Origin of the sequence: Sinomonas sp. ASV322 (assembly GCF_030908245.1) — a bacterium.
GTDB lineage: Bacteria > Actinomycetota > Actinomycetes > Actinomycetales > Micrococcaceae > Sinomonas.
This window is the reverse complement of sequence record NZ_JAVFJJ010000004.1, coordinates 1-57,671: the sequence shown is the minus strand read 5'-3', so window position 1 is coordinate 57,671 and position 57,671 is coordinate 1. Positions and strand designations below refer to the sequence as shown.

The 57,671-nt window shown below is 69.9% G+C and carries 44 protein-coding genes, 1 tRNA gene and 1 riboswitch (1 of these 46 running past the window's edge); of the genes, 23 read left to right on the top strand and 22 right to left on the bottom strand.

Annotation, left to right across the window (positions count from 1 at the left end; all coding sequences use genetic code 11):
* From rho to RBS12_RS06870, 9 genes are all read right to left on the bottom strand, one after another.
* Positions 1-1,651, bottom strand: the 5' portion of a protein-coding gene (rho, locus tag RBS12_RS06910; RefSeq protein ID WP_307965340.1) for a transcription termination factor Rho. The gene continues 437 nt to the left of window position 1, outside the view; the window shows 1,651 of its 2,088 coding nt (coding positions 1-1,651); it begins with the start codon at positions 1,649-1,651; its stop codon lies off the left edge, out of view.
* 296 nt (positions 1,652-1,947) lie between these two features.
* On the bottom strand, positions 1,948-2,958 hold the full coding sequence (thrB, locus tag RBS12_RS06905; RefSeq protein ID WP_307965339.1) for a homoserine kinase: 1,011 nt from the start codon (positions 2,956-2,958) through the stop codon (positions 1,948-1,950).
* Positions 2,955-4,082 carry a threonine synthase gene (thrC, locus tag RBS12_RS06900; RefSeq protein WP_307965338.1) on the bottom strand — a complete coding sequence of 376 codons (1,128 nt, stop codon included), beginning with the start codon at positions 4,080-4,082 and terminating at the stop codon, positions 2,955-2,957. Before thrC ends, thrB begins: the two co-directional genes overlap by 4 nt.
* The gene (locus RBS12_RS06895; protein WP_307965337.1) at positions 4,082-5,473 is read right to left on the bottom strand and encodes a homoserine dehydrogenase; all 1,392 of its coding nucleotides are present in this window, start codon (positions 5,471-5,473) and stop codon (positions 4,082-4,084) included. The genes thrC and RBS12_RS06895 overlap by 1 nt, the downstream gene beginning before the upstream one ends.
* A gap of 20 nt (positions 5,474-5,493) precedes the next feature.
* Positions 5,494-7,056, bottom strand: coding sequence for a diaminopimelate decarboxylase (locus RBS12_RS06890; protein ID WP_307965336.1), 1,563 nt, complete (start codon positions 7,054-7,056; stop codon positions 5,494-5,496).
* A 2-nt stretch (positions 7,057-7,058) separates the two neighbouring features.
* Entirely contained in the window at positions 7,059-8,717 is a 1,659-nt protein-coding gene (argS, locus tag RBS12_RS06885) for an arginine--tRNA ligase (RefSeq protein ID WP_307965335.1), read from the bottom strand.
* Positions 8,718-8,721: 4 nt separating this feature from the next.
* Positions 8,722-10,035, bottom strand: coding sequence for an MFS transporter (locus RBS12_RS06880; protein WP_307965334.1), 1,314 nt, complete (start codon positions 10,033-10,035; stop codon positions 8,722-8,724).
* Positions 10,036-10,070: 35 nt separating this feature from the next.
* Positions 10,071-10,343 carry a hypothetical protein gene (locus RBS12_RS06875; protein ID WP_307965333.1) on the bottom strand — a complete coding sequence of 91 codons (273 nt, stop codon included), beginning with the start codon at positions 10,341-10,343 and terminating at the stop codon, positions 10,071-10,073.
* Positions 10,344-10,363: 20 nt separating this feature from the next.
* Positions 10,364-10,705: a DUF2599 domain-containing protein gene (locus RBS12_RS06870; protein WP_307965332.1), complete on the bottom strand. Its 342-nt coding sequence runs from the start codon at positions 10,703-10,705 to the stop codon at positions 10,364-10,366.
* A 730-nt stretch (positions 10,706-11,435) separates the two neighbouring features.
* Here RBS12_RS06870 and RBS12_RS06865 point away from each other — a divergent pair.
* The 5 genes from RBS12_RS06865 (at position 11,436) to RBS12_RS06845 (ending at position 14,879) form a co-directional block, all read left to right on the top strand.
* Entirely contained in the window at positions 11,436-11,948 is a 513-nt protein-coding gene (locus RBS12_RS06865) for an FMN-binding protein (RefSeq protein WP_307965331.1), read from the top strand.
* Between the two features lie 7 nt (positions 11,949-11,955).
* Complete coding sequence (locus RBS12_RS06860; RefSeq protein ID WP_307965330.1) at positions 11,956-12,828, top strand: FAD:protein FMN transferase; 873 nt, start codon at positions 11,956-11,958, stop codon at positions 12,826-12,828.
* Positions 12,825-14,357, top strand: a complete 1,533-nt coding sequence (locus RBS12_RS06855; protein ID WP_307965329.1) for an oxidoreductase — start codon at positions 12,825-12,827, stop codon at positions 14,355-14,357. Before RBS12_RS06860 ends, RBS12_RS06855 begins: the two co-directional genes overlap by 4 nt.
* Positions 14,358-14,432: 75 nt before the next feature.
* On the top strand, positions 14,433-14,675 hold the full coding sequence (locus tag RBS12_RS06850) for a DUF2630 family protein (protein WP_307965328.1): 243 nt from the start codon (positions 14,433-14,435) through the stop codon (positions 14,673-14,675).
* 128 nt (positions 14,676-14,803) lie between these two features.
* Positions 14,804-14,879 (top strand) — tRNA-Arg (locus tag RBS12_RS06845).
* A 53-nt stretch (positions 14,880-14,932) separates the two neighbouring features.
* Here the strand turns inward: RBS12_RS06845 and RBS12_RS06840 are convergent.
* Positions 14,933-15,619: a DJ-1/PfpI family protein gene (locus RBS12_RS06840; protein ID WP_307965327.1), complete on the bottom strand. Its 687-nt coding sequence runs from the start codon at positions 15,617-15,619 to the stop codon at positions 14,933-14,935.
* A 152-nt stretch (positions 15,620-15,771) separates the two neighbouring features.
* Here RBS12_RS06840 and hrpA point away from each other — a divergent pair, with 152 nt between their 5' ends.
* Positions 15,772-19,875, top strand: coding sequence for an ATP-dependent RNA helicase HrpA (gene hrpA, locus RBS12_RS06835; protein ID WP_307965326.1), 4,104 nt, complete (start codon positions 15,772-15,774; stop codon positions 19,873-19,875).
* Between the two features lie 59 nt (positions 19,876-19,934).
* Here the strand turns inward: hrpA and RBS12_RS06830 are convergent, their stop codons facing one another.
* The 4 genes from RBS12_RS06830 to RBS12_RS06815 all read right to left on the bottom strand — a co-directional run bounded on the left by RBS12_RS06830 (position 19,935) and on the right by RBS12_RS06815 (position 23,707).
* Entirely contained in the window at positions 19,935-20,429 is a 495-nt protein-coding gene (locus RBS12_RS06830; protein WP_307965325.1) for a hypothetical protein, read from the bottom strand.
* A gap of 729 nt (positions 20,430-21,158) precedes the next feature.
* On the bottom strand, positions 21,159-21,587 hold the full coding sequence (locus RBS12_RS06825) for an HIT family protein (protein ID WP_307965324.1): 429 nt from the start codon (positions 21,585-21,587) through the stop codon (positions 21,159-21,161).
* A complete protein-coding gene (locus tag RBS12_RS06820; protein WP_307965323.1) occupies positions 21,584-22,795 on the bottom strand; it encodes an NAD(P)-dependent alcohol dehydrogenase in 1,212 nt (403 codons plus the stop codon). The genes RBS12_RS06825 and RBS12_RS06820 overlap by 4 nt, the downstream gene beginning before the upstream one ends.
* 48 nt (positions 22,796-22,843) lie before the next feature.
* Positions 22,844-23,707, bottom strand: a complete 864-nt coding sequence (locus RBS12_RS06815) for a sulfurtransferase (protein WP_307965322.1) — start codon at positions 23,705-23,707, stop codon at positions 22,844-22,846.
* Between the two features lie 136 nt (positions 23,708-23,843).
* Between RBS12_RS06815 and RBS12_RS06810 the strand changes: the two genes are divergently transcribed.
* Entirely contained in the window at positions 23,844-24,875 is a 1,032-nt protein-coding gene (locus tag RBS12_RS06810; protein ID WP_307965651.1) for a pyridoxal-phosphate dependent enzyme, read from the top strand.
* Positions 24,876-24,878: 3 nt separating this feature from the next.
* On the opposite strand, the gene RBS12_RS06805 is transcribed toward RBS12_RS06810, so the two are convergent.
* A complete protein-coding gene (locus RBS12_RS06805; RefSeq protein WP_307965321.1) occupies positions 24,879-25,577 on the bottom strand; it encodes an MBL fold metallo-hydrolase in 699 nt (232 codons plus the stop codon).
* A 130-nt stretch (positions 25,578-25,707) separates the two neighbouring features.
* Here RBS12_RS06805 and RBS12_RS06800 point away from each other — a divergent pair, with 130 nt between their 5' ends.
* From RBS12_RS06800 to RBS12_RS06785, 4 genes are all read left to right on the top strand, one after another.
* On the top strand, positions 25,708-26,166 hold the full coding sequence (locus RBS12_RS06800) for a Fur family transcriptional regulator (protein ID WP_307965320.1): 459 nt from the start codon (positions 25,708-25,710) through the stop codon (positions 26,164-26,166).
* A 459-nt stretch (positions 26,167-26,625) separates the two neighbouring features.
* On the top strand, positions 26,626-29,373 hold the full coding sequence (locus RBS12_RS06795; protein WP_307965319.1) for a LamG-like jellyroll fold domain-containing protein: 2,748 nt from the start codon (positions 26,626-26,628) through the stop codon (positions 29,371-29,373).
* Positions 29,374-29,418: 45 nt separating this feature from the next.
* The gene (locus RBS12_RS06790; protein WP_307965318.1) at positions 29,419-35,493 is read left to right on the top strand and encodes an RHS repeat-associated core domain-containing protein; all 6,075 of its coding nucleotides are present in this window, start codon (positions 29,419-29,421) and stop codon (positions 35,491-35,493) included.
* A 77-nt stretch (positions 35,494-35,570) separates the two neighbouring features.
* A complete protein-coding gene (locus RBS12_RS06785) occupies positions 35,571-35,900 on the top strand; it encodes a hypothetical protein (RefSeq protein WP_307965317.1) in 330 nt (109 codons plus the stop codon).
* Between the two features lie 132 nt (positions 35,901-36,032).
* On the opposite strand, the gene RBS12_RS06780 is transcribed toward RBS12_RS06785, so the two are convergent.
* From RBS12_RS06780 to RBS12_RS06760, 5 genes are all read right to left on the bottom strand, one after another.
* Positions 36,033-36,950 carry a metal ABC transporter permease gene (locus RBS12_RS06780; RefSeq protein WP_307965316.1) on the bottom strand — a complete coding sequence of 306 codons (918 nt, stop codon included), beginning with the start codon at positions 36,948-36,950 and terminating at the stop codon, positions 36,033-36,035.
* Complete coding sequence (locus RBS12_RS06775; RefSeq protein WP_307965315.1) at positions 36,947-37,843, bottom strand: ATP-binding cassette domain-containing protein; 897 nt, start codon at positions 37,841-37,843, stop codon at positions 36,947-36,949. Before RBS12_RS06775 ends, RBS12_RS06780 begins: the two co-directional genes overlap by 4 nt.
* Positions 37,844-37,872: 29 nt before the next feature.
* Positions 37,873-38,898, bottom strand: coding sequence for a metal ABC transporter solute-binding protein, Zn/Mn family (locus RBS12_RS06770; protein WP_307965314.1), 1,026 nt, complete (start codon positions 38,896-38,898; stop codon positions 37,873-37,875).
* Positions 38,899-39,019: 121 nt separating this feature from the next.
* On the bottom strand, positions 39,020-40,087 hold the full coding sequence (locus RBS12_RS06765) for a hemolysin family protein (RefSeq protein ID WP_307965650.1): 1,068 nt from the start codon (positions 40,085-40,087) through the stop codon (positions 39,020-39,022).
* Positions 40,087-41,442: a hemolysin family protein gene (locus RBS12_RS06760; protein WP_307965313.1), complete on the bottom strand. Its 1,356-nt coding sequence runs from the start codon at positions 41,440-41,442 to the stop codon at positions 40,087-40,089. Before RBS12_RS06760 ends, RBS12_RS06765 begins: the two co-directional genes overlap by 1 nt.
* 373 nt (positions 41,443-41,815) lie before the next feature.
* Between RBS12_RS06760 and RBS12_RS06755 the strand changes: the two genes are divergently transcribed.
* From RBS12_RS06755 to RBS12_RS20220, 5 genes are all read left to right on the top strand, one after another.
* Positions 41,816-45,676, top strand: coding sequence for a multifunctional oxoglutarate decarboxylase/oxoglutarate dehydrogenase thiamine pyrophosphate-binding subunit/dihydrolipoyllysine-residue succinyltransferase subunit (locus RBS12_RS06755; protein ID WP_307965312.1), 3,861 nt, complete (start codon positions 41,816-41,818; stop codon positions 45,674-45,676).
* A 190-nt stretch (positions 45,677-45,866) separates the two neighbouring features.
* Positions 45,867-46,472, top strand: a complete 606-nt coding sequence (locus RBS12_RS06750; RefSeq protein WP_307965311.1) for a GDSL-type esterase/lipase family protein — start codon at positions 45,867-45,869, stop codon at positions 46,470-46,472.
* A 190-nt stretch (positions 46,473-46,662) separates the two neighbouring features.
* Positions 46,663-47,526, top strand: a complete 864-nt coding sequence (locus tag RBS12_RS06745) for a DUF4097 family beta strand repeat-containing protein (protein WP_307965310.1) — start codon at positions 46,663-46,665, stop codon at positions 47,524-47,526.
* The gene (locus RBS12_RS06740; RefSeq protein WP_307965309.1) at positions 47,523-48,227 is read left to right on the top strand and encodes a PadR family transcriptional regulator; all 705 of its coding nucleotides are present in this window, start codon (positions 47,523-47,525) and stop codon (positions 48,225-48,227) included. The genes RBS12_RS06745 and RBS12_RS06740 overlap by 4 nt, the downstream gene beginning before the upstream one ends.
* Positions 48,228-48,350: 123 nt before the next feature.
* A complete protein-coding gene (locus RBS12_RS20220; RefSeq protein WP_136609796.1) occupies positions 48,351-48,425 on the top strand; it encodes a 50S ribosomal protein bL37 in 75 nt (24 codons plus the stop codon).
* Between the two features lie 96 nt (positions 48,426-48,521).
* Here the strand turns inward: RBS12_RS20220 and rsrA are convergent, their stop codons facing one another.
* Complete coding sequence (gene rsrA, locus RBS12_RS06735; RefSeq protein WP_307965308.1) at positions 48,522-48,794, bottom strand: mycothiol system anti-sigma-R factor; 273 nt, start codon at positions 48,792-48,794, stop codon at positions 48,522-48,524.
* Positions 48,791-49,510, bottom strand: coding sequence for a sigma-70 family RNA polymerase sigma factor (locus RBS12_RS06730; protein ID WP_307965307.1), 720 nt, complete (start codon positions 49,508-49,510; stop codon positions 48,791-48,793). The genes rsrA and RBS12_RS06730 overlap by 4 nt, the downstream gene beginning before the upstream one ends.
* A 207-nt stretch (positions 49,511-49,717) precedes the next feature.
* Between RBS12_RS06730 and RBS12_RS06725 the strand changes: the two genes are divergently transcribed.
* The 7 genes from RBS12_RS06725 (at position 49,718) to RBS12_RS06695 (ending at position 57,378) form a co-directional block, all read left to right on the top strand.
* Entirely contained in the window at positions 49,718-50,188 is a 471-nt protein-coding gene (locus tag RBS12_RS06725) for a DoxX family protein (RefSeq protein WP_307965306.1), read from the top strand.
* Positions 50,185-51,546, top strand: coding sequence for a 3-phosphoshikimate 1-carboxyvinyltransferase (gene aroA, locus RBS12_RS06720; RefSeq protein ID WP_307965305.1), 1,362 nt, complete (start codon positions 50,185-50,187; stop codon positions 51,544-51,546). Before RBS12_RS06725 ends, aroA begins: the two co-directional genes overlap by 4 nt.
* Positions 51,547-51,550: 4 nt before the next feature.
* A complete protein-coding gene (locus RBS12_RS06715) occupies positions 51,551-52,681 on the top strand; it encodes a ribosome small subunit-dependent GTPase A (RefSeq protein WP_307965304.1) in 1,131 nt (376 codons plus the stop codon).
* Between the two features lie 69 nt (positions 52,682-52,750).
* Positions 52,751-53,569 (top strand): histidinol-phosphatase, encoded by an 819-nt coding sequence (gene hisN, locus RBS12_RS06710; RefSeq protein ID WP_307965303.1) that lies wholly within the window; start codon positions 52,751-52,753, stop codon positions 53,567-53,569.
* Between the two features lie 110 nt (positions 53,570-53,679).
* Positions 53,680-53,793, top strand: a riboswitch (SAM riboswitch).
* A gap of 34 nt (positions 53,794-53,827) precedes the next feature.
* A complete protein-coding gene (locus tag RBS12_RS06705) occupies positions 53,828-55,264 on the top strand; it encodes an aminotransferase class V-fold PLP-dependent enzyme (RefSeq protein ID WP_307965302.1) in 1,437 nt (478 codons plus the stop codon).
* Positions 55,265-55,398: 134 nt separating this feature from the next.
* Positions 55,399-56,175 carry a class I SAM-dependent methyltransferase gene (locus RBS12_RS06700; RefSeq protein WP_307965649.1) on the top strand — a complete coding sequence of 259 codons (777 nt, stop codon included), beginning with the start codon at positions 55,399-55,401 and terminating at the stop codon, positions 56,173-56,175.
* A gap of 108 nt (positions 56,176-56,283) precedes the next feature.
* Positions 56,284-57,378: an IS110 family transposase gene (locus RBS12_RS06695; RefSeq protein WP_307964926.1), complete on the top strand. Its 1,095-nt coding sequence runs from the start codon at positions 56,284-56,286 to the stop codon at positions 57,376-57,378.
* Positions 57,379-57,671 lie beyond the last annotated feature (293 nt).

Below are 57,671 nucleotides of genomic sequence, written 5' to 3'. Positions count from 1 at the left end.
AGAGGATGCGGCCCGAGGCCGGCGCGGCGAGGTTGTACGCGCGACCGAGGCGCGTCATCGAGTCGAGGAGCACGACGACGTCCATGCCCATCTCCACGAGGCGCTTCGCGCGCTCGATCGCGAGCTCGGCAACGGTCGTGTGATCGTCGGCCGGACGGTCGAACGTCGAGGCGATGACCTCGCCGCGGACCGAACGCTGCATGTCCGTGACCTCTTCGGGCCGCTCGTCCACGAGGACCATCATGAGGTGGACCTCGGGGTTGTTGACCGTGATCGCGTTCGCGATGGCCTGCAGGATGAGCGTCTTGCCGGCCTTCGGCGGGGAGACGATGAGGCCGCGCTGGCCCTTGCCGATCGGCGCGACGAGATCGATGACGCGCGGGCCGATCTTCTTCGGGTCCGTCTCGAGCCGAAGGCGCTCGGACGGGTAGAGCGGGACGAGCTTGGTGAACTCGACGCGACCCTTCATCTCCTCGGGCGTCTTGCCGTTGACGGTGGTGACGCGAACGAGGGCGTTGAACTTCTGGCGGCCACCCTGGCTCTGGCGGTTATCCTCGCCGTCGCGGGGCGCGCGGATCGCGCCGACGACGGCGTCGCCCTTGCGCAGCCCGTGCTTCTTGACCTGCGCGAGCGGCACGTAGACATCGTTCGGGCCCGGAAGGTAGCCGGACGTCCGGATGAACGCGTAGTTCTCGAGCACGTCGAGGATGCCGGCGACGGGCACGAGCACGTCGTCCTCGGTCACCTCGGTCTCGTCGACGTCGGGGCCCTGGTTGCGGCGTCCGCTGCGGTCCCGCATGCGCTCGTTGCGGTCGCGGAAGCGCTCGTTGCGGCCGCCCTGCTCCTGGAAGCCGTCTCGCTCGCGGCCACGGCGGTTGCGGCGGTTGCGGCGGCCTCCGCCGTCCTCGCCCTCGCCCTCGTCGCGGCGGAAGTCCTGGCCGCGCTCCTGCTGCTGCGCGCGGTCCTGCTGGCCGCGGTCCTGCTGGGCGCGGTCCTGCTGACCGCGGTCCTGCTGGCCGCGATCACGGCCGCGACGACGGCCTTCGCCGGCCTCGGCCTGGGACTCGGGCTGTCCGGCCTCGGCGGAGGCCTGCGCGGGCGCCTCGGCGGGAGCGGCCTCTGCCGCTGCCTCGGCGGGCGCGGCCTCGGCGGCGACCATGCCATCGCTCGTGGCGCGGCGATTGCGGTTGCGCGTGCGCGGCTGGCGCTGGCCCTCGGCGGGCGCGGCCTCGGGGGCCGGGGCCTCGGCCGCGGGAGCAGCGGTCGCCTGGGGTTCGAGCGCGGCAGCGGCTTCCGGCGCCTCAGCCTCGGCGGGCGCCACTACGCCGTCGCTCCCAGCGCGACGACGCGTGCGGCCACGGCGGGCCTGTGCCGTGGCCTCTTCCGAGGGCGCGGCTGACTCCTTGGGCTCTACCGCAGCGGCCTCGGCCGGCACGGTGGAGGCGGCCGGTGCGCTGCGGCGCACGGGCTCGCCCTTCTGGTGCGCTGAGATGGCGGCCACGAGGTCGCCCTTGCGCATGCGGGAACCGCCGGTGATACCCAGCTGGGAGGCGAGCGCCTGAAGCTGCGCGAGCTTGAGGCCCGCGATTCCCTTGGACTCGGCCGAAGTCGAGGCGTCCACTGCTGGGTTCAGCTCAGTGGTCTGTGTCACGAAGGATCCTTCCCCGTCGACTGCGGCTCGTGTGAAGCGCCGCATCGTGTTCGTGACCGCGGACAGAATGCGGTCAGGGTGGCTGCCCCACCATGCTGCGGAGACCAGGCGGGGCACACTGCAGATTCGCCCCAAGCATTCGGAGGGGACAGCGCCTCTGCGACGGCGGCAAGCGGGCTGACCGGCTGCGGAGCTGGATGGGACGGCATTAACAGCGGATCGGCAGGCGCCGTGAGCACTCCTGCACAGATGCGACCCTTCCGAGGGCTGCTGTCAGGAGGCTTGCTGGGCGGAAGCTACCGCGAATGCACTACTACTTTAGCACCTTCGGCGTCGACATCGAGCCGCATGACACGCCACGTCGTCGCCCTCTCGCCGGCGATCCCCGTGTCGAGCCCGCGCGCGTCCGCGCCGTGGGCAAAGCGCTCGACGGCGGCCTGCACCTCATCGGCCTCGGCTGCGCCCGCGGCGAGGGCCAGGACAGTCGGTCCCGCGCCCGAGACGACGGCGGCGTGGCCCTCCGCGCGCAGGCGCTTGATGAGCTCCGCGCTCGGCTGCATCGCGGATTCGCGATAGCTCTGGTGGAGGTAGTCCTCGGTGCCCGGGACGAGCAGTGACGGGTCGTTCGTGAGCGCGTGGACGAGCAGCGCGGCGCGTCCCGAATTCGCGGCGGCCGCATGATGCGGGACTGACGAGGGCAGGAGCGACCGCGCGAGCTCGGTCGAGAGCTCGTAGTCCGGGATCGCAACGATGGGAACGACGTCGGGGTGGACGCGGGCGACGGCGGTGCGGAACGCCTCGCCGTCCTGCCACGAGAGCGCGAGCGAACCGAAGATCGCCGGCGCAACGTTGTCCGGATGGCCCTCGATCTCGCTGCACAGCTGCAGGACCCACGCGCGGTCCGGGCGATCGGCTGGGTCAACGAGCTCCACAGCCACGAGCACGGCCGCAACCGTGGCCGATGCGGACGAGCCGAGGCCTCGTCCGTGCGGACTCACATTGTCGGCGGCGATGCGCAGCCCCGAGCGGCTGTACCCGAGGCGTTCGAGCGCGAGGTCGATCGTCCGCACGACGAGGTGGCTGCCGTCTCGCGGCAGGGTGTCCGCCCCCTCGCCGCTCAATGCGAAGCCCAGCTCGCCGTCGTCGGCCGTTTCGACGTCGACGGTGTCGTAGAGCGAAAGGGCGAGGCCCAGGCTGTCGTATCCCGGGCCGAGGTTCGCGCTCGTGGCGGGGACCCGGACCGTGATGCGCTGGCCGGGCGCGACCATACGGAGTGTGGCCGCGCTGGCCGCCGCAGGTGCAGTCATCGCGCCGACGACTCCAGTCCGAGCGCCGCGGCGACGCTCACGACGTCGTTGGAGACCTTGACCGGCTCGACCTGGCCGCCGCCCTCCGTGCGCAGGGCCCACTGCGGGTCCTTGAGGCCGTGGCCCGTCACAGTGCACACGATCGTCTTCCCAGCCGGGACCCTGCCCGCCTCGTGCATCTTGAGCAAGCCGGCGACGCTCGCGGCGGAGCCGGGCTCAACGAACACGGCTTCCTTCGCGGAGAGCCAGCGGTGCGCGGCGAGGATCTGCTCGTCCGTCACCGCCTCGATGAGGCCGCCGGATTCGTCGCGCGCCGCGACGGCGGTGTCCCACGACGCGGGATTGCCGATGCGGATCGCGGTCGCGATCGTCTCGGGGTGCGAGATAGGGTGGCCCGCGACGAACGGCGCCGCGCCCGCGGCCTGGAAGCCCCACATGACGGGGAGCTTCGTCGAGACTGCATCAAGCGTCCGCGCCTCGTCGCCCCCCTGTGACTCGTACTTGGTCTCCGCCGCGTACTCCTTGTAGCCCTTCCAATACGCGGAGATGTTGCCCGCGTTGCCGACGGGGAGCACGTGGATGTCCGGCGCATCGCCGAGCGCGTCGACGATCTCGAAGGCGGCCGTCTTCTGGCCCTCGATGCGCGCCGGGTTAACGGAGTTCACGAGGAACACCGGGTACGCCTCCGCGAGCTTGCGGGCGATCTCGAGGCAGTCATCGAAGTTGCCGTCGACCTGGAGGAGCGTCGCGCCGTGGGCGATGGCCTGGCTCAGCTTGCCCATCGCGATCTTGCCCTCGGGCACGAGGACGGCGCACGCGAGCCCCGCCGTCGTCGCGTAGGCCGCGGCGGACGCGGACGTGTTGCCCGTCGACGCGCACACGACGGCCTTCGCACCTGCCGCCACGGCCGCCGTCATGGCCATCGTCATGCCGCGGTCCTTGAACGAGCCCGTGGGGTTCATCCCCTCGACCTTCAGGTACACGTCGGAGCCGGTCAGGGCCGAGAGCTTCTGGGCGTGGACGAGCGGCGTGCCGCCCTCGCCAAGAGTGATGACGCGGGTGGACTCGGTGACCGGCAGGCGGTCGGCGTATTCGCGGATGACTCCGCGCCACTGGTGGGCCACTAGACTCCTTCGACTCGGAGGACGCTCGTCACGGATTCGACGACGTCGAGGTTCTTGATGTCCGCGACGGTCTCGGCGAGGGCCTTCTCCGACGCACGGTGGGTCACAAAGCGCAGCTCGGCGCGGCCATTGCCGTTCCCGGGCACGCCGCCGTCGATCGTCTGGCGCATGGCCTCGATCGAGACGCCGTGCTCCGCGAACACCGCAGCAACGCGCGCGAGGACGCCCGGCTGATCGGCGACTTCGAGGCCGATGCTGTAGCTCGTCGAGACCGCGTCGACGCCGACGATCGGCAGCTTGCGGGTCGCGGTATCAGTGCGGCCGGGCGCGCCGGCGACGATGCGGCGCGCAGTCGAGACGAGGTCGCCCATGACGGCCGACGCCGTGGGCCGCCCGCCCGCGCCGGCGCCGTAGAACATGAGCTGTCCCGCGTTCTCGGCCTCGACGAACACCGCGTTGAATGCCCCGCGCACGGCCGCGAGCGGGTGCTCGCGCGGCAGAAGCGTCGGGTGCACGCGTACGCTCGCGCCTTCCCCGCCGCGCTCGCCTCCCCCAGCCTCGCCGACCCTTACGAGTTCCGCGATCGCGAGGAGCTTGATGACCAGGCCCGAATCCCTCGCCGCCTCGATGTCGGCTGCCGTGACCTCGGTGATCCCCTCGCACCGGACGTCGGCGAGGGCCACGGGCGTGTGGAATGCGAGCGTCGCGAGAAGCGCGGCCTTGGCAGCGGCGTCGTAGCCTTCGACGTCGGCCGTCGGGTCTGCTTCCGCGTAGCCGAGGCGCTGGGCCTCCGCGAGAGCATCCCCGAACGTCGCTCCGGTCTCCTCCATCTGGTCGAGGATGAAGTTCGTCGTGCCGTTCACGATGCCGAGCACGCGGGTGATGCGGTCGCCTGAGAGGCTCTCGCGAATAGGCCGGATGATCGGGATCGCCCCCGCGACTGCGGCTTCGAAGCTCAGCTCGGCGTTGTTGCGGTCCGACTCCTCGAAGAGCGCCGGACCGTCCTGCGCGAGGAGCGCCTTGTTGCCGGTCACGACCGATGCGCCGTTGCGCACCGCGCGCAGGATGAGCGACCGCGCCGGCTCGATGCCTCCCAGGAGCTCGACGACGAGGTCCGCCCGGTCGACGAGCTCCTCGGCATCGACCGTGAACAGCTCGCGCGGCAGGTCTACCTCCCGCTTCGCGTCCGGATTGCGCACGGCGATGCCAATCAGCTCAAGGCGCGCGCCCGCGCGGGCCGCGAGCACGTCGGCGTCCTCGAGCAGGATGCGCGCCACTTGGCTGCCCACGTTTCCGCAGCCCAGAAGGGCCACTTTCAACACAGGAGCATCGTTGCGCGCCTTGGCCTCCGCGGCTGCGGACGGCTCCGGCCGCGTCTCAGTCTCGGTCATCCGGTCTCCCATCGGGGTTGTCACACTCCCATGTCGCGGGAGAGCAGATCCTGTTCAGTTTCGCCGCGAACGATCCATCGCGCAGAACCATGACGGACTGCGACGACGCCAGGGCGGCCGAGGTAGTTGTAGTTGCTCGAGAGCGCCCAGCAGTAGGCACCCGTGCCGGGGACGGCGACGAGGTCGCCGCGGTGGGCGTCCGCGGGCAGGTAGACGTCCCGCACAACGATGTCGCCGCTCTCGCAGTGCTTGCCCACGACGCGCGTAAGCTGGGGCGCCGCGTCGGACGTGCGCGAGGCCAAGACCGCAGAATAGTCGGCGTCGTACAGCACCGGACGCGCGTTGTCGCTCATGCCGCCGTCGACCGAGAGGTAGCGCCGCACCGCCGTCGTCCCCGCGGCCTCCTCCGTGCCCGGCATATCGACGACTGGCACATCGACGACTACATCTTTGACCGTCCCCGCCCGGTACAGCGTGAACGTCGTCGAGCCGACAATCGCGCGCCCCGGCTCGATCGAGATGCGCGGCGGCGTAATCTTGAGCTCACGGCAGGTCGAGCGGACGACGGCGGCCATCGCCTCGGCGATCTGGGCGGGCGGCCTCGGGGTGTCCACCGACGTGTACGCGATGCCGTAGCCTCCGCCGAGGTCGAGTTCGGGCAAGGCGACGTCGTAGGCCGAACGCATCGCCGCAAGGAACGTGAGGAGCTTCACCGCCGCGAGCTCGAAGCCCTCAGGCTCGAAGATCTGCGAGCCGATGTGGCAGTGCAGCCCGAGCAGCTCGATGCTGTCGTGCCCCGCGGCCGCCGCCACCGCTTCCTCCGCCGCCGAAACGGCGGCCGCCGCCTCCGGCCCGGACTCCTCCGCGACCTCGGCCTGGAACTCGACGCTCGCCGTCCCCGGCGCCATCGAGAGACCGAACTTCTGGTCCTCGTGGGCCGTCGCGATGAATTCGTGGGTGTGGGCGTGCACCCCGGGGGTCAGGCGCAGCATGACCTTCGCGCGGACCTCGCGCCGTTCGGGATCGGCCTCCGCGCGGGCAGCCGCAATCGCCGCGACCCGCTCGAGCTCGTCGAGGCTGTCCACGACGATCCGCCCGACGCCCAGGTCGAGCGCGCGCTCGATCTCCGCGTCCGACTTGTTGTTGCCATGGAGTCCGAGGGAGGCGCCGGGGAGGCCGGCCTTCACAGCGACGGCGAGTTCGCCGCCCGAGCACGTGTCGAGCCGCAGGCCCTCGTCGGCGGCCCACGCGGCGACCGCCGAACACAGGAAGGCCTTCCCCGCGTAATAGACGTCCACTCCCCCGCACACGTCGGCGAACGCGGCGTCGAACGCGTCCTTGAACGCCCGGGCCCGTGCGCGGAAGTCATCCTCGCTCAGGACGAAGAGCGGGGTGCCGAACCGCTCGGCGAGCTCGCCCACGCCGAGGCCGCCCACGGTGAGCTCGCCGCCCGGGCCGCGTTCGGCGTCGTGCGCCCACATCTTGGCCTCGAGTGCGTTGAGGTCTGCCGGCACGTCCAGCCAGGCAGGCGCAAGTGGCGAGCCGGGCGCCGTCGTGGCGGGAACCGCGGTCTGCTCCGTCATCGCTACATCCTCTCCGGCGCGGAAACGCCCAGGAGATCGAGTCCGTTCGCGAGCACCTGGCTCGTCGCGTCGTTGAGCCACAGGCGCGTGCGGTTGACGTCCGTGACCTCCTCGTCGCCCTGCGGCGCGATGCGGCAGTTGTCGTACCACGAGTGGTAGGCACTCGCGATCGTCTCGAGATGGCGGGCGACGCGGTGCGGCTCGCGGAACTCCGCGGCCTTGCCGACGATCGACGGGTACGCAGCGAGATGCGCGAGGAGTTCGCCCTCGGTCGGATGGGTGAGCAGCGCGGCGTCGAACGCGTCGCGCCCGTCGACCGCGCGCTCGACGCCCGCTGCGGAGGCGTTGCGCGCAGCGCCGCGCGAGCGCGCGTGGGCGTACTGGACGTAGTAGACGGGGTTCTCGTTCGAGTGCTTGCGCAGGAGCTCGGGATCGAGCGTGAGCGGCGAGTCCGCGGGGAAGCGCGCGAGCGAATAGCGCACCGCGTCCTTGCCGAGCCAGTCGATGAGGTCCTTGAGCTCGATGATGTTGCCCGCGCGCTTGGAAAGCTTCGCGCCGTTGACCGAGACGAGCTGGCCGATGAGGATCTCGATGTTCGCCTCGGGATCGTCGCCCGCGCACGCCGCGATGGCCTTGAGCCGGTTGACGTAGCCATGGTGGTCCGCGCCCAGGAGGTAGATCTTCTCGGGGAACCCGCGGTCCTTCTTGGACAGGTAGTAGGCGGCGTCGGCCGCGAAGTACGTCGGCTCGCCGTTCGCGCGGACGAGGACGCGGTCCTTGTCGTCGCCGAAGTCGGTCGTGCGCAGCCAGACCGCGCCGTCGGCGTCGAACACGTGGCCCTGCTCGCGAAGGCGCGCGACGGCGGATTCGATCGCCCCCGAGTCGTGCAGCCCGTCCTTCTCGGAGAAGTACACGTCGAAGGAGACGCCGAACGCCGCGAGCGTCGACTTGATGTCTTTCATCTGCGCCTCGTACGCGGCGTGGCGCACGATCGGCAGCGCCGCGTCGTCGTTGAGCTCGCGCACGTCCGGGTGCGCGACGAGCACCTCGTGGCCGAGGTCGACGATGTACTGGCCCGGGTAGCCGCCCTCGGGCACGTCGCGCCCGTGGAGGCGCGAGAGCACGGAGTTCGCGAAGACGTTCATCTGGCTGCCGGCGTCGTTGATGTAGTACTCGGCCGTGACGTCCGCGCCCGAGGCCCGCAGGACGCGGGCGATCGAGTCGCCGAGCGCCGCCCAGCGCGTGTGCCCGATATGCAGCGGGCCCGTCGGGTTGGCGGAGACGAACTCCATGTTGACCACGTGGCCGGCGAGCGCCTCGTTGCGGCCGTAGTCCGGGCCGGCCTCGACGATCGCCTTGGCGAGTGCGCCCGCGGCCGCGGCGTCGAGCGTGATGTTGAGGAAGCCCGGGCCGGCGACGTCGACGCTCTTGACGCCCTCGAGCGCGGCGAGGCGGCCGGCGAGGATCTCGGCGAAGGCGCGGGGGTTCATGCCGGCCTTCTTGCCGAGCTGGAGCGCGATGTTCGTGGCCCAGTCGCCGTGCTCGCGGTTCTTGGGCCGCTCGACTCGAATCTCGTCCGGCACGTCCACGGCGATGTCCCCGGCGCGCACGGCGTCGGCAAGGCAGGCGGAGATGGCGGAGGAGAGTTCTTCGGGAGTCACGAACCTAGCCTACCGGCGGCGTGCCGCCGCCTTGAAACCGCGCGGGCTCGGCCACAATGCTCACCACTCCGGGGTCGTCGTCAATGTACCGGGGGCGGCAGATGACCCAGCCTGCGACGGCGAGGACCACGAGGGTCACCCCGAGGAACGCGAACGACGCCGTCCACCCGCCCGTCGCGTCGTGCAGGATGCCCGCGAGGAGCGGCCCCGAGCAGGCAACCGTATAGCCGATGCCCTGCGCGAAGCCCGAGACAGCTCCCGAGGCCCGGTGCGAGCGCGTCCGGAGGTTGATGAGGACGAGGGCGAGCGGGAACGTTGCCGGGCCGAGCCCGGCGAGCGTCGACCACAGCGTCGTGGCCGTCCCGGGCGCAAGCCAGAGGCCGAGGTAGCCAGCAACGAAGCAGGTGACGCCGAACGCCACGACCGCGAACGGGTTCCGCAGGCGGCCCGCGAGGAGTGGGACGACGAGGCTGATCGGGAGCCCGAGACCCGAGAATATCGCCAGCTGGAGGCCGGCGTCGCCCGCGCTGAGCCCCGCGCCGGCTGCGATCGAGGGAAGCCATGCGAAGAGCGCGTACGTATTCAGCGACGTGCAGCCGAATAGGAGCGCGAAGGCCCACGCGGCCGGCGAGCGCCACGGGCGGACGACGGCGTGCGGCGGCTCGGGCGCCGTCGTCGCCCTTGCCCTCGGCGAGGACGACGGCGCACCGCGCCGAGCCCACGGCCCGAGCCACGGGATCATCGCGACCACGTTGAGCAGTGCCCACGAACCGATCGACGTACGCCAGCCGGCCACATCGGCGACGGGGACAGCGAGGAGCGGCGGCACAGTGGTGCCGAGGCTGATGACGGTGACGTAGAGCGCCGTCATGAGGCCGATGCGCCTCGGGAAGTACTTCTTGACCATGGGCGGCAGCACGACGTTGCCGGCGCCCATGCCCGCGAGCGCGAGGGCCGAGCCGACAAGGAAGAGCCACGTGCTCGGCGCGAACGCGCGCATCGCCTGGCCAACTCCCGCCGCGACCATCGACGCGATCGCGAGTGCCTCGACGCTCCAACGTCGCATGAACGTCGGAGTGACAAGGCCCGCGATCCCGAAGAGCGCGGTCGGGAGCATCCCGAGGATGCCGACGAGCCACGTCGGGAGGAAGAGCTCCTTCGAGATGTCGGCGGTGAGCGGCGGGACACTCGTGACGGCGGTGCGGAGCGTGAAGGCGACGATGAGGATTCCGAAGGCAGCGACGGCCCCTGCGCTCGTCGCCGCGCGCGAGACTTGTGTGGCGCCCCTTGATGCTTCGTCTGTCCCGGCTTCGCTCACGGAACGACGCTACAGCAGGGGCTCGCCGAGGGACGTCACCGCGGGCGCCGGCTCCTCGTGATTCCTGCCACGATCGCGAGGGCAGCCCCGATAACGAACAGGCCCGCTCCGCCGACCAGGAGCACCCTCTCGATCCCGAACATCGAGGTCGCCTGAAGATAGATGCCGTGAGGTATCTGCTCCTCCAGTGAGTCGAGGTGTGCGTACCGAACGAAGTATGAGAACAGCGCCAGGGCTGAGAAAAAGAGTCCCGCAACGCTTAGCGCAACATATACGGGAAACAAACCCATCGTCAATTGCCTTCCCACGCCAACCCCCCTCCGAAGACTTAGCCCGAGACCGAACCCCAGCCGCCCTCTAGGTAATTGCAATTGTAGACAGCCATCGTTGCCCAATTCCATGCTGGCCGCCATGACTCGAGATTATATTCCGGCAACGACGCAGGAAATCCAGCCAAATGACAGTAGAACTGTTCTTGGATGCTGGTGGTCCAGCGCCACGCCGCCCCACCCATCTTCGAACGAACCTCGTCGCGGTGCGCCCACCAAATCGAAGGCGCGGTGTTGGCGCCGCCCCATAACGTGGGCTTGACGTTGACCTTCCACCCGCCATTCGCGTCATACCACCACGGCTGGTAGTACAGATCAGCCCCCAGCCAAGGATCGGCCACGACAGGGTATGAAACTTCTGTGCCTAGATGATCGCCAAAGCAGCACCCCCAACCCCGGAGACGCCATCCAGCTTCACGGCATCCTTGCCAACTTCCGGCGCGATCCTCGCTACGGACTCATCGGGTGGTGTAGGCGGGGCTGCCGTCGACGGCGCCAGCCCAGCCAGCAGCAGCACCGCCACCGACCCTAGAACGAGCGTCGACCTCTTGGCATGACTGTTCATGATTCCCCCATTCGAAACCGCGTGCACCAGAACAATCCAGCTGAGCCCCGCGATAGCGCTAAAGAAAGCGCCACCATCGCGTTTCAGTTTGTCACTTCAGGCTAACAGGGCGATTCGAAAGTGTCACCGGATTTCAATGAAAAATTTTGAAGGGTACTGAGGCGCCGACTGCCCATTCGTCACAAATGAGCCATTTCTGTATCCGATATAGTGACGCAATCTCTCGACGATTCCGGTCGATCATCAGCCTGTAACCGATTGCTCGCCACGGACCATTACCGGACCGACTGCGCAACAGGAGCGGGCCCCAAGAGTTGAACACAGCACTGCGGCAACCACCCGGGCTTCCTGGCCCGGCTCCGTCGGCCAAGACCCACGAGCAACTCACAGCCCACGCACAGTCCTCGCGACGGTGAACCCCGATCCGCCCCGCTACGTTTAATGGACAACCATCGGTCCCGAGCCGATGGACCGACGCGTCACCACGACCCGATCACCCAGGACCCATGCCCATGCCCTCCGCTCCCATACACCGCCCTCGGCCGCTCCCCGCGCGGAAGCTCGTCCTGACCGCGCTGGCCGGCGCATCCCTGGCCGGGACGATCGCCGGATGCGCGCCATCGGCGGCGAACGCAGGCCAGGCCGGCGGGGCGGGGTCGCAGCTGACGACGACGCCGACCACCGCTGCTGCGTCGGGCGGCACGTCGGGCTCCTCAGGTTCCCACGCGTACCACGACGGGACGTTCAGCGCGGACGGCCACTACTCGTCGCCCAACGGGCCCGAGACCGTGGGGGTCACACTCACGCTCAAGTCCGGCGTCGTCACGGACGTGCAGATCACCGAACATCCGACGAGCGCGAACACCCGGCTGTTCCAGAAGCACTTCGCGTCCGGCATCAAGGACGTCGTCGTCGGGAAGAAGCTCGACGATCTCAACGTCAGCATCGTGGCGGGGTCTTCGCTCACCGGCCAGGGCTTCAACGACGCGGTGTCGATCATCAAGAACGAGGCCTCCTAGGAGAGGCATGGAGTCCTTCACATTCGAGGCGATTGGGACACTTTTCGAGGTCCGCACCGACGAGCCGCTCGGCGATGCCCTCGAATGGGCGCTCCTGCGCGAGGTCGAGCGCTTTGACTGGGTGTGGTCCAGATTCCGCCCGGACTCGATCGTGGCGCAGATGCGGGCGGGCAGCGGCCGCTGGGACCTCCCGTCGGAAAGCTCGCGGCTCGCCGAGCTGTATGCGCGCCTCTACCGCGTCACACGCGGGGCGGTGAACCCGTGGGTCGGGTCTAGCCTCGAACGCATCGGCTACGGACCCGGCTACGAGCTTGTCCCGTCCGGCGCCCCCGAACCAGCACCGCTGTGGGACGACGACCACCAGTGGGAGGGCACCGCCGTCGTCCTCTCCCGCCCCGGCGTGCTCGATATCGGCGCCGCCGGCAAGGGACTCCTGGTCGACCTGCTCGGTTCGATCCTCGCGGAGGCCGGGCACCCGGCCTTCGTCGTCGACGGGAGCGGCGACATCCTGCACGCCGGCCTGGCCCCGCTCCGGGTTGGCCTCGAGCACCCGTACCACGCGGACCAGGCGATCGGCGTCGTCGAGCTCGACGGGGCGGCGCTGTGCGCGTCGTCGGGCAACCGCCGTGCGTGGGGCGACGGATTCCATCACCTCCTCGACGCGCGGACGGGCGCGCCGGTGCGCTCGATCGTTGCCACGTGGGCGACGGCGCAGGACGCCATGACGGCGGATGCGCTCGCGACGGCCCTCTTCGTCGCCCCCGGCGAGGATCTCGCGGCGGAGTTCGCCACCGAATCCTCGGTCCCAGAGTGGCTTCAGGTCTTCGCCGACGGGCATGCCGAAGGCACCCCGTTCTTCATGGGAGGCCTCTTCTCATGACGCCGATCCTCACCGCCCCCAGCGCGGCCAAGGTCCGCCTCGACACTGCGCTCGGACGGATGAGCCCGTACCGGCTCGTCCTGTCGCTGCTCGCCGTGCTCGCGCTCTACAGCATGGTTCTCGACGGGCTCGGCTGGCTCACGTTCGGGGTGCCCGCAATGCTCGCCTCGCTCGCGGTGTGCGTGACGGTCTCATACGGCGTGAACCGCGGCGTCGCGGCGCTCTTCCGCGTCCGGCCACACACGGAATCGGCCCTCGTCACGGGGCTGCTCGTCTACTTCCTGTTCTGGCCGAGCCTGGCCCCGACCGATCTCGCCGCGACGGCCCTTGCGTGTGCGGTAGCCGCGGCCTCCAAGTACGTCCTTGCGTGGCGGGGCCGGCACGCCCTCAACCCGGCCGCCTTCGGCGCGTTCGCCGTCGGGCTCACGGGGTGGAGCGCGGCCGCCTGGTGGGTCGGGACGCCAGCCATGCTCTGGGCCGTCGTTCCATGCGCCCTCCTGGTGCTGTACCGCGTCGAGAGACTCGCGATGGCGGGGGTGTTCGCCGTCGTCGCCCTCGCCGGCACGAGCGCCGTCCTCGGAGCGGCGGGCGTCGCCCCCGGGCCGACGTTCACCCAGACCCTTGCGCAGGGACCGCTCGTGTTCTTCGCGGGGTTCATGCTCTCGGAGCCGGTCACGGCGCCCGGCCGGCGGATCCACCAGCTCGCCTACGCCGCCGTGATCGCGGCGGCCTATGCGCTCCCGTTCGGCCTCGGGCCGATCAGCGGTTCGCCCGAGCTCGCGCTCCTCGTCGGCAACGCGCTCGCATTCGCCCTTGGATTCTCCCGCGGCCTCGACCTCCGCTTCGTCGAGCGGCGACGGCTCACCCCCACGTCCCACGAGTTCGTGTTCGTGCCCCACCGCCCCGCGCGCTTCCTGCCGGGCCAGTACGCGGAGCTCTCCCTCCCCCACGCCGGCAAGGCTCTTGCCGGAAGTCGCCGGACGTTCAGCTTCGCGAGCGCGCCCTCCGCGGACGTCGTGACGTTCGGGGTCGGGACCGCTCCGCCGGTCTCGCCCGCGAAGCAGGTCCTGCTCGACCTCGTCCCCGGCCAGCGCGTGCAGGCCGCGACCGTGGGCGGCGACTTCGTGCTTCCGCGGAATCCCGCGGTACCGCTCGTCTTCGTCGCGGGAGGCATCGGCCTCATGCCGTTCGCCTCGATGCTCCGCTCGCTCAAGAGCACCGGCGAGGCGCGCGACGTCGTCTTCCTCATCTCGGTTCCCAGCGCGGACGAGCTCGCGTTCGCCGACGTGCTCAAGGCGTCGAAAGCCCGGGTCATCGTGAGAACGTCCGACGGCGACGCGCCGCCCCCTTTCGCTGAGGACGCCGGGCCGGCCCTGTTCAGCGCCGCGCGACTGCGCGAGCTCGTGCCCGACATCGCCGAGCGGACAGCGTACGTCTCGGGCCCGCCGTCGTTCGTCGGCGCGGTCGCCCCCGCGTTGCGGCACGCGGGTGCTCGGCGCGTGCGGCGGGACGCCTTCTCGGGATACTGAGCAGCGTTCGGCGGCCTCGCCTTCAGGCGTAGGCTGGCCGTGGTCGGCACGACCCGCACCTCGTAAGGAGAAGCCATGGACCAGGACATCCAGGGACGCATCAAGCAGCTCATCGACGAGGAGCACCGCCTGCGGTCGGCCGTCGGCGAGGGCACCATGACCGCTGACGAGGAGCATGCGCGGCTCCGCTCGATCGAAACCGAGCTCGACCAGTGCTGGGACCTCCTGCGGCAGCGGCGCGCGAAGCGACAATACGGGGAAAACCCCGACGACGCCGCGGCCCGCTCCGAGGACGTCGTCGAGAAGTACCTCGGGTAGCCGCCGACCGGCGTGGCGCCTTGCGCTCCCCCCGGTTTGCGTGGGCGGGGCGGGCACCTGATAAGCTCGATAAGTCCCCTCGGGAGGCGGCGGCGCTGCTCTAGTGCCGCGATTCCCGGGACACATGGGCCCTCGTAGCTCAGGGGATAGAGCGTCTGCCTCCGGAGCAGAAGGCCGTAGGTTCGAATCCTATCGAGGGCACCATCGTCGATGGCCCCGCCGTTCACTCGGCGGGGCCATCGTGTTTCCTGAGGCAGTCAGGACGTGGGAACGTCCATGCCGAACAGCCCGTAGATCCCGCTCACGTCACGGTCCTTCCAGAAGCGCAGCCAGAGCCCCGCGCGCTCACGGGACAGCGCACCGAGCTCTTCCATGACGGCCGCCGCGAAGTCAGTCGGTGCCCACGAGCCCGCGGTCACGATCGTGCCACCCGCCCGGGTGCGGCCTCGGACGGCGTGCGGTTCGATCGCGAACCTGGCCCTGCCGTGGTAGTTGGGCCACTTCTCGAGCTGAGCCAGCTCGTTGCCGGTGTGGTCGACGTCGTCGAGCAGGCCCGCCCCGCCCATCGCGTCGACGGCGCCGCAGATCGCGGCAACAAGCTGTCCGTCCCGCTTGCGTCGGGCCGCGAGCTCAAGGGCAGCGCCGTTGACCCCGTCGCCGAACCACGAGGTGCCGCCGCACAGGACGAGCGCGTCGAACGGCTCGTCCGCGACATCGGCGAGCGCCGCATCTGGAGCCACGCGGAGTCCGCCCATGCTCGTCACCGCCCCGCCCGTCGCGGTCGCCACCGTGATCGCGGCTGCTCGCTCGGTGACCTCTCGCTGGCGCAGCTCGCTCATGAGATAGCCGACCTCCCAGTCGGCCATGCCCTCCGGGAGGTACACGAGCACGCGCAAGGCCACCGCAGATGAGTCCTGGTCTGATCCGTTCCGTTCCTCAGTCATGGCTCAACGCTAGGACTGCTCGCGGACAGGGCGTGTCCGCTGGCCCAGGCCGTAGCGGTGCCGCTTCCCCGCAAATGTGCCGCGGACCCGCGGCCCCATTGCGGCGAAGGGCGCCCGGTGCATGTGTGGGCGACCACTAGACTGGATCAGCCATGTCCCTGACGATCACGTACCCCAGCGCCCTGCCCGTCTCCGAGCGGCGTGACGAGCTCATGGCGGCCATCGCCGCGAACCAGGTGACGATCATCGCGGGCGAGACCGGCTCTGGGAAGACCACGCAGATCCCCAAGATGTGCCTCGAGCTCGGCCTCGGGGAGAGGGGGCTCATCGGCCACACCCAGCCGCGGCGTCTCGCGGCGCGCACGGTCGCCGAGCGCATCGCGGAGGAACTCGGCGTCGAGCTCGGCCAGGAGATCGGCTTCCAGGTGCGGTTCACAGGCGAGGTCGGCCCGCAGACCAAGGTCAAGCTCATGACCGACGGCATCCTCCTGGCCGAGATCCAGCGGGACAGGCTCCTGCGGCGCTATTCGGCGATCATCATCGACGAGGCGCACGAGCGCAGCCTCAACATCGACTTCATCCTCGGGTACCTCAAGCGGGTCCTCCCCCAGCGTCCCGACCTCAAGGTCATCATCACGTCGGCCACGATCGACCCGGATCGCTTCGCGCGGCACTTCGCGCGCGAGCTCCCGGACGGGACGGCGGAGCAGGCACCCGTGCTCGAGGTCTCGGGGCGCACGTTCCCGGTCGAGATCCGCTACCGTCCGCTGGTTGCCGACGCGGCGGGCACAGCGGACGACGACGAATCCGCCGTCGCGCGCTCCGACGACGCCCTCGAGGACGACCGCGATCCCCTCGACGCGGTGTGCGACGCCGTCGACGAGCTCTCGCGCGAAGACCCGGGCGACATCCTCATCTTCTTCTCCGGCGAGCGCGAGATCCGCGACGCCGCCGACGCGCTCGCCGCGCGCATCCAGCGGAACCGCGCGCTCGCCAACGCCGAGATCCTCCCGCTGTTCGCGCGCCTCTCCCTCGCGGAGCAGCACCGCGTCTTCACCCCGGGCGGACGACGGCGGATCGTCCTCGCGACGAACGTCGCCGAGACGTCGCTCACCGTGCCGGGCATCAAGTACGTCATCGACACGGGCACGGCCCGTATCTCGCGATATTCACACCGCACGAAGGTCCAGCGGCTCCCGATCGAGCGCGTCTCGCAGGCCTCCGCGAACCAGCGCGCGGGCCGCTGCGGCCGCGTCTCGGACGGCATCTGCATCCGCCTCTACTCGGAGGAGGACTACCTCTCCCGCCCGGAATTCACGGACCCTGAGATTCTGCGCACGAACCTCGCCGCCGTCATCCTTCAGATGACCGCGATGGGGATCGCGCGCGGCCCGAAGGACGTCGAGGCGTTCCCCTTCGTCGAGCCGCCCGAGAGCCGCGCGATCAACGACGGCGTGACCCTCCTCCGCGAGCTCGGCGCCCTGGCGGAGAACGGCGCGGGGTCGGGCGGCCCAACGCACGACGGCGAACGCGGCCGTGGGGGCCGTGGCGCGAAGGGTGCGCTCACCGCCGTCGGCCATCAGCTCGCCCAGCTCCCCGTCGATCCGCGCCTCGGCCGCATGATCGTCGAGGCTTCGAAGCGGGACTGCGCCCGCGAGGTCATGGTGCTGGCCGCCGCGCTCACGATCCAGGACCCGCGCGAGCGCCCCACGGACAAGCGGCAGCTGGCCGACGAGAAGCACGCACGCTTCAAGGACGAGAACTCGGACTTCTCGGCCTACCTCAACCTGTGGAACTACCTCCAAGAGCAGCAGCGCGAGCTTTCCTCCTCGGCGTTCCGCCGGCTCTGCAAGGCCGAGTTCATCAACTACCTCCGCGTGCGCGAATGGCAGGAGCTGTTCCAACAGCTCCGGCAGCTCGCCCGGCCGCTCGGCATCAGCCTGGGCCCTGGACGGGATACAGATCCGGTGGGCAAGCACGACGCCGTTCATCAGTCACTCCTCGCCGGCCTCCTGAGCCACATTGGCCTGCTCGACGAACGCAAGCGCGAGTATTCCGGCGCGCGCGGGACGCGGTTCGCGATCTTCCCCGGCTCTGCGCTCTTCAAGAAGAGCCCCACGTACGTCATGGCAGCCGAGCTCGTCGAGACGAGCCGCCTGTGGGCACGGACCGCGGCCAAGATCGACCCCGAGTGGGCTGAGCTCGTGGCCCCGCACCTCGTCAAACGGACTTACTCGGAGCCCCACTGGTCCAAGCGCATGGGCTCGGTCATGGCGTACGAGAAGGTCACGCTCTATGGCGTGCCGGTCGTTCCGCAGCGGCGCGTGAACTTCGGCCGCATCGACCCCGCGCTGGCGCGTGAGCTGTTTATCCGGCACGCCCTCGTCGAAGGCGATTGGCGCACGCACCACACCTTCTTCAAGCGCAATCGCGCCCTGCTCGAGGAAGTGGACGAGCTGGAGACGCGCGTGCGCCAGCGTGGCCTGCGCGTCGACGACGAGACCCTCTTCGACTTCTACGACGAGAGGATCCCCGAGAACGTCGTCTCGGAACGGCATTTCGACGCGTGGTGGAAGACGGCCCGGCAGGCGGACGCGCACCTCCTCGACTTCGACCGTGCACTGCTCCTGAGCGATCGCGCCGAGGACGTCGACGACGCCGCGTACCCGAAAATCTGGCGGCAGGGCTCATTCGAGCTCCCCCTCGCCTACGAATTCCAGCCCGTCGCGCCCGGTGGCACGCCCGATCCGAACGACGGCGTCACCGCCGAGGTTCCGGTCCTGTTCCTCAACCAGCTCGACCCCGAGGCGTTCCGCTGGCAGATCCCCGGCCAGCGGGTGGACCTCGTCGCGGCGCTCATCAAGTCCCTGCCCAAGCAGGTACGCAAGAACTTCGTGCCGGCGCCCGACGTCGCGCGGCAGGCCGTCGCGGCGCTCGAGGCCGACTTCGACCCCGAGAGGGACGACCTCGAGCCATCGCTCGAACTCGTGCTCCGGCGGATCAAGGGCCAGATCATTCCGCCAGGCTCGTGGAACTGGGACGCGGTGCCGCCGCATCTCAAGATGTCGTTCAGCGTCGTCGATTCCCGGGGCAAGGTCCTCGGCACGGGCAAGGACCTGGCCGCGCTCCAAGAACAGCTCGCGCCCGCGACCCGGCGAGCGATCGCCGAGTCGCTCGGCGCCACGCCGCAGCCCCCGAAGTCGGGCCGTGCAACGCCGACATCGGGTCCCGTACCGCCGACATCGGGTGGCGTGGCGCCGACATCGGGTCCCGTACAGCCGACATCGGGTGGCGTGGCGCCGACATCGGGTGGCGTGGCGCCGAGATCGGGCCCCGCAAGCACGACGTCGGGGCTCACCGAGCGCACCGGCCTAGCCGATTGGAGCGTGGGGACCCTCGAGCGCACGGTGAGCGCCGTCGTCGCCGGCCACACGGTGACCGGCCACCCGGCGCTCGTCGACGAGGGCCGCGGCACGAAGGCCCAGACGGGCGCGCGTGGGACAGTGGGCCTCCGCGTGTTCCAGAGCGAGGAGGACCAGCTGCGAGCTCACCGCGCCGGGGTCATCCGGCTGCTCGCGCTGCGCATCACGCCGCCGGACCGCTATGTGCTCGAGCACCTCAACAACCGCGAGAAGCTCACGTTCAGCCAGAACCCGCACGGGAGCGTCCCCGATCTCATCGCGGACTGCGTCCTCGCGGCGATCGATCGGTTGGTGCCTGCTGAGCTCCCGTGGGACCGCGCCGCGTTCGACACCCTCTACGACCACGTGCGGGCCGAGCTCATCGACACGGTCTTCGCGGTCACCGCGATCGTCGAGCAGGTGCTCGCGGCGTCGCTGCGCATCGGCAAGCAGCTCAGGGGCGCGACGAGCCTCGCGCTCGTGAGCGGCCTCAACGACGTCAAGGCCCAACTCGAGCAGCTCGTCTACCCGGGTTTTGTAGCACGCACGGGCTACGCCCAGCTCGCGCACTTGCCCCGCTACCTGCGCGCCATCGAACGCCGCCTCGAGAAGCTGCCCACGAACGTCCAGCGCGACGCGGTCGCGATGGCCACGGTCCAGGCGCTCGAGGACGGCTACGACGACGCCGTCGCGGCGCTCGCCCCGACCGGGCGGAACGAGGCCAAGCTCGACACCGTCCGGTGGATGATCGAGGAACTGCGGGTGAGCCTCTTCGCCGTCGAGCTAGGCACGGCCGGCAAAGTCTCGGAGAAGCGTGTCCGCCAAGCCCTCAACGAGGCGCTCGCCCCGGCCTAAAACCAGAGCGAGCGCATCCACCATTAGCAGCCGGAAACAGGTCCTACCCAGGTGCCGCCTCAGGCCGTGACGTTGCACGGTAGCGTTTTTCCGCCCGCAGGAACGCTGAACGGTCCATATTGCGTTCCACGCACAGTTACCTTGATGTATTGATCAAAAGTATAGTTCTGTGACGTATCACACCGCGTCTGCTCGTAGGCATTCGCAACCCTAGAATACTGGCTGTTGTTCGATCTGACCGGCCCCGCTTCAGGGGAAAAGATTCCGCAAAGCGGCCACCCAGCCGAGCAGGTGGACCGAAGCGTCACATCAATGTAATGGGGATACAGGCTCGTCGTAGAAGCGCAAGAACTTGTAGCGCCCCACACGATGGTGTTGTTAAGAATGTGCATATCAATGCCTGATCCCGTGCAGACACCAACGCTCCATCCGGAAGCCATCATACGACCATCATTCTTTGCTTTCTTACCATTCGATGCGTCTTCGGGAATCTGGAGCACGTAATTGCCCCCGGCATCGGAGATGATTTTTGCCCCGAGTTTGTCGATCTGCATGATCGCCGTCGATGGATCAACACCGTTCGATGAGGCAAAAGCGAGGGTTCCCGCATCTGTTACCCTAACCGAATTGGGAACATTTGAGCCCGACTGCGGCCAATCGGGTGGCAGAGACGATGCAGAGAGCGGAGTGCGACGGTCAGAGCCAAAACGGCGGTAATAATCGACTTCAAAAGTTTCATAATTCCCCCAAGATCACGAGATTGGCCGACAAGGCGAGTCTTACCCATCCGCATCCTCGAGGTCAACAGTCGAGGGAATCTTTAAAACTACCACCGCCGCCCCCAGCCTCCGGCTACCAGCCATCCGGCGGGTTTGAAGGACCCAAATGCGACCACAGCGGTGCCGCATTTGCCCGCAGACACCACCCAGACACCTGCGCCCCTCGCCCCGCACGGAATCTGATCAGCTAGAAGAGCTCCTCTCCTCTAAGCACCCGCTCCACGTCCGCGACGTTCAGGCCTGATATTTCTAGAATCCAGCCGACGCCGAATCCAGTGGCGTGCGCTTCTCTTATCGCGGCCCCTAGCGTGATGGCTGCCTTCCTACATGCTTCTGACGTTTCGCGCAGACCCAAAGAGGCCTCTTGGAGAGGTAACCGAACCTCATCGGGCGGCATGACAAACTTCGCCGTCTCGTCATCTTCGCGGAAAGTCCAATCCGAATTCACACTTGCCCCCCATTACGAATTGCTTGCTCAGATTGCGCAGCCAGCACGTGCATTGACTACGACTCCGGCACGAACTCCCCGTGCCCTGCATCGCGGAGCGCCTGGCGGATCTTCTCCGCGGCGGCTTCCATCGTCGCGGGGTCAGGATGATGCTGGGCGCGCTGGAAATTGAACTCGGCCTCGGAGCTCGCTGGCCACACGTGCACGTGCAGGTGGTGGACCTCGAAGCCTGCGATGATGACGCCCGCCCGCTCGACGCCGAACGCCTCGACCTGGGCCTGCCCGATCGTCTGGGCGATGCGCATGACCCTGTCGAGCAGCTCCGGCGAGGCGTCCGTCCAGCGGTCGACCTCCTCGCGCGGCACGACGAGCGTGTGCCCGTCCGCGAGGGGCCCGATGCTCAGGAAGGCCACGACGTCGTCGTCCTTCCACACGAAGCGCCCGGGGATCTCGCCGTCGATGATCTTGGTGAAAATCGTGCTCATCGCTGTCCTTCCTGCGCCTCGTGCGAGGCTGTCGAATCATTCCTGAGGGTCGAGGCGTCGAGAACGAAGCGGTACTTCACGTCACCGGCGACCATGCGGTCGTGCGCGGCATCGAGGCCGTCTGCGTCCACGAGCTCGACGTCGGCGGCGATCCCGTGCTCAGCGCAGAAGTCGAGCATCTCCTGGGTCTCGGCGATGCCGCCGATGAGCGAGCCGCCGTAGGAGAGGCGCTGCCTGACGAGGAGCCGCGGGTCGACTGGCGGCATCGGGCCCGACGGGAGGCTCAGCTGGAACAGGGCCCCGTCAAGCCGCAGGGTGCGGAGGTACTCGTTGACGTCGTGAGGGGCAGCGACCGTGTCGATGACGAGGTCGAGCGAGCGGTGCGCGGCCGCGAGCTGCTCGGGGTCTGAGGTCACCACGACGTGGTCCGCGCCCAGCTCGCGCGCGGCGCTGGCCTTGGCCTCGGAGCGGGTGAAAACGGTGACGTCGGCACCCATGGCCTTCGCGAGCTTGACCGCCAGGTGGCCGAGCCCGCCGAGGCCTACGACGCCGACGCCCTCGCCCGGCTCCAGGCCGAAGTACCGAAGGGGCGAATACGTCGTGACGCCCGCGCACAGGAGAGGGGCGGCCTCCGCCGGATCGAGGGCGTCGGGGATGCGCAGCACGAACCTCTCGTTGACGACGATGCGCTCGGAGTAGCCGCCCTGGGTTAACTCGCCGCCGTTCCGGGGATCCGGGACGCCGTACGTGCCCACGTTTCCCCGCTCGCAGTATTGCTCGACGCCGTCGAGGCAGTTGGCGCATTCGCGGCACGAGTCCACAAGGCACCCCACCCCCACGCGATCGCCGACCGCGAAACCGCGAACCTCGTCGCCGACCCGCCGCACGCGTCCCACGATCTCGTGGCCGGGGACGAGGGGCCACGGCCGTTCGCCCCATTCGCCGCGCGTCGCATGGACATCGGAATGGCACAGGCCGCAGAACTCGATGTCAATCTCGACGTCGTCGGGCTTGACCTCGCGCCGATGCACGGTGAGGGGCACCAGCCCACTCGAGGCCGACGTCGCGCCGTAGGCGGCGACATCACTGCCCCCGGCGGGCACCTCGGCGTCGTTCGACAGTGCGGACGACGGCGGTTCGGCGACTTCGGCGGGCAGGCCGCGGCGCAGCTTGTCCGCCCCTGGCATGACGGGGCGTCCTGGAGTCATGCTCCTGACGCTATCCCATCGCGCGGGCCGATCGCATGGCCGGTCAGGCTACGGCTCCTCGCCGACCGCGACCGGGCGGGAGGGGTCGCGCGACCATTGCGAGAACGAACCCGGGTAGAGCGCGGCCTCGAAGCCCGCGATGGCGAGGGCGGCGACGTCGTGCGCCGCCGTGACGCCCGAGCCGCAATAGACGGCGACAGGCCGTCCCTGCTCGACGCCGAGCCCCTCGAAACGCCGCCGAAGCGCGTCGGCGGGCAGGAAGGTCCCATCCTCGCCAAGGTTGCCCGCCGTCGGAGCGCTCACGGCCCCCGGTATGTGCCCGGCTCGGGGATCGACGGGCTCGACCTCGCCTCGGTACCGCTCGCCCGCGCGCGCATCGAGGAGGACGCCGTCGAACGCGGCGGCCCCGTCGGCGTCGAGCGTCGGCATCGCACCCGATCGCAGGGTCACGTTCCCCGGGGCGGGCGTGCGGGTTCCTTCCTCGAGCGGGTAGCCTTCGGTCGTCCACGCCGTGAGACCGCCGTCGAGGATCCGGACGTCGATCCCTGCGTCGCGCAGCATCCACCACGCGCGCGCCGCCGCCTGCCCGGACGTCGCGTCGTAGACGACCACGGCGTCGCCGTCGTCGATCCCCCACCTGCGGGCGGACTCCTCAAAGCGCTCCGGGCTCGGAAGCGGGTGGCGACCGCCCGCGGCCTCCTCGGGGCTGCCGGATGCGACCGGGACCGCGAGCTCGCTCTCGAGGTCCGCGAACACGGCGCCCGGGATGTGGCCCTCGCGGTACGCGTCGCGGCCGTTCGGCCCGCCGAGCGCCCAGCGGACGTCGACCAGGACCACGCGGCTGGCCCCGAGGCGCTCCCTGAGCTCGGGAGCGGAGATCAGGACCGTTGGATTCACTCGTGCTGTGCTCATCGTCCCCACCCTAGCCCGCGCGCCGCTCGCGGCGGCATAGGCTTTCCTGGTGGAATCTCATGCCGAACCCCGCGACAGCCGCCCGAGCGTCGATCACGATCCCCTCGGAGCCGAGCGGGCGTGGGCCAACGAGGCGATCCGGCGCATCGAGGCCGACGCGCGCCGGAGCGCGGACACGCATCTGCACGCGATCCCGCTCCCCGCGGAATGGGGCGTCGAGGTCTACCTCAAGGACGAATCGACCCATCGCACGGGAAGCCTCAAGCACCGCCTCGCGCGCTCCCTCTTCCTCTTCGGCCTCGTCAACGGCTGGATCCGGGAGGGCGCAACCGTCGTCGAGGCGTCGAGCGGAAGCACCGCGGTCTCGGAGGCGTATTTCGCGCGCCTCATCGGGGTGCCGTTCGTCGCCGTCATGACACGTGGGACGAGCCGCGAGAAGATCGCCCTCATCGAGTCTTACGGCGGCCGCTGCCATTTCGTCGACGCGGCGGGCGAGGTCTACGGCGAGGCCGCGCGGCTGGCCGAGGCGTGCGGCGGCCACTATCTCGACCAGTTCACCTACGCCGAGCGGGCCACCGACTGGCGCGGCAACAACAACATCGCCGAGACGATCTTCGCCCAGCTCGAGGTCGAGAGGCACCCAGTGCCGCGCTGGATCGTCGTCGGCGCGGGCACGGGCGGGACGAGCACGACGATCGGCCGCTATGTGCGGTACCGCAGGTTCGCGACGCGGCTCGCGGTCGTGGACCCCGAGAACTCCGCGTTCTACCCGAGCTGGGCCTCCGGAGGCGCGGCCGACGGCGGGGCGTCCCGGATCGAAGGCATCGGGCGTCCGCGGCTCGAACCGAGCTTCAACCCCGCCATCGTCGACCGCATGATGCGCGTGCCGGACGGCGCGTCCGTCGCCGCGATGCGGGACCTCACCTCCCGGTTCGGATTCGACGCCGGGCCCTCGACCGGGACGAACCTGTGGGGCGTGTGGCAGCTCGTCGCCGAGATGATCGCGACCGGTGAGCGCGGGAGCATCGTGACGCTCATGTGCGACGGCGGATCCCGCTACGCGAATTCGTATGGCAACGATGCGTGGCTCGCGGAGAACGGCCTCGATCCCGCCCCGTACGCGAGGGCGATCGAGGAGTTCTTCGCGACGGGGCGATGGACCGGCTGAGCCTCACAGCTCGACGGTCTCCCCCGGCTCGAGGTGCACGAACTCGGTTCCGTAGATAGACCCGACCCGCTTCGCGTGGCCCTCGACGAGGCCAGTTCCCAGCTCATTGAGCAGGGCGTTGTGGATCGGGAACGCGCGGCGGGCCCGCACGGAGATGATGAAGTCGAGGACTTCGCCGATCTTGTTCCACGGTGCGTGGATTGGCACGAGCAGCGTGCCGACGGCGATCCCGTGCGGAACCGTAAACGAGTCGCCGGGGTGGAATACCTCGCCGTCCACGAGGTAGCCGATGTTGGCGACGACGGGGACGAGCGGGTGGATGAGCGCGTGCTGGCTGCCGAACGTCTGGACTCGATAGCCCGCGGCCTCGAACTCGGCGTTCTGCTCGGCCGCGTGGATGCGATCCGCCGCGCCTGGCGCCGCCGCACGGAGCTGTTCGGCGACCTTCGCGGGAGCCCACGCCTCGAGGGCGGTGTCCTGGGCGAGGACCGCGGCGACGCGATCGACGTCGACGTGGTCGGCATGCTCATGCGTCACGAGAAGCGCCTCCGCCCCGCGCAGCGCCTCCTCGACCTCGGAGAAGCTGCCCGGGTCGATCACGAGCACGCGGCGGGCCCCGCCGTCGTCGGGCGCTCCCCCGCCCGCGCCCGAGGCGGGCTTGTCGAGCCGGACGCATGCGTGGGTGTACTTCGTGAGCCTCATGCAGGCCAGTCTAGGCAGGCTTGTTAGGCTGGAATATCTGCGAACGGACGGCGTTCTTGAAGGGAAGGCCGGAAGTAAAGGTCTTCGCGGAGGAAGCGATTCGGGCGGCTCGTCCGGGACGGAGGATGCAGTGACCGGGACGACGACGGGCCACACACGCGCGTCCGGAGGGCGCGAGCAGCGTGTCACGAAGCAGAAGGTCGCCGTGAGCGAGGCGCTCGACGATCTGGCCGACTTCGTCTCGACCCAAGATCTGCACCGCATCCTCCAGGACCGCGGCGCCTCCGTCTCCCTGGCGACGACCTACCGCATCGTCCAGGCCATGGCCGAGGACGGACTCCTCGACGTCCTGAGGACCGACGACGGCGAGGCCCGCTATCGCCGGTGCGAAGCCCACGGCCACCATCATCACCTCGTGTGCCGGCGCTGCGGCAAGGCGGTCGAGATCGAGGCCCCTGCCGTCGAGTCGTGGGCGAGCCGCGTCGCGGCCGATCACGGCTACACGGCCGTCGAGCACACGGTCGAGATCTTCGGGCTGTGCTCCGAGTGCTCCGCGGCCATGGCGGCCGAAGGCGACGCGGAGGGCTGAATCGCCGCATCACAGCCGAATTCAGGCGTTGTGAGGGCCGTATTGCGCCCTCGCCACCCCGCTACAGGACTGAACCCGTCAGGGCTTGATCGCCCGCTCCCGCCACCACGGGTCATGCATCCGGATCAACTCCCAAGTCTGGATGTTTGGCTGAGGCTCTGGATGTTTGGCTGAGGCCTTCTGCATACCGGTCGTCCGGATTAGTCTGCAGCCATCGTTCGCTGTGGCGGGGCTCACGGGAGTGTGGCGCACCGCCCTTTTCGGGGGGAAGGCCTGCTGATGTCTGTGTTTTGCGGGGGTTTTGCGCGCTCTTTTTCGGGTCTGGCGGCCGTGCTCGGGGCGGCTGCCCTGGCCTTCGGCTCCCTGGTCTGCGCCGGTTCCGGGCCGGCGTTTGCTTCGGTCGACGGGGCAGCGGTCCCTGCGGCCACGCCGGCTCGGGCGACGCAGGAGGAGGCCGCCATGTCGCGCGCAAGGAGCACCGGGGCAAGGGTGCGGGTGGATGCGCTCACGACCGAGACCCGGGTGGTGGACGCGAATCCGGACGGGACGTTCACGGCGACGGTGACCGCATCGCCGGTGCGGATGCGCTCAGGCTCGGGGTGGGCGGACATCGACCCGGCCCTGGCCGACGACGGGACGGCGGTCCGCCCGCGGATGGCACCCCTAGATGTGAGCTTCGCCCGCGGCGGGGACGCCCGGATGTCCACGGTCGGGGACCGCAAGGGCCACGGCATCGAGCAGTGGTGGCCTTACGGGAGCCTGCCCGCCCCGGTCCTGTCGGGCAACCAGGCCACGTACCCGGACGTCCTGCCTGGGGTCGACCTGGTCCAGATCGCGGGCTGGGACCGGGCGGGCCAGGTGTTCAAGGTCAAGAACAAGGAGGCGCTGGCCGACCCCCGGCTGAAGGGGCTGCGCATCCGTCTGAAGGCGGCCGGCGCCACGGTCGAGCCTGACCGGAACGGCGGGGTCGCGATACGCGGGGCCGACACCGGGCAGGTGGAGCTGGCGGCGTCCAAGGGCCAGTGGTGGGACACCAGGTACCCGGACACGTCCGCGGCGGACCCGGGCGGGCCGGGCCTGTCGCACCCGTTCGACCTGGGCCTGTCCACGGACGCCAAGGGGGCCGCCTCGACCGGGATCGCCGGCGCAGTCGGGGACCCGGCGGGACTGGCGTTCCCGGTGTACATCGACCCGGACTACACGTCCCAGCGCCGTGACTTCCTGTACGTGGACTCGGCGTTCCCGGCCTATTCGTACTGGGACGCGCCGTCGTACACCGACGGCAGCGTCCATGTCGGGTTCCTGCCCGCGGCTTGGGACTACACCTACGGGTACAACCACACCACGCGGGGGTTCTACCAGTTCGACACGACTGCGAGCCAGGGCGCGGTGATCCTGGCGGCGAAGTTCAGCGTCTGGGAGCTTTGGTCTTCCTCGTGCACGCCCACGACAGTGCGCGCGTACGTCACCGGCGGGATCACCCCGTCCACGAACTGGAACAGCCAGCCGGGGCAGATCCAGCAGCTCGACGCGAAGACCTTCGCGTACGGGAACTCTGCGAGCTGCCCGCAGTCCGCGGTCGGGTTTGACATGATGGCCGCCAAGACCCTCCTGCCGACCACCCCTCAGTGGACGGTGGGCCTGTACGCGGACAACGACACCTCGGACCCGCTGAGCTGGAAGCGCTTCGACAACGGGGCCACGGCCGGGCACAACGCCCAGATCACCATCACGTACGGGCACCCGCCCAACCCGCCCAAGGTGACCGCCGTGTCGGGGTGCGCCAAGTACTGCACGAGCGACAGTGCGGTCGGGAACAGCGGGATCATCCGCACCGCGGGCCCGGTGTTCACGGTCTCCGGGTCCGATCCGGACGTGAACGACGGGTGGATCACCGCGTGGATGTCGGTGACGAAAGAGGGCGAGGCGAACGCCCGGTGGTGGATGGGGGCGGGGCAGCCGGTGTGGATGAGCCCGGTCAACGGGTCGGGCTCCTGGGGGTACGCCTCGACCGGCCAAGGCACTGGCCAGGCGCTGCCTGACGGGCACTACAAGTTCTCGGTGACCCTGGTGGACCAGCAGGGTCTGGTGTCCGCGACCACGGACTACTGGTTCTGGGTCGACACGGCCGCCCCGCCCGCGCCGCAGATCACGGCCCCGGCCGCCCTGGCCTCGGGAAACGACCCCAACGGGGTGGTGGGGGCGACCACGTACACGTTTACGGTCTCTGCGCCCTCCTCGGCGTACCCAGTGAGGGGCTTCATCTACGCGGTGACCGAGGGCGGGGCGACCCCGCCGGCACCGGATGCGGGCATGCAGTGCGGGAACCGGACCGGGGCGTTCGTGATGGTCTGCGCCCTGGGCCCCTCGAGCAGTGCGTCGTTCACCGTCGCGGCGGTGGACGCGTCGACGTCGGTGAGCGCGTGGACGGTGGACGACGCCGGCAACATCGGCACCTGCACCCCGTCGACCTGCCCGATGGCCCCGGACCGGTCGGCCATGTCGCCGGTGACGACCTTCGCGGTCGGGAAGACAGCACCGGACCCGGCCAGGGCGATGGACCTCTCCGACTCGGCCGCCGGCACCTCCAGGACCGGGATCACCGTCTCCGGGTTCAGCGGGCCGAGCGGGGCCTGCGCGACGGAGCCGGTGAGCGCCTTCGCACCGGAGGGCTTCTCCTACACCGGCGGGTACAGCGCCACCGCCGCGGGGCAGGCAGTCGACTCCTCAAAGTCGTTCACCGCCTCCGTGTGGGCCTGCCCCTCCGGGACCTCGCCGTCGACGGTGCTGTCCCAGGCCGACGCCACCGGGGCCTCCCAGCTGAGGCTGGGCATCGCCGCGGACGGGAAATGGGCCCTGACCACCCGTGCCGCCGACGGAACCGAGACCGCGGTCGAGGGGGTCAACACGGCCCCGGCTGGGCAGTGGACCCTGGTCAGCGCCCAGTACGACAGCGTCAACGCCCAGCTGCGCATCAGCGCCTCCTACTCCAACACGAAGGACACATGGGTCGTGGCGGTGGCGAAGCCCCCGGCCGCGCCGGGGACGGGAACCCAGATCTACCTGGGCAGGAAGTCGGCCTCGGACACCCAGTCCTACACCGGCCTGCTCGTCCGCCCTGTGCTGACCCAGGCCGTCCTGACCGCCCAGCAGCTGCAGAACCTCTGGGGCAGCACAGCCGCCGGGACCAGCCAGATCCTCTACTAGCACCGACCTCTGCCCGCACCGGCACCCATCGAGGGGAGAACCGACATGGCCAGGAAGACCCGCCCGTCCCTCGCGGCCGCGATCGCCGCAGCCTTCGCCGTGGTCATTGCGGCGGCGTCCCCGCCGGCGCTGGCTGTGGCGGCCCCGTACGTTCCGCCGCCGATGTGGCAGGCCCCGACCATTCCCGTCGTGCCCGCAGGCCCGGCCCATGGCCCGGCCGATCCGTTGACCACGCCGGGCGGGCCCGGCACCCAGGCCACCGTCAGGGGGGCCGCGGCGGCCAAGGTGCCCTCCGTCGCAGGCGGGCACGGCTCTGCCCGGGGCGCGGTGCCGATGGCCGCGCCGACGACGAACACGGCCGGGGCAGGGGACTTCGCGGCCCTGCCGGGCAGCTCGGCGGGATCGTGGGGGGTGACCGGCCAGACCGGGGCGTTCACTTGGTCCTACCCTTTCACTGTGCGGAAGGCTCCGGCCGGGCCGACCCCGCAGCTGGCGTTCTCCTACGACTCCACCCGGGTCGACGGGCTCACCTCGGCGACGAACAACCAGGCCTCCGTGGTCGGGGACGGGTGGGCACTGGCCGGGGCGGGGCGGATCAGCCAGCGATTCGCCGCCTGCGCCGACCAGGGCGTGGCGGGCTCGTACGACCTGTGCGGGAACCCCGGCGGGCAGAAGCTGGCCGTGAGCTTCGGCGGCCGGTCCTCCGAGCTCGTCAAGGACGCCGCCACCGGCACCTGGCACCTCGCGGCCGACGACGGAACCCGCGTCGAATACCTCACCGGCACCGGCAACGGGACCTACGACGGCGGGTACTGGAAGCTCACCGACCCGGACGGCATCCAGTGGTTCTTCGGCCTCAACCGCCTCCCCGGGTGGGCCGCAGGGCAGGTCACCACGAACTCCGCGGACACCGTCCCGGTCGGGGCCGCGGATGCGTCCCAGCCGTGCGCGGCCGCGACGTTCGCCGCGTCGCTGTGCCAGCAGGCCTACGGCTGGGACCTGGACTACGTCGTGGACCCCAGCGGGAACACGCAGGCGTTCTACTACACGCAGGACACCAACTGGTACCAGTCCCAGAACGGCACCGGGGCGGTCCTGCCCTACGTTCGCGCCACCCGGCTGGCGAAGGTCGACTACGGGATGCGGGCCGGGTCCGAGCTGAGCTCGCCGGCGCCGCTGCATGTGCTGCTCTCGTACGACAACCGGTGCTCCGGGGTGGACTGCACGAAGGGCTCCGACATCCCCACCGGGTTCTCCTGCCCCGCCGGGGGCCCGTGCACGGTCTATTCCCCGACCTTCTACACCGACCAGCGCCTCACCGCCGTGCAGTCTGAGACGCTCAACGGCACCGCCTACCAGGGCGCGGACAAGTGGACGCTCGCCCACTCCATGCCCGATCCCGGGGACGGTACCAAGCCGGCCCTGTGGCTCGGCTCGGTCGCGCACTCCGGGATCGACACCAGCACCGGGAGCGCCGCCGTCGCGGACCCGGCCACCGTGTTCTCCGGCCAGACCCTGCAGAACCGGGTCTGGGTCACCGACGGGCTCGCCCCCCTGGACCGGTACCGACTCTCCGGGATCCAGTCCCCGACCGGGGCGAATACCGGGGTCGTGTACAACGGAGCAGACTGCAGTCCGACCTCCCTGCCCGCCTCCCCCCAGTCGAACACCCGCCGCTGCTTCCCGCAGTGGTGGACCCCGCCGGGCATGGCGGCCCGGATGGACTGGTTCCACGTCTACCCCGTCCAGGCCGTGAGCGTGGACGCCGGCCCCGGCGGGCCTGGGTCCCTAACCCAGACCACCGCCTACACCTACCTCGGCAGCCCCGCCTGGCGGTACCCCGAGCTGCACTACCGCACTGACGCGGCGAGCTCGAAGATGACCTGGTCCGTCCTGGCCGGCTGGTCCCAGGTCAAAGCCGTCACCGCCGGCTCCGCGACGACCAGCACATACCTGCGCGGACTGGACGGGACCCCCGCCGACACCGCCGGGGGCACCGTCGCCTCGTCCGCGACAGCCTCGGACGGGACGATCGTGACCGACTCGCCCTGGTACGCCGGGCGGACCCTGGAAACCCAGAGCGCGCTCGGGGACGGCGGAGCCCTCCTGAAGGTCGCCACGAGGTTCCCGTGGGCGTCTGCGCCGACCGCGACCGGCACCGCAGCCCTGGGCGGGCCCACCGCCCGCCAGCTGGGCACCGGCCGGGTGTGGACCAAGTCCGTCGTCGCCGCCGGGTGGCGGTACACCAACGCCACCACCGGCTTCGACAGCCTCGGCCGGCCCGTGTGGGCCTCCGACCAGGGCGACACCGCCATACCGGGCGATAACACCTGCACCACCATCGCCTACGCCACCGGCACCGCCGCGAACCTCCTGCACCTGCCCGCCCAGACCGCGACCTACGCCGGGACCTGCAACCCGGACGGCACTCCCAGCGGGAACCTCCTCAAAGCCTCCCAGACCCGCTACGACGGGGCCGCCTCCGCGCTGCCGGGCACACCCGGCTACACAGACCCCGCCCACGGCCTCGCGACGGGATCCCAGGCCGCCTCAGCGGTCACCGCCCAGACCGCCACCGCCTGGCAGCCCGGCCCCACCATCACCTACGACCCGCTCGGCCGCGCTACCAGCTCGACCGACAGCACCACCGGCAGCCCCCGCACCACCAGCACCGCCTACACCCCCGCCACCGGGCCCGTGACCGCCACCACAGTGACGAACCCGCTCGGCTGGACCACCACCACGACGTACGACCCCATCCGGGGCAACACCCTCAAGGCCACCGACCCGAACGGCTCCGTCGCCGAGAACGCGTACGACGCCTCCGGACGTATCACCGCAACTTGGGGCCCGCTCCGGCCCCGGGCCACCAACCCGACCCCGGACACCGCAACCGCCTACAGCGTCTCCCAGACCAGCCCGTCCTGGGTCCAAAGGACCAAGGTCGACAACTCCGGCGGGACCACCGCCTCCTACACCGTCTACGACGGGCTCGGCCGCGTCCGCCAAACCCAGGCCACCTCCGTCGCCGGGGGCACCATCGCCACCGACACGTTCTACAGCGCCGCAGGGGTCGTCTCCAGTCGACGCAACCCCTACTACATGGGCACCGCCCCCAACGGCACCCTGATGCTCCCCACCATCGCCGTGCCCTCCTCCGACCTGTACGACTACGACCCCGCAGGTAGGCCCACCCGCACCCGGCACATGGCCTGGGACAACCAGCTGCTCTCCGAGATCGACCTCGCCTACACCGGCACCGATACCACCACCGCCGCGGGCACCGGCACCACCGCCGCCGCCACCACGGCCACGGACGCCCACGGCCATGTCTCCGCGAAGACCACCTGGCACGGACCCACGGCCACCGGTGCCGGGGACACCACCACGTACGCCCACGACGCCCTCGGGAACCTGACAAGGATGACCGATCAGGCGGGGAACGCCTGGACCTGGACCCTGGACCCCCTCGGCCGGCAGGCCTCCCGCACGGACCCCGACATCGGCACCACCGCCACCGCCTACGACCCCGCCGGGCGCACGTCCACGGTCACGGACGCGGCAGGAACCGTCACCTCGTACACCTACGACGCGCTCGACCGGGCCACGGGCACCTCGACCGCGGCCTCCGGGCAGGCCGCCAAGGCCCTCGCCAACACCGTGTACGACACGGAGAAGAAGGGCCAGGTCGGATCCGCGACCCGGTACAACGGGCCCAACCAAGACCAGCCCGTCACCACCGCCTACTCCGGCTACAACGCCGCATACGAGCCCGGAACCGTCAAGCTCACCCTGCCGGGCTCGTTCGGGGCCCTCGGCGCGACCTACACCACCTCGACCCGGTACGGGGCCACCGGGCTGCCCACCCTCACCGCCCTGCCCGCCGCCGGGCCCCTGCCCGCCGAGGGCATCGAGAGCGACTACAACGCCCTGGACATGCCCAACGGGCTCATCTCCCAGTACAACGTCCGGTACGCGACCAACGTCACCTACAACAACCTCAACCTCCTCGGCGCCTACAACCAGAACGACACCACCGCCACCACCGCCGGCGCCGACACCATGGGCAACACCACCGCCCAGTACGCCTGGGACGCCACCACCGGGAACGTCACCACCATCCAGGCCTGGAACGCCGCCAAGGGCACCACCAGCGACCTCGGCAAGACCGACTACGCCTACGACCCCACCGGCCGCCTCACCTCCACCGCCCTCTCATACCCGACCCGCACCACCGCCCCGGGCGCGGACCGCCAGTGCTACGCCTACGACTGGGCCAACCGGCTCAACCAGGCCTGGACCACCGCCGCCGCCGACTGCTCGGCCGGGTTCAGCCCCGCCGCGATCGGCGGCCCCGCCCCCTACGCCCAGGCCTACACCTACACCCCCAGCGGGGACCGGGCCACCGCCACCCGCTACAACCCCGACGGCACCACAGCCGAGACCGAGGCCTACACCTACGGCAACGGCGGACCCCACCGCCTCCAGACCATCGCCCGCACCACCGGCACCACCACCACAACCGACACCTTCGCCTACGACCCCGCCGGACGCATGACCGGCCGCGGCGGACAGACGCTCGCCTACACCCCCGACGGCAGACTCGCCTCGACCACCGGCGCCTCCACCATCCCCCTGGACCCCAACCCCAACAGCCCCACCGGGGCACCCCGGGCCGCCGGGACCGCCCAGGCGTCCACCCGCTACTACACCGCCGACGGCGCCCTCGCCGGCATCACCGACGGCACCGGCACCACCGCCCTCATCGGCAACGCCACCGTGTACGCCCCCACCACCGGGCCGACCACCGCCACTCGCACCTACACCTTCGCCGGCAAGACCGTCGCCCAAAGAACCGCCACCACCGCCGCCACCGGGTCGGCCACAGCGTTCATCACCGGCGACGCCCTCAACACCGCCCAGACCATCACCACCTCCACCACCGGCGGCGGCACCAACCCCATCACCGTCACCACCCGCCGCACTGACCCCTACGGCTTCGCTCGCGCACCCACCCTCACAGCCCCAGGCAACAGCGCCCTCGCCACAGCCCCCGCACTCGCCACCGGGCCCGGCTCCAACGCCGCCAACCCCGGCACCTTCTCCGCAGCCACCGGCTACCTCACCGCCCTGGCCGACACCGCCAGCACCCTCACCCACCTCGGCGCCCGCGACTACGACCCCGCGCTCGGGGCCTTCACCGCCCCCGACCCCCTACTCGACCTCAAAGACCCCCGCAATTACTCCCCCTACGCCTACGCCAACAACAACCCCGTCAACAGCTCCGACCCCACCGGCCTGAACGTCTGGATCACCGACGGAGACGGCTCCAGCTGGCACGCCTCCACCGCCGACTGGCAGCAGCCCGACCCCGTCTACCCCGAATACCTCAACCCCCTCCGCCCCGTCGACTCCCAACTCGTCGCCCCCGGCACCTACTCCAACGGCGCCTACGCCGGCACCTACTACAACCCCACCCCCATCACCACGCCCCCACCAGCCGACCCACCCGGCCAGGACAACATCGCGCTCATCGCCCAGGGAGCCGCCGACCCCGACGGGATCATCGCCTACCAGAACCGATACGGCACCGAAGCCGCCCTCGCCAACGCCATCAGATTCACCACCTTCGACGCCTCCTTCCTCCCATTCGCCGGCGGCGCCATCGACGTGCTCGGAAACCGCTGGGCCGACACCATCGAAGGCAAAGACCCCGGCCCCCTCACCGGCGAAGACGCCGCCACCATCGGCATCGGAGCCCTCGGCCCCATAGGCAAAGCCGCCAAAGCACTCAAAGCCCTCGATAAGATCGAAGAAGCCGCAAAGGCGGGAGAGACCGTCGCGGAGACCGCAGTCCACGGGAACTCGGCATCGAGCTCGGCGCGCACCTACCTCTATCGCCTCTACGATTCGGAAACGGGTACATATTTGAAGACCGGAATCTCCAAGAACCCCGCCGCGAGGTACACCAAGTCCTTCATGGAGGACAAAGAAATGCAGATCCTCCAGTCCGGGAGCCGCCGTCAGATGCTCAACTTGGAACGCTTCATCGTTGAGCGAGATCCGGGACCGCTGAACCGTGAACGCTGGGCCGGCGCGTTTGGATGGGACGTCCCATGACCGCGTCCACCGAGAGGCCCCGAGTCCTATCGATCGGCATCTTGGTTGGAGGCCAGACCCCCTCGAACCGTGGATGGGTGGAGGAACTTCGTGCGCTCACCCGGGAGATCGCGGTGAAGCGAGAGGGGGTCATCTCCGACATCAACGTGAACGTTGAGTTCCATGTCCCGGGCAATCATCTGGTCCCTGAATTCGAAGGAGTGCGCACCGGTGTCTTCCGTAAGAAGGACGCTCTGCTCAAGGTTCAAGCAGCACTCCCTCCCGACTCTCCCGAGAACCCGCGGCCAGCGTTGATCGGCGTCCTCCTTGCGGCCCTTGACGCGGTCGACGCTTGGGCGCTGGTCAAGAAGCGCACGGTGGACACGCGCGAGCTCCGCGCACTTGTGGAAGCGCTCGAACATCGATGATCCGGGAACTCCGCCCGCGTCTCACCACATGCGAAAAATTCTCAACTTCCGCATTTTTAGGTGGCAGAGAGATGCACCGAGGCACAGAGGTTCCACGCCCCTCAGTGGTTCGGCCGTCCCCCGCGGAGAACTTTAGGCAGCCGGCGTCTGGGCGCGCGACGGCGTACGCGCCGTTTCCGCGGCCCGCAGGACGCGGCCGCTGCTCCCCCATCGGCCGCGCGCGGCGCCGATGCCCGCGCACGCGGCGTAGATCAGGAACGAGAGCGTCGTGACGTACGGGCTGATGGGGATCCGCCCACCGAGCGAGAGCAGGATCCCGCCCACCGTCGCGGCGACTGCAAAGACAACGCTCAGGACGACGGCGAGCGGCGGCGAGGCGGTGACGCGCTGCGCCGCCGCGGCAGGGGTGATGAGGAGCGCGAGGACGAGCAGCGCACCGACCACCTGGATCGAGAGGGCGACGCTCACCCCGAGGAGGAACATGAACAGGATCCCGAGGAAGCGCACGGGCACCCCCCGCGCCAGGGCCATCTCGGCGTCGACGCTCGCGAAGGAAAGTGGCCGCCACACGAGTGCGAGGACAACGATGACGGCGAGCGCAGCGCTCGCGAGGACCTGGAGCTGGACCGTGTCGACGGCGACGATCTGTCCCGTGAGGAGCCCGAACTTGTTCGCCGAGCGGCCCTGATACAGCGAGAGGAACAGGATCCCGAGGCCGAGCCCGAAGGGCATGAGCACGCCGATGATCGAGTTCTTGCTCCGCGCGCGGCCGCCCATGAAGCCGATCGTGAGGGAGGCGAGGACCGAGCCGACGAGGGAGCCCGACACCACGTCTGCCCCGACGAGGAGGGCGAAGGCGGCGCCCGCAAACGATAGCTCTGAGATTCCGTGGACCGCGAACGCGAGATCCCGCCGCACGACGAAAGTGCCCACGAGGCCGCCCAGAAGTCCGAGGACCGCGCCGGCCCACACCGAATTCTGGACGAGAGCCAAGATCTCGCCGTAGTTCTCAAAGGAGAAGATCGAGTTCCAGATGTCCGCCACGCTCATGCTTCCCCTTCTTCGGCGTTCTGGTCGAGCGCGAGCGCAGCGTGCGTGTGGTCGTGGTGAAGGTGCGTTGTCGCGTCGGGGAGCCCGAGGACGACGATCCGGCCGTTGACGCGCGAGACTTCGACCCGGCTTCCGTACAGATCGGAGAGGACTTCGGTTGTCATGACCTCTTGCGGCGAGCCGACGCGGAACTGGCCCTGGGCGAGATAGAGGATGCGGTCCACGTAGTCGAGGATCGGGTTGATCTCGTGCGTCACGAAGACGACGGCGGCCCCCGTCTCGGCGCGCTGCCGGTCGATGAGAGCGCTCACGGCCTGCTGGTGATTGAGGTCGAGGGCGAGGAGCGGCTCGTCGCACAGGAGCACGGACGGCCCGCCGGCGATCGCCTGCGCGACGCGGAGCCGCTGGAGCTCGCCCCCGGAGAGCTGGCCCACCGGGACCTTCGCGTAGTCGGACGCGCCGACGCGCTCGAGCAGGCCGTCGATCTCGACGTCGGCCTTTCGCCGGGACAGGCGAATTCCCCAGCGGTGGCCGTCGACGCCGAGGCCTACGAGATCGCGAGCCCTGAGCGATGCGTCGGCGGCGAAACCCTTCTGCTGGGGGATGTACCCGACGTCGCGGCCAGCCGAGCCGGCCGGGCGTCCGGCGATCACAGCGCTCCCGGACGTGAGCCTCCGAAGGCCGAGGAGCACCTTGAGGAAGCTCGTCTTGCCGCTTCCGTTGGGCCCCAGGACGGCGAAGAACTCGCCCGGGCTGATGTCCAGATCGAGCCCGCTCCAGAGGGTGCGGGGGCCGAACGCGAGCGACGCTCCGCGGAGGGCGACGGCGGGTGCGGCAGCCTGCGCGCCGCCTTGGCCGGCACCTGCGCGGGCCCGCCCGCCGTCGACTGTCATGGTTGACAAGTCTAGGCGAGCGGCACCGCTCAGTTGGCCCCTCCGAGCGCCTTCGCGAGTGCGTCGGCGTTGGAGGTCATCCAGCCCACGTAGTCCGAGCCCTCGGGCATCGTCTCGTAGAAATCGACCACCGGGAGCTTGGCGTCCTCGGCGAACTTCTTGAGGGCGAGGATCTGCTGCGTCTCGGTCTGCGGGTTGAACGCGAGGAGCTTCACGGCGTGGCTCGAGATCAGGTCCTGCATGCCCTTGAGCGCGGCCGGCGGAACGTCGTCCCCGGCCTCGGACGCTGCGCTGAACTCCTCGGGCGTCTTGTTCTCGAGGCCGGCGGTTTCAAGCATGTAGAGCGGAACGGGCTCGGTGATGGCCACGCCCTCGCCGTGGTGTGCGGCCTTGATCGCGGCGAGCTTCGACGTGATGCCGGAGAGCTTGCCCTCCCACTGCGCGGCCCGGTCCTTGAAGCTCTGGGCGTCGGCCGGATCCAGCTTGCCGAGCTTCGCCGCGATCGCCTCGGCGACCTTCGTCATGGCGTCCTGGCTGTACCAGATGTGCTCGTTGAAGTCGTCCTTTGCCGCGGCCGAAGCCCCGGCGCCTGCGGACGGCGAGGCCCCGTCGTGGTGCAGGCCCGACTCCTCGACCGCATTGAGCAGGCTGTCGCCCGAGAGCTTCGCCTCGTTCGCGAGCTTGACCATGAAGTCGTCGTAGCCGTGCCCGTTGAGCACGACGAGCTTGGCCTTCGACACCGCGACGCGGTCTTGGCTCGTCGCCTCATAGGAATGCGGATCCTGGCTCGCCTTGGAGACGATCGACGCGACTGAGACCTTGTCCCCGCCGATCTGCTTGACGATGTCGCCGTAGACATTGGTCGAGGCGACGACGGGGATCGGGCCAGCCGACGAGCTCGAGCTGGGGCTCGCGGCCGAAGGGGCGCCGCATGCGCTGAGAGCAAGGGCTCCGGCCACCAGCGAGCCGACGAGGGCGAACGCACGCGCAGCGGGACGGGCGACGGCGGGACGAGCAGCGGCGGAACGGGCGGCGGGACGGGCGAAAGACAGCACGGGGAATCCTCAGTTCACGTCGAACGGCAGGGCCAACAGGGCTAATGCGAATGCATCACATTCACAACACCGACCACTCTAGCGCTTCTTGGGAACAATTCCCATTTAGCTTTGGTCGGCCCTACAAGATGCCGTTCTCGCCTGCCCTCCGGACGCGGCTCTGCGTCGCGTCGCGGATCTCCCCGACGAGCTGCTCGATGACGTCCTCGAGGAACAGCACGCCCCGCGTTCGGCCCTCGCGGTCGATCGCGCGGGCCACATGAAGCCCGCTCTTCTGCATGGACGCGAGCGCGTCCTCGACGGTCACGTCGAGCCCGATGTTCGCGAGGGAGCGAACGCGCGTCTCGCCGATCGGCTGCTGACGCCCTGCATCCGGGATCGCGAGAACGTCCTTGACGTGCAGGTAGCCGGCGAGGTCTCCGTCGTCGTCGACCATCGGGAAGCGGGAGAAGCCGGTCTTCGCCACGGCCTTCTCGAACGCAGCGGGCGTCGTCGACGTCGGAAGGGTCACGATCTCTCCGACGGGGACCATGATCGACGCAACCGTCTGGTCCGAGAATTCGAGCACGCCCGAGAGGAGGCCCGATTCGTCGGCGACGAGGCCGGACCGCGTCGAGACCTCGACGATCGACTGGACCTCCTCGAGCGTGAACGACGACGACACCTCGTCCTTCGGTTCGACGCGGATGAGCTTGAGCACGCCGTTCGCGGCCCAGTTGAGCGCGACGACCACGGGCCGAACGAACCGCGACACCTCGACGAGGGCGGGAGCGAGGATGAGGGCCGCGCGATCGGCGACCGATACCGCGATGTTCTTGGGCACCATTTCGCCGAACGTCACGTGCAGGAAAGTCACGACCGCGAGCGCGACGACGAACGCGATCGTGTCCGCGACCTCGACGGGGGTGCCGAGGACGGCGAGGGGGACGCCAATGAGCCCATGGATCGCCGGCTCGGCCACCTGGAGGAGGAGGAGCGAGCAGACGGTGATCCCAAGCTGGGCGCACGCGAGCATCAGCGAGACGTGTTCCATGGCCCTGAGGGTCGTCGCGGCCCGCCCCGAGCCCGAATCGGCGAGCGGCTCAATCTGGCTGCGCCGAGCCGACATGATGGAAAACTCGGCGCCCACGAAGAACGCGTTGCCGAGCAGCAGGACGACGAGCCAGACGATTCCGCCCCATTCCTCCATCACGCGTCAGCCTCCTTGGCCGTCGTCGCCTGCGGCTTGATCTCCGGCGCTTCCTCCGGCGTGACGTCGCGGGCCGGCGAGAAGCGCAGCCGGTCGACGCGGCGCCCGTCCATGCGCGTGACCTCGAGCGCCCCGCCGACGACGTCGACGCGGTCGCCGACCTCGGGCACACGGCCTAGCACGCTCATGACGTAGCCTCCCACCGTCTCATAGGCGGGGCTGTCTTCGACGACGAGCCCAGGCACGTGCTCCGACACCTCGTCGGGGCGCATGAGGCCCGGGAAATACCAGTCGCCCGCGGCACTCTGGAGCACTCCCGGGACGAGGCGGTCATGCTCGTCCGAGACCTCGCCGACGATCTCCTCGACAAGGTCTTCGAGGGTCACGACGCCCGCCGTGCCCCCGTATTCGTCGAGGACGACGGCGAGCTGGAGGTTGCCGTCCCGCAGCTGAGAGATGAGGGCGTCGAGGTGGATGGTCTCCGGGACGCGGAGCACGCCGGTCATGATCGCCCCCGCCTCGATCCTGTCGCGCTTCTTGGCAGGGACCGCGACCGCCTTCTTGACGTGCACCAGCCCGCGCACGTCGTCGGGCGAATCGCCGATCACCGGGAACCGTGAATGGCCCGTCGCGCGCGCGGCCGTGATGACTGCCTCAACCGGATCCGTCGCGTCGATGGTGGTGACGCGCATGCGCGGCGTCATGACGTCCGCCGCGGTGCGCTCGGCGAAGCTGAGCGTGCGCGAGACGAAGCGCGCAGTGCCCTCGTCGAGCGTGCCGAGCTCAGCGGAACGGCGCACGAGCGAGGCGAGTTCGGCGGGCGACCGCGCCCCGGAGATCTCCTCTTGTGCCTCGATGCCCATCGCGTGGAGAATCCGGTTCGCGAAGCCGTTGAGCAGGAGGATCGCAGGCCGGAACAGCGCGGTGAAGACAAGCTGCGGGCGGGCGACGGCGCGCCCCACCGCGAGCGCGCGCGCGATCGCGAGGTTCTTCGGAACGAGCTCCCCCAAGAGCATCGAACCAAGCGTCGCGATGATCATCGCGACGACGAGCGAGACCGCGTGGGCTCCCGGAAGGCCGAGCGCTGCGAGCGGGGTTTCGAGGAGCCTTCCGACGGACGGCTGGATGACGAAGCCGGTCAGAAGCGTCGTGAGGGTGATGCCGAGCTGACAGCTCGAAAGCTGGGTCGAGAGGGTCGTGATGCACTGCATGAGCGCCTTCGAGCCCTTCTCGCCGAGCTCGATGCTCCGCTGGACGGTCGCGGGGTCGAGCGCGACGAGCGAGAATTCGACGGAGACGAAGAAGCCGGTGCCGAACACCAAGATGATGCCCACAACGAGGAAGAGCCACTCCATTCAGGCCTCGACCACCCGGGCGTCTGACGGGAGGGAGCACGAACGCCGACAATTTCGACAGCGTGTAGAAACAAAAGGGCGTCGGAAACTGGATCGGTGAGGGTCATCGTCCATAGCCCTTTCAGCTTATCAGCCGCCCCAGAAGCCAATCGAACGTCATTCGATGTGACACTCAGCACGGATTGCCCGTTTCGCGCGCGGGCTCACTAGACTGGTCGGGAGTGTGGGCGCGAAGGTCGAAATCCCAGCGTTCACGGCGGCAGGCGGCTCCTGTCCCGACGTTCGAACCGCCTGCCGGGCCATGGCCCGACTGCTGGTCTGTGAGAAGACCGGCTGACGGACCGAATAGATCGATGGAAGAGGCGTATCTCCCGTGCCAGAACTGCCAACCCACCGCCTGCCCGAGGAATTCGGCGGGAATGAGTGGCTTGTCGACGAGCTCTACGAGCAGTACCAGAAGAACAAGAACTCGGTCGACTCGAAGTGGTGGCCCCTGTTCGAATCCTTCGAATCCGATTCCGCGAGTGGCGGGCCGGCGGCGAGCAGCTCCGTCGTCGTGAACGGCGCGCCGAGGCCGGGCTCCGTCGACACCCTCACCCGTGAGCTCCCCAAGACCAGCACGCCGACGACGGGCACCGGTGCCCCTCAGGCCGCCGCTCCTGCCGCCCCGCCGGCGCCGGCCCCCGCCGCGCCGACCGCGGCAGCCCCGACCCCGCCCGCTGCACCGCCCACGGCGGCTCCGGCCCCGAAGAGGGGCGCCGCCGCCGTCGTCCGCGACGGTGCCCGGCCCTCGGCAACGAGCCCCATTCCCGCCCAGCTGCCCAAGTCGGCCAAGGACGAGACCGTCGAGGAAGACGTCGTCACGACCCTGCGCGGGCCGTCCAAGGCCATCGCGGCGAACATGATCACGAGCCTCGAGGTTCCCACGGCAACGACCGTCCGCGCGGTCCCCGCGAAGCTCCTCATGGACAACCGCGTCGTGATCAACAACCACCTCGTCCGCGTCCGCGGCGGCAAGGTCTCCTTCACGCATCTCATCGGCTTCGCCGTGATCCGTGCCCTCAAGCTCATGCCGTCGATGAACGTGAGCTACGACGAGGTCGACGGCAAGCCGGTCGCGATCCAGCACGCGCACGTCAACTTCGGCATCGCGATCGACCTTCCGAGGGACGATGGAACACGCCTCCTCGTCGTCCCGAACGTCAAGAAGGCCGAGACGATGAACTTCTCGGAGTTCTGGCACACCTACGAGGACCTCATCAAGCGCGCCCGTGCGGGCAAGCTGACCGCGGACGACTACGCCGGCACCACCGTCTCGCTCACGAACCCGGGCGGCATCGGCACGGTCCACTCTGTCCCGCGCCTCTCGAAGGGCCAGGCCGCGATCGTCGGTGTCGGCGCCCTCGAGTACCCCGCCGAATTCCAGGGCTCCTCGGAGAAGATCCTCGCCCTCCAGGCAGTGGGCAAGATCATCACGCTCACCTCGACCTACGACCACCGCGTCATCCAGGGCGCGGGTTCGGGCGAGTTCCTGCGGATCGTGCACCAGCTCCTCCTCGGCGAGCAGGGCTTCTACGACGAGATCTTCGAATCCCTGCGTATCCCGTACGAGCCCGTCCGGTGGAGCCCGGACCTCCAGATCAACCCCGAGGACACCATCAACAAGGTGGCCCGGATCCAGCAGCTCATCCACGCGTACCGCGTGCGCGGGCACCTCATGGCGGACACGAACCCGCTCGAGTACGTTCAGCGCAGACACCCGGACCTCGATGTCCTCACGTACGGCCTCACGCTGTGGGACCTCGACCGAGAGTGGCCAACGGGCGGCTTCGGCGGCAAGCCGGTGCTCAAGTTCCGGCAGATCCTCGGCGTGCTCCGCGACGCCTACTGCCGCACTACCGGCACGGAGTACATGCACCTCCAAGAGCCCGCCGAGCGCAAGTGGTTCCAGGACGAGATCGAGCACACGTACAAGAAGCCGAGCCGCGAGGAGCAGCTTCGGATCGTGTCGCGCCTCAACGCGGCCGAGGCGTTCGAGACGTTCCTCCAGACGAAGTTCGTGGGCCAGAAGCGCTTCTCCCTCGAGGGCGGCGAGTCCCTCATCCCGATGCTCGACGCGATCCTCTCGGAGGCCGCCGAGGACGGGCTCGACGAGGTGGGCATCGGCATGGCACACCGCGGACGCCTCAACGTGCTCACGAACATCGCCGGCAAGACGTACGCGCAGGTGTTCCGCGAATTCGAGGGCGCGCAGGATCCGCGCAGCGTCCAGGGCTCGGGTGACGTCAAGTACCACCTCGGCACCGAGGGCACCTTCACGGCGGAGAACGGCAAGCAGACCAAGGTCTACCTCGCCGCGAACCCCTCGCACCTCGAGGCCGTCGACCCGGTGCTCGAGGGCATCGTGCGCGCGAAGCAGGACCGCCTCGACACGGGCGAGGCCTTCCCGGTCCTTCCGATCCTCGTCCACGGCGACGCGGCGTTCGCGGGCCAGGGCGTGGTCGCCGAGACCCTGAACCTCTCCCAGTTGCGCGGTTACCGCACGGGCGGCACGATCCACATCATCGTGAACAACCAGGTCGGCTTCACCACCTCGCCGTCCGCCTCGCGCTCCTCGGTGTACTCGACGGACGTCGCGAAGATGGTCCAGGCACCGATCTTCCACGTCAACGGCGACGACCCCGAGGCGGTCGTCCGCGTGGCCCAGCTCGCGTACCGCTTCCGTGAGCGCTTCCACAAGGACGTTGTGATCGACCTCGTGTGCTACCGCCGCCGCGGCCACAACGAGGGCGACGACCCGTCGATGACGCAGCCGCTCATGTACAACCTCATCGAGGCCAAGCGCTCGGTGCGCAAGCTCTACACCGAGAGCCTCATCGGGCGCGGCGACATCACGCAGGACGAGGCCGAGCAGCTGCTCCGCGACTATCAGGAGCGGCTTGAGCGCGTCTTCGCCGAGACGCATGCCGCGCAGACCTCGCCGATCCCGATCGTCACAAGCGATCTCAAGGCCGTCTCCGACCTCGAGCGCCCGATCTCGCAGCAGCAGGAGGACTCGACCGGCGAGCGTCACCCCGAGTCGACCGCGATCAGCACGGAGACGCTCGCGCGCGTCGGCCAGGCGCACCTCGAAATCCCCTCGGACTTCACGGTGCACCCGAAGCTCAAGCAGCTCCTCGAGCGCCGCGAGCAGATGTCCCGCGAGGGCGGCATCGACTGGGGTTTCGGCGAGCTTGCCGCCTTCGGCTCGCTCGTCGCGGAGGGCGTCCCGGTGCGCCTCGCGGGCCAGGACTCGCGGCGTGGCACGTTCGTCCAGCGCCACGCGGTGTTCCACGACCGCACGACGGGTGCCGAATGGACGCCGCTCGGCAACCTCTCGGACGGCCAGGCGAAGCTCGCGATCTACGACTCGTCCCTCTCCGAGTACGCGGCCCTCGGCTTCGAGTACGGCTACTCCGTCGAGCGGCCTGAGGCGCTCGTGCTGTGGGAGGCGCAGTTCGGCGACTTCGTCAACGGCGCCCAGACCATCATCGACGAGTTCATCTCGTCGGCCGAGCAGAAGTGGGGCCAGCGCTCGTCCGTCGTCATGCTCCTTCCGCACGGCTATGAGGGCCAGGGGCCGGACCACTCGTCCGCGCGCATCGAGCGCTTCCTCCAGATGTGCGCCGAGGACAACATGATCGTCGCGCATCCGAGTACGCCCGCGTCTCACTTCCACCTCCTGCGTCGCCAGGCGTACAGCCGGCCGCGGAAGCCGCTCATCGTCTTCACGCCGAAGCAGCTCCTGCGCCTCAAGGCGGCCGCGTCCCCCGTCGAGGAGTTCACGACCGGCACGTTCCGCCCGGTCATCCCCGAGCACGAGAACCTCGATGCGAACGGCGTGCAGCGCGTCCTGCTCGTCTCGGGCCGCCTCTACTACGACCTGCTCGCCCAGCGCACGAAGGCGAAGGACACGACGACGGCGATCGTCCGCCTCGAGCAGCTCTACCCGCTGCCCGAGGCAGAGATCGCGGCGGAGCTCGCGAAGTACCCGAACGCCGAGGTCGTGTGGGCCCAGGACGAGCCCGCGAACCAGGGCGCGTGGTCCTTCCTCGCGCTCAACCTCGCGCCGACCCTCGGCCGCCCGCTCACGCTCGTCTCGCGCCCGGCCTCGGCGGCGACGTCGGCTGGTTCGATGAAGCGGCACACGGCCGAGGAGACCACGCTCCTCGAGGAGTGCTTCATCCAGGTCTGACCCGCTCGACGGCCCACGCACGGCCCGCGCCTTCATCCCCGAAGGCGCGGGCCGTCGTCGTCCCCGCTCAGGAAGCATCGAGGACCCGCGAAGGCCGCTCGGCCTCCCGGGGCCCGCGCCCTTCGTTCGCTAGACTCGGGAGCCGAGAGAGCCGTGCGCGCACGGCGCCGGCAGGGACGTGGAGGAGCGCATGGCGCAGGAGAGGAAAGTTCGCCTCGCGGCGATCGGCGACGAGCTGCTGGCAGGAAACGGCGACCCCCGGGCTCTCGGCTGGCTCGGCCGCGTCCTCGCTCGGACACCGCGCGAGGATCTCACGCTTGAGAGCTATGTGCTCGCGGCCCCTCAGGAGGGCACGGAATCCCTCTCGACCCGCTGGCTCGCCGAGGCGCAGCGCCGCTTCGGCGACGGCTACGAGAACCGCCTCGTGATTGGGCTTTCGGGCCGCGACATCGAATTCGGCATCTCGCCGGCCCGGAGCCGCCTCAATGTGGCCAACATCCTCGACAGCGCGGCGCAGAACAGTGCCGAGGTCTTCGTCGTCGGCCCCCCGCCGACGCTCGACCCGGTCCAGAACCGGCGGCTCGCCGAGCTCAACACCGCGTTCGCGGACGTCACGACGCGGCGCAAGCACTACTACGTCGACACGTTCTCGCCCCTTCTGAACCACGAGCAGTGGCGCGGGGATCTCACCGCCAACGCGGGCGCGCCGGGCCAGGCTGGCTACGGCCTCATCGCCTGGCTCGTCCTGCACCGCGGGTGGTTCCCGTGGCTGAGGCTCCAGCAGCCACAGCAGTAGTTCCTCCGTTTTGGGGTCAGCTTCCGTGGGTCAGGACCCACGGAAGCTGACCCCTGAACGTTTCCAGGAACCCCTTGCGCAACCCAACAACGCGATATATCGTGTTTCAAGAACGCGATATATCGCGTATCGGCACCGCCCCCGACGGCCGGTGTCAGGGTCTTTGGAAGGGATTCCGCGAGGAGGGGTCATGTCCGCAGAGAATTGGAACGTCACCGAGGCGCAGACCATTACGGTCGACGGCGTCACATCGCTGCGCGCCGGGATCGTGGGAGGGCGGCTCGACGTGATCGTGCACGACCGCCCCGACGCGGTCATCGAAATCAGCGAGGTGTCCGGCGACGCAGTCGCCGTGAGCCTCGACAACGGGCGGCTCGAGGTCCGCCACCAGATCCAAGGACTCGAGGGCTGGTTCAAGACCCTCATGAGCACGGTGTCCGGGTCCAGCGAAAACCACGCGGTCATCTCGATCGCCATCCCGGCGGGCGTCCCCGTCGAGATCGGCACGGTGAGCGGGGACGGCCTCGCGTCAGGGACGGGACCGGTGACGAAGCTCAACACGGTCTCGGGCTCGGTGCTCGGCGACGGAACTCGCGGCGAGCTCCATCTCAACACCGTGAGCGGAGACGTCATCGCCCGCAGCCATGACGGCATCCTCACCGCCAAGACCGTCTCGGGCGAGGTCACGGCCTCCGGACGCCTCAAGGACGTCAGGGCCAAGTCCGTCTCGGGCGATCTCGTGTTCGACACCGAGGGCTACTGCGAGTCGCTCGGGGCGAGCACCGTGAGCGGCGACGTCACGATCCGGCTCCCCCGCGATGTCGGCGTCGACCTCTCGGCCACGACCGTGTCAGGCCGCATCGTCGTCGACGAATCCCGTTTCTCGTCGATCAAGGGCCGCCTCGAGACGATCCTCGGGCCCGACCTCAAGCTCATGGTCCTGCGGACGAACACCGTCTCGGGCAACGTCTCGGTCGTGCACGCGGGGGCGGGCGCCAACGGTGACGGCAACACCGACGGTGCCGCACCCCAGGAAGAGCGGGCCACGGAGTGACACCCCCGGTCTTCGCCCACGGCGCGCTCCGGCTGTACCTCCTCGCGCTCCTCGAGGACGGCCCGCGCCATGGCTACGAGCTCATCAAGGCGCTGAGCGACCGGTTCGGCGGCACGTACGCCCCGAGTCCCGGCACGATCTATCCCCGCCTCGCGAAGCTCCAGGAGGAGGGCCTCGTCGAGGCGGCGTCGGAGGGGCGGCGCAGCATCTACCGCATCACGGAGGCCGGCCTGCACGAGCTCAACGCGCGGCGCGAGGAGCTCGCGGACGTCGAGCAGGACATCTCGGCATCGGTGCGCCGCCTCGCCGACTCCCTGCGCGACGAGCTGCGCGCGAGCATGCGCGGGCTGCGTGCGGATCTCGCGGCGACCGCAGAGTCGGCGCGTCAGGTGGCCCGCAGCGTCCGCGTCGAGGCGCGGACGACGGCGAAACAGCCCTACGGAGCCAGCCCGCCGTCGTCCTCGGCCTGGCAGGAAGCGGCCGGCGAGGAACCGCGCGAGCCTTCGCCGGAGCGGTTCAGCCGCGAAAGCCAAGGGCGGCTCAAGGAGGCCGAGATGCTCGTCCAGGCGTTCCGCGACGACGTGCGCGTCGAACTGCGCACCCACGCCGCGCGCTATCCCGTCACGGACGTGACGCTCGAAACCCTGCGGACGGTCCTCGACCAGGCGCGGATCGCGGTCAGGAACTCGCTCCGCGGCTGAGCGCGCTTGTCGCCTGGCGCGGGCGTTGAGGCGAGCAGCACGTTTAGGCCCGGCGACGCGGATGTGGGAAGATGGTGGGCGGCCTTCTGGGCCACAACGTTTACCGAGTCGAAGGAGGCCCCTATGAGCAAGCGTGCACGCAAGCGCCGTGACCGCAAGAAGAGCGGCGCGAACCACGGTCGGCGCCCCAACGCCTGAGGCGCCTCGTGGGATGCCCCAGCGGGATCCCCGTGGATGCGGAAATGGCCCGGAGCTATAGCTCCGGGCCATTTTGCGTGCCTGGGGGTGTGGGGCTCAGACCTCTGCGGTCTCGGCCGTCGCCCGGATCGCGTGGATCTTCTCGAGAATGCTCGTCTTGAGCGTCGCGGGAGCCTGCTCGCTGCAGCTTCGCTTCATGGCGCTGCGGATCATGCACTCGAGGTTGTGCTCCTCGCGGCACTCGGCGCAGGACTCGAGATGGGAGCGGATCTCGGCGACGTCCACGGCCGGCAGCGCGCCGTCAAGGTACTCATAGAGGCGCTCAAGCCGCGATTCGTCGCAATCGCCGAGTCCCTGACAGTTGCTCATCGTTCCTTCTCCTGCTTGCTCAAGCTAGTTCTTGCGGTCGCACCCGCACTGGCGTTCGCACCGGAGCTCGCCGATGCGCTGGCACCCGCAAAACCGCGTTCAGCCGCGTAGTCCGCGAGCCGGTCCCGCAGCAGCTTCCTGCCGCGATGGAGCCTCGACATGACCGTGCCGATCGGCGTGCCCATGATCTCCGAGATCTCCTTGTAGGCGAAGCCCTCGACATCGGCGAAATAGACGGCGAGCCGGAATTCCTCGGGGATCGACTGCAGCGCGTCCTTGACGTCGGAATCCGGCAGATGGTCGAGTGCCTCTGCCTCGGCAGAACGCAGACCCGTCGAAGAGTGCGACTCGGCCCGCGCGAGCTGCCAGTCCTCGACCGTGTCGGTATTGGCCTGCTGTGGTTCGCGCTGCCGCTTCCGGTACAGGTTGATGTACGTGTTCGTCAGGATGCGGTACAGCCAGGCCTTGAGGTTCGTGCCCGGCTTGTACTGGTGGAACGCGGCGAAGGCCTTCGCGTACGCCTCCTGGACCAAGTCCTCGGCGTCGGCTTGGTTGCGGGCCATGCGCATCGCTGCCGAATACAGCTGGTCGACATACTGCATGGCGTCGCGCTCAAACCGGTCGCGGCGCTGCGCGGCGCTCTCGGCGCCAAGCTCTGCGACCGTCACGCTGTCCGTCCCGGACTCGTCGGGCTCGAGGGAATCGACGGTGCTCATCGCGCTCCAGTCTACTGGCGGGGCGGGACGCGGACGGTCGAGGACCTGCACGGCTCTCCTTTTCCGAAGCGGGGTTGTCGAACGTGCGAACCGCCGCGGAAGCGAAATTATTCCCAGGAAGTGGAAGACTGGACCTGCTGGAGGGCCCCGGGGCCGCCCAGCCCACCGAGCATTCTCCCCAACACCGAAACGGAAGAGGAGCGAAGCATGACGCCAGTCCGGTTCCTCGCGAGGCCTCTCCTCGCGTCGTCGTTCATCGCCGCCGGGGTCGACAAGTTCAAGAACGCGGACGACACCGCCGAGCAGCTCTCCCCCGTCCTGCGGCGCGCGGCCGACGCGCTCCCCGTCCGGGTCGAGGAGAAGACGCTCGCCCGCGCCGTCGGGGCGACCCAGCTTGGCGCGGGCCTCCTGTTCGCGTTCGGGAAGGCGCCCCGCTTCTCGGCGTCGGTGCTGGCCCTCACGAGCGCGCTCAACACGTTCGTCGAATGGCGGACCGCGGACATCGGGTCGAAGGAGTTGAGGGCCGAGCGGCGCGCGAGACTGCTCAAGAACCTCTCGCTCGTGGGTGGGGTGCTCCTCGCGTCCGTCGACACGGCTGGCCGCCCGGGTCTCGCGTGGCGTGCCCAGCAGCTCGCCGCGGACGCGACGAAGACGGCGACGCAGGCCGGGCGCGCGTGACCCCTTCCCCTGCGCCGTGGCCCGCACCGTTCGCCCACGGCCCCGTCGACGCGACCGTCACGGTCCCCGGATCGAAATCCCTCACCAACCGATACCTCATCCTCGCGGCCCTCGCCGACGGTCCGAGCCGACTCCGGGCCCCGCTCCATTCGCGCGACTCGGCTCTCATGGTCGCCGCGCTCCGCGCGCTCGGCGCGACGGTCACGGAAGTCCCGGGCGACGGCGATTTCGGCCCGGACCTCGAGATCTCGCCCATCCCCGCGGGCTCGCGCGAGGCGGACGGCCTCGGCTCCGCCGCGATCGACTGCGGCCTCGCGGGCACGGTCATGCGCTTCGTGCCGCCGATCGCGGCGCTGTGCCGCGGGGAGATCGCGTTCGACGGCGATCCGCATGCGCGGGTGCGCCCCATGGGCCCGGTCATCACCGCCCTGGAATCGCTCGGCGTCGCCCTCTCCTCCCCCGACGGCGGGCGCCCGGCGTCGCTCCCGTTCACGGTCCACGGGACGGGCGCGGTGCCCGGTGGCCACGTGATCGTCGACGCGAGCGGATCGAGCCAGTTCGTGTCCGCGCTTCTCCTCGCGGGCGCGCGCTTCGAGAACGGGCTGCACCTCGAGCATGTGGGCAAGCCCGTGCCAAGCCTCGACCACATCGCCATGACCGTGAGCGTGCTGCGCGAGCTCGGCGTCGAGATCGACGACACCGTCCCGAACCACTGGTTCGTCAAGCCCGGGCCGATCAGCGCTTTCGACGTCCGCATCGAGCAGGACCTCTCGAACGCAGGCCCCTTCCTCGCCGCGGCCCTCGCGACGCGCGGCACGGTGCGGATCCCGAACTGGCCCGAGCACACGACCCAGGTCGGCGACGCGTGGCGCGAGATCCTGCCGAAGCTCGGCGCGAGAGTGACGCTCGACGGCGGAACCCTCACCGTCACGGGCGGTCAGCGCATCACGGGAGCCGAACTCGCCGACACGAGCGAGCTCGCCCCGACGGTCGCGGCGCTGTGCGCGCTCGCCGACTCGCCGTCGCGGCTCACGGGTATTGCTCACCTTCGCGGGCATGAGACAGATCGCCTGGCGGCCCTCGTCACCGAGATCACGCGGCTCGGCGGCGACGCCGAGGAGACCGCGGACGGCCTCGTGATCCGCCCCGCACACCTGCACGGCGCCGTCGTGCGGAGCTACGCGGACCACCGCATGGCGACGGCCGGCGCGATCTGGGGGCTCGCGGTCGAGGGCGTCGAGGTCGAGGACATCGGGACGACGTCCAAGACCATGCCCGAGTTCCCGCAGATGTGGGCGCGCATGCTCGGCGAGCGCGTGGCCTCCGGCCGCGAGGCCCCGGCGGACGGAGCCCGGTAGGCCCATGGCCGCCCGCGAATGGGACGAGAGCGACGTCCGGATCCGCCCGAACAAGAAGGGAAGCCGGCCCCGCACGAAGGACCGCCCGAGCCATGACGACGCCGTGACGGGCCGCGTCATCACGGTCGATCGCGGCCGCTACACGGCCGTCGTCGCCGAGGACACGCCCGGGGAGCGCATCGTCATCGCGGCGCGGGCGCGCGAGCTGCGCCGCACCCCCGTCGTGCCGGGCGATTTCGTGGGCCTCGTCGGGGACGTGACCGGGCGCGCGGACACCCTGGCCCGGCTCGTGCGCGTCGAGGAGCGTCACACCGTCCTGCGTCGCAGCGCGGACGACGACGATCCCATCGAACGCGTCGTCGTCGCCAATGCGGACCAGCTCGTGATCGTTGTCGCAGCCGCCAACCCCGAGCCGCGCACGGGCTTCATCGACCGTGCGCTCGTCGCGGCCTACGACGCCGGCATCGAACCGCTCCTCCTCGTGACGAAGGCCGATCTCAGGGATCCCGCGCCGCTCCTCGCCACCTACGAGCTCCTGCCGCTCACCGTCGTCGTGAGCCGCACGGCGGAGGCGGACGACGACTCCGTTCCCGATGGGGCAGAGGCGCCAGACGGCACCTCAGTTCCGGACGGGCAGAGCGTGCGACTCGACGACGACGCCGTCGCACGCCTGCGCGAGGAGCTCGACGGCAAGGTGACCGTCCTGCTGGGACACTCCGGGGTCGGCAAGTCGACCATGGTCAACGCACTCACGGGCGCAGGCCGCGCGACGGGCGGTGTGAACGCCGTGACCGGGCGCGGGCGCCACACGTCGTCGTCCGCCCTCGCCCTGCGGCTCGACGGCGCGCCTCCCGGGAGCTGGATCATCGACACGCCCGGCATCCGCTCGTTCGGCCTCGCCCACGTCGACCCAGATCGGATCCTCCATGCGTTCCCGGACCTCGAGCCGGGGACCGAGGACTGCGCGCGCGGATGCCGCCACGACTCGGGCGCCGTGAACTGCGGGCTCGACGCGTGGGTCGCCGAGGGCCACGCTGGCCCGCAGGGCGCCGCGCGCCTCGCGTCTCTGCGGCGGCTCCTCGGGACCGAGCCGCGCGAGGAGATCGCCGATGCCAAGGAACTCGGAACCCTCTGAAACCCGCCGATCTCCGCGCGTCCGCGCCGCGCACCGCGAAACGACCCGCAAGACGATAGCGTTGAACTCATGACCCTCGCTGCCGAGTCGTACACCGACGACCTCCGCCTGGCCCACGTGCTCGCGGATTCCGTGGACGCGCAGACCATGGACCGCTTCAAGGCCCTCGACCTGCGGGTCGAGACGAAGCCCGATCTCACGCCGGTCACGGACGCCGACCGCGCCGCGGAGGAAGCCATCCGGGGCCAGCTCTCGCGTTCGCGCCCCCGCGACGCCGTGGTCGGGGAAGAGTTCGGCACGACGGGCCACGGCTCGCGCCGATGGATCATCGATCCGATCGACGGCACGAAGAACTTCGTGCGCGGCGTCCCCGTGTGGGCCACGCTCATCGCTCTCGCCGACGGCGACGAGATCGTCGTCGGCGTCGTGAGCGCTCCCGCCCTCGGCCGCCGGTGGTGGGCCGCGAAGGGGGCCGGGGCGTACACGGGCCGCTCGCTCGCAGCCGCGACCAAGCTCAAGGTCTCCAACGTCTCGCGGATCCAGGACGCCTCGCTCTCGTATTCGAGCCTCTCCGGCTGGCGCGAGCGGGGGAATTTCGGCGACTTCCTGACCCTCACGGAGGACGTGTGGCGCACACGAGCGTACGGCGACTTCTGGTCCTATTGCCTCGTGGCCGAGGGGGCCGTCGACATCGCGAGCGAGCCTGAGCTCCAGCTCTACGACATGGCCGCGCTCGTGCCCATCGTCACGGAGGCGGGCGGCCGCTTCACGTCGCTCGAGGGCGCGGACGGCCCGTGGGGAGGGAACGCCCTCGCGACGAACGGCATCCTCCACTCGGCCGCGCTGCGCCGGCTCAACCCCGAGCTCGACGACCTTCTCGTGCCGTAACAGCCTTCGCTGCACGAACCGCGTCCCCGCGCAAGGGGCGCACTTCACGGGATGTAACACGGACGCGCCGGCTGGAGGCCGTGCGCGCCCCTCCCGTAGGCTCGTAGTCAGGTCACGAGTGCCAGCGCGAAGCCCCGGCTTGCTGGCCGGCAACCCTCCTCACGCGGCGGGGTGCCCCGGGTGACGACCAGGCCGGTCCGGAGCGGATACGGCAAGCGCGGCCCCCGCGAGGCGGGGCCCCGACCCCGAGGTGCAGTCATGAGCACGCCCGTCGTCGTCCAGTCTTCCTCCACTTCTTCCACCCACCTTTCCCCCCTTGGATTCTCGCCCGCGGACTACCCCGACGCGGTCCGCCCGTTCGCCGACGTCGTCGGCTCGGAGCTCATCACCCCGCTCGCGGGCGGGGGCGAAGTCCGCTACGCCAATCTCGACTACGCGGCGTCGGCCCCGGCACTGTCCGAGGTCGCGTCCTATCTCAACGAGGTGCTCCCCTACTACGCGAGCGTCCACCGCGGCGCGGGCTACGCGTCACAGGTGAGCACGTCGCTGTACGAGAACGCGCGCAGCATCGTGCGCGAGTTCGTCGGGGCGCGCGCCGACGACGAGGTCGTCTTCACGCGCAACACCACGGACTCGCTCAACCTCCTCGCGGGTTCCGTGCCGGGCTCGGGCGAGGTCCTCTACCTCGACATCGAGCACCACGCGAACCTCCTTCCGTGGCAGGCACGTCCGCATCGAAGCGTCGTCGCGGCCCGCACGCTCGCGGAGACGCTCGAACGCGTGCGGGCGTGGCTCAAGGCGGGCGAGATCAGCCTCGTCGCGGTCACGGGCGCGTCCAACATCACGGGCGAGATCCTCCCGATCGCCGAGCTCGCCGCGCTCGCCCACGAGCACGGCGCCCGCATCGTGGTCGACGCCGCCCAGCTCGCGCCGCACCGCCGCATCGACGTCGCGCAGGCCGACGTCGACTATCTCGCCTTCTCGGGGCACAAGCTCTACGCTCCGTTCGGCGCGGGCGTCCTCGTCGGGCGCCGCGACTGGCTCGACGAGGGCCGCCCCCACCTCGCGGGCGGAGGCGCCGTGCGTGAAGTGCGGCTCGACTCGGTCGCCTGGGCCGATGGCCCAGCGCGCCACGAGGCCGGCTCCCCGAACGTGCTCGGCGCCGCGACGCTCGCGAAGGCGGCCCAAGTCGTCGCGTCGCTCGACGAGGCGGCCTGGCACCGCCACGAGCAGCAGCTGCGATCGGCGCTCGTCGATGGGCTGGGCACCATTGAGGGCGTGAAGGTGCACCGGCTCTTCGAGGACTCCGACCCCGGCGTGAGCGCGGCCTCGCGGGGCGCGGTCGGCATCGTGAACTTCTCGGTCGCGGGGCACGACGCCGGCCTCACGGCCGCCTACCTCTCAGCCGAACACGGCGTGGGGCTTCGCGACGGCCGTTTCTGCGCCCACCCCGCCCTGCGCCGGCTCGGCCTCGCGTCCGGCTCGCTGCGGGCGAGCTTCGGGCTCGGATCGCGGCTCGAGGACGTCGAACGGCTCGTGGCCGGCGTCCGCGAACTCGTGGAGCGCGGCCTGCGCCTCGACTACAAGGTGGACGCCGGCCGCTGGGTTCCCGCGCTGGACACGCGCGCGTTCCCCGCGTGGGCGCCCAACACGCCCGGCACGGCGGGCGCCGCTCCCTGCACGGCCGAAGACTGACACGGCCCGCCCCGCGCGCCTGCGCCTCCTTTCCCGGTAGATTCGACCCTGCGAATCCGGGGGAACCCCGGGAACTGACCATGCGCCGAGCATGCTGAGCATGCGGGCGCATGCTGGAGAAGGAAAACAACAGCATGGCGCGGGGCGGACCCAAATTCGACGACCGACGACGGCGCGAGCTCGCCGAGGCGTTCCTCGACGGCGGCGCCCATTACGAGCAGGTGCGGCCGGGGTACCCGGACGCCGCCGTGGACTGGATCGTCCCGCCGAGGGCGAGGACCGCCGTCGACCTCGGAGCCGGGACTGGGAAGCTCACGGGACAGCTCATCGCGAGGGGCCTCTCGGTCACGGCCGTCGATCCCAGTCCGAGCATGCTCGCGGAACTCACACGCCTCCACCCGGGCGTCGCCGTCGTCGTCGCCTCGGCTGAGGAGACGAACCTGCCCAGCGGCTCGGCGGACCTCGTCGTCGCTGCGCAGGCCTGGCACTGGTTCGACGCGGCGGCGGCCAGCCGCGAGGCGGCCCGGATTCTCGCGCCGGGCGGCCGCGCCGCGCTCGTGTGGAACCAGCTCGACACCTCCGTGCCGTGGGTGCATCGCCTTTCGCGCATCATGCATGCCGGCGATGTCCACAAGCCGGACTACCACCCGCCGTCGGGGCCCGAGCTCACGGGATGGGAGTCCGCGGTGTTCCGCTGGGATGACCCGACCACGCCCGAGGGGATCGTCGAGCTCACGAAGTCGCGGAGCTATTACCTGCGCGCGTCCCAGAAGCACCGGGACCGCGTCGAGGCGAACCTCGACTGGTATCTCCACGATCACCTCGGCCATTCCGACGGCGAGCAGCTGCTCCTGCCGTACATCACGCAGGCCTGGCGGGCCGTCGCGGCGGGGCTAGACGGTATGGAGTGACCGCTCCGCTTCGTGAGTGGTTGCGGGCCGGGGCCTCGCTCACGCAGATTCGTGGGTTACCGGGCAGAGTCCCCTGCCCGGCCTATCCGACATGCGTGGGAGGCCCCGGTGTTCATTGAGCGTACGAGTGTTGGGCTGGATGTGCACGCCCGTTCGGTTGCCGCGGCGGCGATCGACGGCGTGACCGGCGAGCTGGTGCAGGCCAGGCTTGCCCCGTCGGAGCAGGCGATCAGGTCATGGCTGGCCTGCTTGCCAGGCCCGGTCGCCGTGGTCTATGAGGCCGGCCCGACGGGGTTCGGGCTTTGGCGGGCCTTGACCTCACGGGGGGTCAGGTGCGTGGTTGCGGCCCCGTCCCGGCTCCAGCGCCCGTCGGGGGACCGGGTGAAGACCGATGCCCGGGACGCGGTGCACCTGGCGAGGCTGCTGCGCCTGGACGAGGTCACCCCGGTGGCGGTCCCGACCGTGGAGCAGGAGTCCGCGCGTGACCTGGTGCGGGCGCGGGAGGACTGCCGCGGGGACCTGATGCGGGCCCGGCACCGGCTCTCGAAGCTGCTGCTGCGGCACGGGATCGTCTACGACGGAGGCGATGCCTGGACCGGGGCCCATGACACGTGGCTGCGCAGGGACGCGGCCCCGGCGCTGGGCTCGAGGGCGACCCGGATGGCGTTCGACTCCGACTACGAGGCCGTGCTGACGGTCAAAGCCCGCCGCGACCGGCTCGACCGCGCGATCGAGGAGCTCGCTGCGGGCAGCGAGTTCGCCCCGGCCGTACACCGCCTGGGCTGCCTGCGCGGGGTCAGCACGCTGACCGGGTTCGCCCTCGCGGTAGAGATCGGAGACTGGCACCGGTTCACCGGGGCCACCATCGGCTCCTTCGTCGGGCTGACCCCGTCCGAGCATTCCTCGGGCGCGTCCCGGGCGCAGGGGCCGATCACCAAGACCGGCAACGCCCACGTCCGCCGCCTCCTGGTCGAGGCCGCCTGGCACCACCGTGCCCGCTACGCGGTCGGGAAGACCCTTCGGGACCGGTGGGAGCTCGCCCCGGCCGCGGCACGGGCCCGCGGCGACGAGGGCAACCAGCGCCTGCACGCCCGGTGGGTGCGGTTCCTCGAGCGGCGCAAGCGCCCGACCGTGGCCAACGTCGCCGTCGCCCGCGAGCTGGCCGGCTGGTGCTGGTCCCTGGCAGTCATGGACGACGACTGACTCCCGAAGGCCGCTTCGCCACGGCGCAAGGTGCCGGCGGCAGCGCGTGGAGCCACCCGCGGCGCAACTATGAACAGACCCCCTCCTGGGGCCAACGTTCGCTCCTAGACACGCGGACCGACTCCAGCCGAACCACCGCCCTGCGGTAGCCAACCCGCGCATATCAGCCTGACCGCGCGTCGCCCAACGACACGCTCGCCGGCGCCCGCCACGCGAAGCACAGAGGCGCCGCCAGGACTCCCTCCCGGCGGCGCCTCGCCATGCCCACTTGACAGCGGACTACTCCATATCAG

Excerpts from the sequence above, each read along its gene's own strand:
- RBS12_RS06790 (WP_307965318.1), top strand. The coding sequence starts at position 29,419 with ATGGCCAGGAAGACCCGCCCGTCCCTCGCGGCCGCGATCGCCGCAGCC.
- rsrA (WP_307965308.1), bottom strand. The coding sequence starts at position 48,794 with ATGAGCAACTGTCAGGGACTCGGCGATTGCGACGAATCGCGGCTTGAG.
- RBS12_RS06860 (WP_307965330.1), top strand. The coding sequence starts at position 11,956 with ATGGAGTCCTTCACATTCGAGGCGATTGGGACACTTTTCGAGGTCCGC.
- RBS12_RS06815 (WP_307965322.1), bottom strand. The coding sequence starts at position 23,707 with ATGAGCACAGCACGAGTGAATCCAACGGTCCTGATCTCCGCTCCCGAG.
- RBS12_RS06715 (WP_307965304.1), top strand. The coding sequence starts at position 51,551 with ATGGCCGCCCGCGAATGGGACGAGAGCGACGTCCGGATCCGCCCGAAC.
- RBS12_RS06760 (WP_307965313.1), bottom strand. The coding sequence starts at position 41,442 with ATGGAGTGGCTCTTCCTCGTTGTGGGCATCATCTTGGTGTTCGGCACC.
- RBS12_RS06705 (WP_307965302.1), top strand. The coding sequence starts at position 53,828 with ATGAGCACGCCCGTCGTCGTCCAGTCTTCCTCCACTTCTTCCACCCAC.
- RBS12_RS06750 (WP_307965311.1), top strand. The coding sequence starts at position 45,867 with ATGGCGCAGGAGAGGAAAGTTCGCCTCGCGGCGATCGGCGACGAGCTG.
- RBS12_RS06795 (WP_307965319.1), top strand. The coding sequence starts at position 26,626 with ATGTCGCGCGCAAGGAGCACCGGGGCAAGGGTGCGGGTGGATGCGCTC.
- RBS12_RS06865 (WP_307965331.1), top strand. The coding sequence starts at position 11,436 with ATGCCCATGCCCTCCGCTCCCATACACCGCCCTCGGCCGCTCCCCGCG.
- RBS12_RS06780 (WP_307965316.1), bottom strand. The coding sequence starts at position 36,950 with ATGAGCGTGGCGGACATCTGGAACTCGATCTTCTCCTTTGAGAACTAC.
- RBS12_RS06895 (WP_307965337.1), bottom strand. The coding sequence starts at position 5,473 with ATGACCGAGACTGAGACGCGGCCGGAGCCGTCCGCAGCCGCGGAGGCC.
- RBS12_RS06745 (WP_307965310.1), top strand. The coding sequence starts at position 46,663 with ATGTCCGCAGAGAATTGGAACGTCACCGAGGCGCAGACCATTACGGTC.
- RBS12_RS06830 (WP_307965325.1), bottom strand. The coding sequence starts at position 20,429 with ATGCAGATCGACAAACTCGGGGCAAAAATCATCTCCGATGCCGGGGGC.
- hisN (WP_307965303.1), top strand. The coding sequence starts at position 52,751 with ATGACCCTCGCTGCCGAGTCGTACACCGACGACCTCCGCCTGGCCCAC.
- hrpA (WP_307965326.1), top strand. The coding sequence starts at position 15,772 with ATGTCCCTGACGATCACGTACCCCAGCGCCCTGCCCGTCTCCGAGCGG.
- RBS12_RS06805 (WP_307965321.1), bottom strand. The coding sequence starts at position 25,577 with ATGAGGCTCACGAAGTACACCCACGCATGCGTCCGGCTCGACAAGCCC.
- RBS12_RS06820 (WP_307965323.1), bottom strand. The coding sequence starts at position 22,795 with ATGACTCCAGGACGCCCCGTCATGCCAGGGGCGGACAAGCTGCGCCGC.
- RBS12_RS06850 (WP_307965328.1), top strand. The coding sequence starts at position 14,433 with ATGGACCAGGACATCCAGGGACGCATCAAGCAGCTCATCGACGAGGAG.
- RBS12_RS06890 (WP_307965336.1), bottom strand. The coding sequence starts at position 7,056 with ATGACGGAGCAGACCGCGGTTCCCGCCACGACGGCGCCCGGCTCGCCA.
- RBS12_RS06840 (WP_307965327.1), bottom strand. The coding sequence starts at position 15,619 with ATGACTGAGGAACGGAACGGATCAGACCAGGACTCATCTGCGGTGGCC.
- thrB (WP_307965339.1), bottom strand. The coding sequence starts at position 2,958 with ATGACTGCACCTGCGGCGGCCAGCGCGGCCACACTCCGTATGGTCGCG.
- RBS12_RS06765 (WP_307965650.1), bottom strand. The coding sequence starts at position 40,087 with ATGGAGGAATGGGGCGGAATCGTCTGGCTCGTCGTCCTGCTGCTCGGC.
- RBS12_RS06725 (WP_307965306.1), top strand. The coding sequence starts at position 49,718 with ATGACGCCAGTCCGGTTCCTCGCGAGGCCTCTCCTCGCGTCGTCGTTC.
- RBS12_RS06855 (WP_307965329.1), top strand. The coding sequence starts at position 12,825 with ATGACGCCGATCCTCACCGCCCCCAGCGCGGCCAAGGTCCGCCTCGAC.
- RBS12_RS06775 (WP_307965315.1), bottom strand. The coding sequence starts at position 37,843 with ATGACAGTCGACGGCGGGCGGGCCCGCGCAGGTGCCGGCCAAGGCGGC.
- RBS12_RS06700 (WP_307965649.1), top strand. The coding sequence starts at position 55,399 with ATGGCGCGGGGCGGACCCAAATTCGACGACCGACGACGGCGCGAGCTC.
- RBS12_RS06730 (WP_307965307.1), bottom strand. The coding sequence starts at position 49,510 with ATGAGCACCGTCGATTCCCTCGAGCCCGACGAGTCCGGGACGGACAGC.
- RBS12_RS06825 (WP_307965324.1), bottom strand. The coding sequence starts at position 21,587 with ATGAGCACGATTTTCACCAAGATCATCGACGGCGAGATCCCCGGGCGC.